At 65.7% G+C, this 54895-nt stretch carries 58 protein-coding genes, 1 other RNA gene, 2 pseudogenes and 1 riboswitch (2 of these 62 cut by a window edge); of the genes and pseudogenes, 36 read left to right on the top strand and 25 right to left on the bottom strand.

What is annotated here, in order from left to right; all coding sequences use genetic code 11:
• A protein-coding gene (gene fliK / locus PY257_RS03360; RefSeq protein WP_275738738.1) for a flagellar hook-length control protein FliK crosses the window boundary here: on the top strand, window positions 1–177 show its 3' portion. The gene continues 1275 nt to the left of window position 1, outside the view; the window shows 177 of its 1452 coding nt (coding positions 1276–1452); its start codon lies beyond the left edge, outside the window; it ends in the stop codon at window positions 175–177.
• Window positions 178–303: 126 nt separating this feature from the next.
• Here the strand turns inward: fliK and PY257_RS03355 are convergent, their stop codons facing one another.
• The 7 genes from PY257_RS03355 to PY257_RS03325 all read right to left on the bottom strand — a co-directional run bounded on the left by PY257_RS03355 (window position 304) and on the right by PY257_RS03325 (window position 6762).
• Window positions 304–2391 carry a flagellar biosynthesis protein FlhA gene (locus PY257_RS03355; protein ID WP_275738736.1) on the bottom strand — a complete coding sequence of 696 codons (2088 nt, stop codon included), beginning with the start codon at window positions 2389–2391 and terminating at the stop codon, window positions 304–306.
• A 12-nt stretch (window positions 2392–2403) separates the two neighbouring features.
• A complete protein-coding gene (flhB, locus tag PY257_RS03350; protein WP_275738734.1) occupies window positions 2404–3531 on the bottom strand; it encodes a flagellar type III secretion system protein FlhB in 1128 nt (375 codons plus the stop codon).
• On the bottom strand, window positions 3524–4309 hold the full coding sequence (fliR, locus tag PY257_RS03345) for a flagellar biosynthetic protein FliR (protein WP_275738732.1): 786 nt from the start codon (window positions 4307–4309) through the stop codon (window positions 3524–3526). Before fliR ends, flhB begins: the two co-directional genes overlap by 8 nt.
• Before the next feature lie 147 nt (window positions 4310–4456).
• Window positions 4457–4729: a flagellar biosynthesis protein FliQ gene (fliQ, locus tag PY257_RS03340; RefSeq protein WP_275738730.1), complete on the bottom strand. Its 273-nt coding sequence runs from the start codon at window positions 4727–4729 to the stop codon at window positions 4457–4459.
• 19 nt (window positions 4730–4748) lie between these two features.
• Window positions 4749–5528: a flagellar type III secretion system pore protein FliP gene (gene fliP, locus PY257_RS03335; RefSeq protein ID WP_275738727.1), complete on the bottom strand. Its 780-nt coding sequence runs from the start codon at window positions 5526–5528 to the stop codon at window positions 4749–4751.
• Window positions 5525–5884: a flagellar motor switch protein FliN gene (fliN, locus tag PY257_RS03330; RefSeq protein ID WP_275738725.1), complete on the bottom strand. Its 360-nt coding sequence runs from the start codon at window positions 5882–5884 to the stop codon at window positions 5525–5527. Before fliN ends, fliP begins: the two co-directional genes overlap by 4 nt.
• Before the next feature lie 8 nt (window positions 5885–5892).
• On the bottom strand, window positions 5893–6762 hold the full coding sequence (locus PY257_RS03325) for a FliM/FliN family flagellar motor C-terminal domain-containing protein (RefSeq protein ID WP_275738723.1): 870 nt from the start codon (window positions 6760–6762) through the stop codon (window positions 5893–5895).
• Between the two features lie 348 nt (window positions 6763–7110).
• Window positions 7111–7197, top strand: a riboswitch (cyclic di-GMP riboswitch).
• 358 nt (window positions 7198–7555) lie between these two features.
• Between PY257_RS03325 and fliE the strand changes: the two genes are divergently transcribed.
• The 17 genes from fliE (at window position 7556) to PY257_RS03240 (ending at window position 21344) form a co-directional block, all read left to right on the top strand.
• Window positions 7556–7888: a flagellar hook-basal body complex protein FliE gene (fliE, locus tag PY257_RS03320; protein ID WP_472924718.1), complete on the top strand. Its 333-nt coding sequence runs from the start codon at window positions 7556–7558 to the stop codon at window positions 7886–7888.
• 40 nt (window positions 7889–7928) lie between these two features.
• Complete coding sequence (gene fliF, locus PY257_RS03315; RefSeq protein ID WP_275738719.1) at window positions 7929–9611, top strand: flagellar basal-body MS-ring/collar protein FliF; 1683 nt, start codon at window positions 7929–7931, stop codon at window positions 9609–9611.
• Complete coding sequence (locus PY257_RS03310; protein ID WP_275738717.1) at window positions 9604–10638, top strand: flagellar motor switch protein FliG; 1035 nt, start codon at window positions 9604–9606, stop codon at window positions 10636–10638. The genes fliF and PY257_RS03310 overlap by 8 nt, the downstream gene beginning before the upstream one ends.
• Window positions 10635–11396 (top strand): flagellar assembly protein FliH, encoded by a 762-nt coding sequence (gene fliH / locus PY257_RS03305; protein ID WP_275738715.1) that lies wholly within the window; start codon window positions 10635–10637, stop codon window positions 11394–11396. Before PY257_RS03310 ends, fliH begins: the two co-directional genes overlap by 4 nt.
• Window positions 11393–12721, top strand: coding sequence for a flagellar protein export ATPase FliI (gene fliI / locus PY257_RS03300; protein ID WP_275738713.1), 1329 nt, complete (start codon window positions 11393–11395; stop codon window positions 12719–12721). Before fliH ends, fliI begins: the two co-directional genes overlap by 4 nt.
• Window positions 12718–13152 carry a flagellar export protein FliJ gene (gene fliJ / locus PY257_RS03295; protein ID WP_275738711.1) on the top strand — a complete coding sequence of 145 codons (435 nt, stop codon included), beginning with the start codon at window positions 12718–12720 and terminating at the stop codon, window positions 13150–13152. Before fliI ends, fliJ begins: the two co-directional genes overlap by 4 nt.
• A gap of 75 nt (window positions 13153–13227) precedes the next feature.
• Window positions 13228–14607: a flagellar filament capping protein FliD gene (fliD, locus tag PY257_RS03290; protein ID WP_275738710.1), complete on the top strand. Its 1380-nt coding sequence runs from the start codon at window positions 13228–13230 to the stop codon at window positions 14605–14607.
• 37 nt (window positions 14608–14644) lie between these two features.
• Complete coding sequence (gene fliS / locus PY257_RS03285) at window positions 14645–15037, top strand: flagellar export chaperone FliS (RefSeq protein WP_275738709.1); 393 nt, start codon at window positions 14645–14647, stop codon at window positions 15035–15037.
• Window positions 15038–15046: 9 nt separating this feature from the next.
• On the top strand, window positions 15047–15352 hold the full coding sequence (locus PY257_RS03280; protein WP_275738707.1) for a hypothetical protein: 306 nt from the start codon (window positions 15047–15049) through the stop codon (window positions 15350–15352).
• An 84-nt stretch (window positions 15353–15436) separates the two neighbouring features.
• A complete protein-coding gene (locus PY257_RS03275; protein ID WP_275738705.1) occupies window positions 15437–16657 on the top strand; it encodes a flagellar hook-length control protein FliK in 1221 nt (406 codons plus the stop codon).
• Window positions 16658–16674: 17 nt separating this feature from the next.
• The gene (locus PY257_RS03270) at window positions 16675–17154 is read left to right on the top strand and encodes a flagellar basal body-associated FliL family protein (protein ID WP_275738703.1); all 480 of its coding nucleotides are present in this window, start codon (window positions 16675–16677) and stop codon (window positions 17152–17154) included.
• Window positions 17155–17162: 8 nt separating this feature from the next.
• A complete protein-coding gene (gene fliA, locus PY257_RS03265; RefSeq protein WP_275738701.1) occupies window positions 17163–17876 on the top strand; it encodes an RNA polymerase sigma factor FliA in 714 nt (237 codons plus the stop codon).
• 19 nt (window positions 17877–17895) lie between these two features.
• Entirely contained in the window at window positions 17896–18825 is a 930-nt protein-coding gene (gene motA, locus PY257_RS03260; RefSeq protein ID WP_275738699.1) for a flagellar motor stator protein MotA, read from the top strand.
• On the top strand, window positions 18809–19825 hold the full coding sequence (locus PY257_RS03255; RefSeq protein ID WP_275738697.1) for a flagellar motor protein MotB: 1017 nt from the start codon (window positions 18809–18811) through the stop codon (window positions 19823–19825). The genes motA and PY257_RS03255 overlap by 17 nt, the downstream gene beginning before the upstream one ends.
• A 76-nt stretch (window positions 19826–19901) precedes the next feature.
• Window positions 19902–20174 carry a flagellar biosynthesis anti-sigma factor FlgM gene (gene flgM / locus PY257_RS03250; protein WP_275738695.1) on the top strand — a complete coding sequence of 91 codons (273 nt, stop codon included), beginning with the start codon at window positions 19902–19904 and terminating at the stop codon, window positions 20172–20174.
• Complete coding sequence (flgN, locus tag PY257_RS03245; protein ID WP_275738693.1) at window positions 20171–20599, top strand: flagellar export chaperone FlgN; 429 nt, start codon at window positions 20171–20173, stop codon at window positions 20597–20599. The genes flgM and flgN overlap by 4 nt, the downstream gene beginning before the upstream one ends.
• Window positions 20586–21344 (top strand): glycoside hydrolase family 73 protein, encoded by a 759-nt coding sequence (locus PY257_RS03240; RefSeq protein ID WP_275738691.1) that lies wholly within the window; start codon window positions 20586–20588, stop codon window positions 21342–21344. Before flgN ends, PY257_RS03240 begins: the two co-directional genes overlap by 14 nt.
• On the opposite strand, the gene flgA is transcribed toward PY257_RS03240, so the two are convergent.
• On the bottom strand, window positions 21329–22060 hold the full coding sequence (flgA, locus tag PY257_RS03235; protein ID WP_275738689.1) for a flagellar basal body P-ring formation chaperone FlgA: 732 nt from the start codon (window positions 22058–22060) through the stop codon (window positions 21329–21331). The two genes, PY257_RS03240 and flgA, sit on opposite strands and share 16 nt — an antisense overlap.
• 31 nt (window positions 22061–22091) lie before the next feature.
• On the opposite strand from flgA, the gene flgB reads away from it, so the two are divergent.
• From flgB to PY257_RS03175, 12 genes are read left to right on the top strand one after another with little or no spacing between them, the layout of a single operon-like run.
• Entirely contained in the window at window positions 22092–22460 is a 369-nt protein-coding gene (gene flgB / locus PY257_RS03230) for a flagellar basal body rod protein FlgB (protein WP_275738687.1), read from the top strand.
• Window positions 22461–22462: 2 nt separating this feature from the next.
• Window positions 22463–22888 (top strand): flagellar basal body rod protein FlgC, encoded by a 426-nt coding sequence (gene flgC, locus PY257_RS03225; protein WP_275738685.1) that lies wholly within the window; start codon window positions 22463–22465, stop codon window positions 22886–22888.
• Window positions 22889–22892: 4 nt separating this feature from the next.
• Window positions 22893–23552, top strand: a complete 660-nt coding sequence (locus tag PY257_RS03220) for a flagellar hook capping FlgD N-terminal domain-containing protein (protein WP_275738683.1) — start codon at window positions 22893–22895, stop codon at window positions 23550–23552.
• A gap of 38 nt (window positions 23553–23590) precedes the next feature.
• On the top strand, window positions 23591–24796 hold the full coding sequence (locus tag PY257_RS03215; RefSeq protein ID WP_275738681.1) for a flagellar hook-basal body complex protein: 1206 nt from the start codon (window positions 23591–23593) through the stop codon (window positions 24794–24796).
• Between the two features lie 23 nt (window positions 24797–24819).
• Window positions 24820–25563, top strand: coding sequence for a flagellar basal body rod protein FlgF (locus PY257_RS03210; RefSeq protein ID WP_275738679.1), 744 nt, complete (start codon window positions 24820–24822; stop codon window positions 25561–25563).
• Between the two features lie 50 nt (window positions 25564–25613).
• The gene (flgG, locus tag PY257_RS03205; protein WP_275738677.1) at window positions 25614–26405 is read left to right on the top strand and encodes a flagellar basal-body rod protein FlgG; all 792 of its coding nucleotides are present in this window, start codon (window positions 25614–25616) and stop codon (window positions 26403–26405) included.
• An 8-nt stretch (window positions 26406–26413) separates the two neighbouring features.
• Window positions 26414–27094 carry a flagellar basal body L-ring protein FlgH gene (gene flgH, locus PY257_RS03200; protein WP_275738675.1) on the top strand — a complete coding sequence of 227 codons (681 nt, stop codon included), beginning with the start codon at window positions 26414–26416 and terminating at the stop codon, window positions 27092–27094.
• A gap of 18 nt (window positions 27095–27112) precedes the next feature.
• The gene (locus PY257_RS03195; protein ID WP_275738673.1) at window positions 27113–28255 is read left to right on the top strand and encodes a flagellar basal body P-ring protein FlgI; all 1143 of its coding nucleotides are present in this window, start codon (window positions 27113–27115) and stop codon (window positions 28253–28255) included.
• Window positions 28256–28270: 15 nt separating this feature from the next.
• Window positions 28271–28615 carry a hypothetical protein gene (locus tag PY257_RS03190; RefSeq protein ID WP_275738671.1) on the top strand — a complete coding sequence of 115 codons (345 nt, stop codon included), beginning with the start codon at window positions 28271–28273 and terminating at the stop codon, window positions 28613–28615.
• Window positions 28616–28650: 35 nt separating this feature from the next.
• Window positions 28651–30018, top strand: a complete 1368-nt coding sequence (flgK, locus tag PY257_RS03185) for a flagellar hook-associated protein FlgK (protein WP_275738669.1) — start codon at window positions 28651–28653, stop codon at window positions 30016–30018.
• Between the two features lie 13 nt (window positions 30019–30031).
• Entirely contained in the window at window positions 30032–30943 is a 912-nt protein-coding gene (flgL, locus tag PY257_RS03180) for a flagellar hook-associated protein FlgL (RefSeq protein WP_275738667.1), read from the top strand.
• Window positions 30944–30986: 43 nt separating this feature from the next.
• Window positions 30987–32102 (top strand): hypothetical protein, encoded by a 1116-nt coding sequence (locus PY257_RS03175; RefSeq protein WP_275738665.1) that lies wholly within the window; start codon window positions 30987–30989, stop codon window positions 32100–32102.
• Window positions 32103–32385: 283 nt separating this feature from the next.
• On the opposite strand, the gene PY257_RS03170 is transcribed toward PY257_RS03175, so the two are convergent.
• The 12 genes from PY257_RS03170 to gyrA form a co-directional block, all read right to left on the bottom strand.
• Complete coding sequence (locus PY257_RS03170) at window positions 32386–33666, bottom strand: amidohydrolase family protein (protein WP_275738663.1); 1281 nt, start codon at window positions 33664–33666, stop codon at window positions 32386–32388.
• Window positions 33667–33795: 129 nt separating this feature from the next.
• A complete protein-coding gene (locus PY257_RS03165) occupies window positions 33796–33951 on the bottom strand; it encodes a hypothetical protein (RefSeq protein WP_275738661.1) in 156 nt (51 codons plus the stop codon).
• A gap of 130 nt (window positions 33952–34081) precedes the next feature.
• Window positions 34082–34402, bottom strand: a complete 321-nt coding sequence (locus tag PY257_RS03160) for a ComEA family DNA-binding protein (protein ID WP_275738658.1) — start codon at window positions 34400–34402, stop codon at window positions 34082–34084.
• Between the two features lie 5 nt (window positions 34403–34407).
• Entirely contained in the window at window positions 34408–35565 is a 1158-nt protein-coding gene (gene lapB, locus PY257_RS03155; protein ID WP_275738656.1) for a lipopolysaccharide assembly protein LapB, read from the bottom strand.
• Complete coding sequence (locus PY257_RS03150) at window positions 35555–35836, bottom strand: LapA family protein (protein ID WP_275738654.1); 282 nt, start codon at window positions 35834–35836, stop codon at window positions 35555–35557. The genes lapB and PY257_RS03150 overlap by 11 nt, the downstream gene beginning before the upstream one ends.
• A gap of 29 nt (window positions 35837–35865) precedes the next feature.
• Window positions 35866–36216 carry an integration host factor subunit beta gene (locus tag PY257_RS03145; protein WP_275738652.1) on the bottom strand — a complete coding sequence of 117 codons (351 nt, stop codon included), beginning with the start codon at window positions 36214–36216 and terminating at the stop codon, window positions 35866–35868.
• Window positions 36217–36289: 73 nt separating this feature from the next.
• A complete protein-coding gene (gene rpsA, locus PY257_RS03140) occupies window positions 36290–38062 on the bottom strand; it encodes a 30S ribosomal protein S1 (protein ID WP_275738779.1) in 1773 nt (590 codons plus the stop codon).
• Between the two features lie 101 nt (window positions 38063–38163).
• Complete coding sequence (locus tag PY257_RS03135) at window positions 38164–40173, bottom strand: bifunctional 3-phosphoshikimate 1-carboxyvinyltransferase/cytidylate kinase (protein WP_275738650.1); 2010 nt, start codon at window positions 40171–40173, stop codon at window positions 38164–38166.
• Window positions 40174–41091: a prephenate dehydrogenase gene (locus tag PY257_RS03130; protein WP_275738648.1), complete on the bottom strand. Its 918-nt coding sequence runs from the start codon at window positions 41089–41091 to the stop codon at window positions 40174–40176.
• Between the two features lies 1 nt (window position 41092).
• Entirely contained in the window at window positions 41093–42205 is a 1113-nt protein-coding gene (pheA, locus tag PY257_RS03125) for a prephenate dehydratase (RefSeq protein WP_275738647.1), read from the bottom strand.
• Window positions 42198–43304, bottom strand: a complete 1107-nt coding sequence (gene serC, locus PY257_RS03120) for a 3-phosphoserine/phosphohydroxythreonine transaminase (protein WP_275738645.1) — start codon at window positions 43302–43304, stop codon at window positions 42198–42200. The genes pheA and serC overlap by 8 nt, the downstream gene beginning before the upstream one ends.
• A gap of 76 nt (window positions 43305–43380) precedes the next feature.
• The gene (gene gyrA, locus PY257_RS03115) at window positions 43381–46017 is read right to left on the bottom strand and encodes a DNA gyrase subunit A (protein WP_275738643.1); all 2637 of its coding nucleotides are present in this window, start codon (window positions 46015–46017) and stop codon (window positions 43381–43383) included.
• Between the two features lie 229 nt (window positions 46018–46246).
• On the opposite strand from gyrA, the gene ompA reads away from it, so the two are divergent.
• The 4 genes from ompA (at window position 46247) to ssrA (ending at window position 49719) form a co-directional block, all read left to right on the top strand.
• Complete coding sequence (gene ompA / locus PY257_RS03110) at window positions 46247–46888, top strand: outer membrane protein OmpA (RefSeq protein WP_275738641.1); 642 nt, start codon at window positions 46247–46249, stop codon at window positions 46886–46888.
• 784 nt (window positions 46889–47672) lie between these two features.
• Window positions 47673–48392, top strand: a complete 720-nt coding sequence (gene ubiG / locus PY257_RS03105) for a bifunctional 2-polyprenyl-6-hydroxyphenol methylase/3-demethylubiquinol 3-O-methyltransferase UbiG (RefSeq protein ID WP_275738639.1) — start codon at window positions 47673–47675, stop codon at window positions 48390–48392.
• A gap of 8 nt (window positions 48393–48400) precedes the next feature.
• A complete protein-coding gene (locus tag PY257_RS03100) occupies window positions 48401–49066 on the top strand; it encodes an HAD family hydrolase (protein WP_275738777.1) in 666 nt (221 codons plus the stop codon).
• A gap of 278 nt (window positions 49067–49344) precedes the next feature.
• Window positions 49345–49719: a transfer-messenger RNA gene (ssrA, locus tag PY257_RS03095) on the top strand.
• Between the two features lie 23 nt (window positions 49720–49742).
• Here the strand turns inward: ssrA and PY257_RS16310 are convergent.
• Together PY257_RS16310 and PY257_RS03090 are read right to left on the bottom strand one after the other, a co-directional pair.
• Window positions 49743–50111, bottom strand: coding sequence for a BPSL0761 family protein (locus tag PY257_RS16310; RefSeq protein WP_419095646.1), 369 nt, complete (start codon window positions 50109–50111; stop codon window positions 49743–49745).
• Window positions 50071–50511 carry a hypothetical protein gene (locus tag PY257_RS03090; RefSeq protein WP_275738637.1) on the bottom strand — a complete coding sequence of 147 codons (441 nt, stop codon included), beginning with the start codon at window positions 50509–50511 and terminating at the stop codon, window positions 50071–50073. Before PY257_RS03090 ends, PY257_RS16310 begins: the two co-directional genes overlap by 41 nt.
• 32 nt (window positions 50512–50543) lie before the next feature.
• Between PY257_RS03090 and PY257_RS16305 the strand changes: the two are divergent.
• Both PY257_RS16305 and PY257_RS03085 read left to right on the top strand, forming a co-directional pair.
• Window positions 50544–50816: pseudogene (locus PY257_RS16305) on the top strand (helix-turn-helix domain-containing protein); the annotation flags it as partial.
• Between the two features lie 73 nt (window positions 50817–50889).
• Window positions 50890–52033 (top strand): annotated as a pseudogene (locus tag PY257_RS03085) (IS3 family transposase).
• Window positions 52034–52389: 356 nt separating this feature from the next.
• On the opposite strand, the gene PY257_RS03080 reads toward PY257_RS03085, so the two are convergent.
• The 3 genes in view from PY257_RS03080 to PY257_RS03070 are tightly spaced (at most 37 nt apart) and all read right to left on the bottom strand, a layout consistent with a single transcriptional unit that may run on beyond the window.
• The gene (locus PY257_RS03080) at window positions 52390–53835 is read right to left on the bottom strand and encodes an SMODS domain-containing nucleotidyltransferase (protein ID WP_275738635.1); all 1446 of its coding nucleotides are present in this window, start codon (window positions 53833–53835) and stop codon (window positions 52390–52392) included.
• A complete protein-coding gene (locus PY257_RS03075; protein ID WP_275738633.1) occupies window positions 53832–54788 on the bottom strand; it encodes an S-4TM family putative pore-forming effector in 957 nt (318 codons plus the stop codon). The genes PY257_RS03080 and PY257_RS03075 overlap by 4 nt, the downstream gene beginning before the upstream one ends.
• Window positions 54789–54825: 37 nt before the next feature.
• Window positions 54826–54895 carry the final stretch of a type II CBASS E2 protein gene (locus tag PY257_RS03070; protein WP_275738631.1) on the bottom strand. Its footprint extends 383 nt past the window's final position, so 70 of the gene's 453 nt are visible here — the last part of the coding sequence; the start codon falls outside the window, past its right edge — the gene reads right to left on this strand; its stop codon occupies window positions 54826–54828.

Below are 54895 nucleotides of genomic sequence, written 5' to 3'. Positions count from 1 at the left end.
TTCAGCGCCAGCCGCGCCCAGGCGGGGTGGGTTGCCGCTGCCGCTGCGGCGCACATGGTGTTCGCACCGCGCTGGGAAGACGCCATGGCGATCACTTCCGACGTGTTCCGCGCCGCGGCGGAGGTGGTCACGCTGCTTTCGCTGCATTGGCCCGCACCCGCCGCCGCCGCGCGGTGAGAGAGATTGCGGTGCTATCTAATCAGTAGCTTTTGCCGCCGTATTTATGCGGTTTTCAATGCGAAAAGTATTGGAAACGACCAAAAATAAAGCGGTGGCAGCTATCAAAAGCAGAGCGCTGCCGCATCAGCCCAGAGAGCCCACCACGTTGATCTCGCGCTGCTCGGGGATCTCGTTGTACGACAGCACGTTGAGCCCCGGCGCGAACAGGCGCGCGTAGCGCGCCAGCAGCGGACGGATCTGCGGCATCACCAGCAGCAGCGGCACGGCGTTCTGCTGCTTCATCTGCGCGCGGATGGCCGGCATGTTGAGCTGCATCTGCGACAGCAGGTTGGGGTCGATGGGGTAGTTGTCCAGCGCGACCTTGCCGCCCTGGCGCGCCTGGTTCAGCGAGGTGAGCAGCATGTTCTCCAGCTCGGCGCTGAGGTTGAACGCCTTGAGCTCGGTCGCCTGGCCGAACAGCCGGGTGACGATCTGCCGGCGCAGGGTGCAGCGCACCTCGGCGGCGAGCAGGATCGGGTCCTTGGTGGTCTCCGACGTTTCCAGCAGCGTGGTGGCGATGGGCACGATGTCGCGCAGCGACACCTGCTCGGCCAGCAGCACGCGGAGCACCTTGAGCAGTTGGCTCGTGCTCAGGGCCTTCTCCAGCGCGGCGGAGAGCTTGGGCGCCTGCACGGCCAGCCGCTCCAGCAGTGCGGGCACGTCCTCGTGGCGGATCAGCTCGGGCAGGTGGTCGTAGATGAGCTTGGAGACATGGGTGGCGATGACGCTTGGGGCCTCCACCACCTGGTAGCCCAGGCCCAGCGCGTGGGCCTTGGCGTCGGGCTCTATCCAGGTGACGGGCAGTGCGTAGGCGGGCTCCACGCTGGGAATGCCGTCGAGCTGGCCATACACGTTCGGCGAGGGGATGGCCATCAGCCGGTCGGGGAACACCTCGGCCTGGGCGATGGGCGCGCCGTCGAGCAGCACGGTGTACTGTGTGGGCTTGAGTGTCAGGTCGTCGCGCAGCGCGATGTGCGGCAGCAGCAGGCCCAGGGCTTCGCTCAGGTTCTGGCGCACGCCCTTGAGCCGCTTGTTCAGCGGGGCGCCATGGTTGGGGTCGATCAGGCTCGCGAGCTTGTAGCCCACGGTCACGGCCAGCGGCTCCACGAACGGCAGGGCGCGCCAGTCCAGTTCGGGCGGGGCGGCGCCCACCAACGCGGCCTCGACCGCGGCATTGTCGGGCGCGGCGGGCTCCTCCGCGCGGCGGGCCATGCGCCAGGCCACGTAGGCCAATGCAGCGGCGAAGCACAGGAAGGTGGGCCACGGCATGCCGGGGATCAGCCCCAGCACCAGCATCAGGCCGGCGGCGCCGTAGAGCACGTTGGGCGAGGCCAGCAGTTGCGAGCCAACCTGCTGCTCGAACTGGCCCGAGTCGCTCACGCGCGTGACGATGATGGCCGCCGCCGCCGACAGCAGCAGCGCCGGGATCTGCGCCACCAGCCCGTCGCCGATGGTCAGCAGCGCGTACTGGCGGAAGGCGTCGCCGAACGACAGGTCGTGCATCAGCGCGCCGATGGCCACGCCGCCCACGAGGTTGACGATGAGGATCAGGATGCTGGCGATGGCGTCGCCGCGCACGAACTTCGAAGCGCCGTCCATGGCGCCATAGAAGTCGGCCTCGCTGGAGACTTCCTGGCGCCGCGCCTGGGCTTTTTCCTGGTTGATGAGGCCGGCGTTGAGGTCGGCGTCGATGGCCATCTGCTTGCCCGGCAGCGCGTCGAGCGTGAAGCGGGCCGACACCTCGGAGATGCGCTCGGCGCCCTTGGTCACCACGATGAAGTTGATGATCATGAGGATCACGAACACCACCAGGCCGACCACGTAGTTGCCGCCGATCACCACGTTGCCGAACGATTCGATCACCCGGCCCGCGGCGTGCGTGCCCTCGTGCCCGTGCAGCAGCACCACGCGCGTGGAGGCCACGTTGAGCGTTAGCCGCAGCAGCGTGGTGGCGAGGATGACCGTGGGGAACACCGAGAAGTCGAGCGGGCGCCGGCTGTTCACGCTCACCAGGATGACGATGAGCGCCAGCACGATGTTGAAGGTGAACAGGATGTCCAGCACCACCGTCGGCAGCGGCAGGATGATCATGGCCAGGATGGCCATGACGAAAGCGGGCGTGGCGAAACGGTGGCGGCGCAGTTCGGAGAGCAGGCGGCTCAGGTAGTCCATGGGGCGTAGGCGTCAGGTCAGGTTTTCCGGAACGGCAAGATCGCGCGGCGGGGCGGGCCGGCTGGGGCGGCGCCCGCTCTGGAAGGCCTTGAGCTGCAGCACGTAGCCCAGCACCTGGGCCACGGCCTTGTACAGCGGCGCGGGAATCTGCTGGTAGACCTGGCTCGTGTTGTAGATGGCGCGCGCCAGCGGCGCAAACTCCAGCACCTCCACGGCGTGTTCCCGCGCGACGGTGCGGATGTAGAGCGCCATCTCGTCCACGCCCTTGGCGACCACGAACGGGGCTTCGGCGCGCTTGTCGTCGTACTTCAGGGCCACGGCATAGTGTTCGGGGTTGACCACCACCACGTCGGCGGTGGGCACGGTCTTGCGCACGCTGCGCCGCGCCATCTGCATCTGCAGTTTGCGAATGCGCTGGCGGACTTCGGGGCTGCCTTCGTTGGACTTGTGTTCTTCCTTCACCTCGCGCTTGGTCATGCGCTGGTTGCGCAGGAAGATGAAGCGCTGCACGGGCACGTCGATCAGGGCGAAGGCGACGAACACGGTGCACAGCGCCAGCACCGCGTCTAGCATCAGGCCGGCGCCGGCACGCAAGGCTTCGTCGAGCGGGCGCTGCTGGATGGCCATGAAGTCGCCGATGCTGCCGCGGCAGACGTAGTACAGAACAGCCAGCAGCGTGGACGCCTTGAGCAGCGTGGTGATGAATTCGATGGCGTGGCGCGGCTCGAACATGCGCGTGAAATAGCTCAGCGGGTTGAGCTTGCCGAAGCGCGGCATCAGGTTGTGGGCGCTCAAGACCCAGCCGCCGGGGAACAGCGAGCTGAGCACGATGGCCAGCGGCACGATGGCCAGCGGGGCCACCATCTTCGCCGTCAGGGCGATGGCCTGGGTCAGCATGGTGGACTGCAGGTTGTCGAGCGCGCCTTCGCCGGAGAGCGGCGCGAAATCGTGCATGAAGAGGGCGCGGAAGTCTTCGAGCCAACTGGGCGTGAGCAGCACGATGGCCTTGAGGCACAGCACGATGCCGACGGCGGTCGCCAGGTCGCGCGAGCGCGGCACCTGACCCTGCTCGCGCGACTTGCGCAGCTTCTGCGCCGAGGCGTTCTCGGTCTTGTCGCCGCTGGACGATTCGTCAGCCATGCGGGCCCGCCTGCATGATCCGGCGCAGCATCTCCAGCACCTGGCCGCTCATGCGGATGTAGTGCTCCGGCACGGAATGGACGATGTGCACGAGCACGAAGAGACCGAACACCGTGATCAGCGAAAAACCCAGCGAAAACAGGTTGAACGTAGGGGCCACGCGGTTCAGGAAGCCCATACCGATCTGTACCACGAACGTGGAGAAGATGATGGGCGTGGCCAGCAGCAGCGCCGCGCTGAACACCCAGGCCACCGCGGCGGGCAGGGTCTGCAGCGCGATCTGGCTGATGCCGCCGCCCACGGGCCAGGCGCGGAAGCTCGCCCCGACCACGCCCGCCAGCACCAGGTGGCCGTCCACGGCGAAGAACACCAGGATGACCAGCAGGTAGATGAGGCTGGACACCACGTCGGAGGAGGTGCCGTTCATCGGGTCGTTCATGAGCGCCATGGCCAGGCCCATCTGCGACGACACGATGTAGCCCAGCACCATGAACGCGGCCACGATCAGGTGGAAGGCCAGTCCGAGCACGAAGCCGATGATGACCTGCTCCGCGGTGGCCGCGAGGGCCGCGAGCGATATCGGCGCGATGGGCGCCACGGGCTGCGACACGGGCAGCAGGATGATGGCCATCACCAGCGACAGCAGCGCCCGCACGCTCAGCGGCACCATCACCTCGCCCACCACGGGCGCGGCGCTGAACATGGCCATGACGCGGCAGAACGGCCACCACAGCGCCGAAAGCGTCGTCACCATCTGCTGGAACAGGAGTTGCTCCATTCAGTTCCTCCACTGTGCGTCGCGCGACCCGCGCCGCATGAAACCGGCACAGCCCAATGCCAGGGATACCGCGGAACCGGCTTTGCCGGGCCGCTGGTATCGCCCCCTTGAGGGGGGGCGCCGCAGGCGCTTCGGGGGTGTTTCACTTCAGCCCACCAGCGCCGCCGCGCGCTGGAAGATGGCCACGCAGTAGTCCATCAGCGTGCCCGCGAGCCAGCGGCCCATGAGCGTGATGGCCAGCAGGGTGACCAGCAGGCGGGGCAGGAAGCTCAGCGTCTGCTCGTTGATCTGCGTGGCGGCCTGCAGCAGACTCACTACCAGGCCGACGACCAGGCCGGGCGCGATCAGCACGGTGACCAGCAGCATGACCAGATACAGGCTGTCGCGCACCAGGTCCACCGCGACGTCGGGAGTCAGCATGGTCGGCTCTCCTTCGTGCTCATACGGGGCGGATGCTGGTGACCAGCGTGTTGACCGTGAGCGTCCAGCCGTCCACCAGCACGAACAGCAGCAGCTTGAGCGGCAGCGAGATGACCAGGGGCGAGAGCATCATCATCCCCATGGCCATGAGCACCGAGGACACCACGAGGTCGATGACCAGGAACGGGATGAACAGCATGCAGCCGATCTGGAACGCGGTCTTCAGCTCGCTGAGCACGAAGGCGGCGAGCTTGACGGTGAAGGCATGGTCCTGCGGCTGCGCCACCGCGCCCTCGCCGGCGAGGGACGATATCTGCGCCAGCGCGCTCTTGCTGGTCTGCGCGAGCATGAAGCGTGAGAGCGGCGCCTCGGCGGTTTGCAGCGCCTGGGTGAGCGTGATCTTGCCGTCGTCGTAGGGCACCATGGCCTGCAGCCAGATCTGCTCGCCCATCGGGCGCATCACGAGCAGGGTGAGGATCAGCGACACGCCCGTGACCACGCGCGTGGGCAGCCCCTGCTGCAGCCCGAGCGCCTGGCGCAGCAGCGACAGCACGATGACGAAGCGCGTGAAGCTGGTCATCATGAGCAGCAGCGCGGGCAGCAGCCCGAGCAGCGTCATGATGATCAGGACCTGGGTCTTGACCGTGAATTCGGTGGTGCCGCCGTCGCTGGCCGTGCCGATGATCTGCACCGGCGCCGCCCATGCCTCGGCGGGCAGCGCGGCGCCGGCGCAGAGCGCGAGCACGGCCAGCAGGGCCGTGCGGACGGAGGGTTTCAGTTCCGCGGGCGCAGGCGTCACGAGAGGCCGCCGAAGTCGATGTCGGTCAGCTCCACGACCTTCAGGCCGTAGTTCTCGCCCGCCACCACGACTTCCGCGCGGCCGATGGGCGTGCCGTTGACCTTGATCGTCAGGGGTTCGCCGGCCAGCGTGTCGAGCTCGATCACGCTGTCTTGCTGGATGTTCACCAGGTCGTGCAGCGAGATGCGCGCAGCGCCCACTTCGAGCGTGAGCGTGACGGGGATCTTGCGCATCATCTGCGGCAGGTCGCGCGCGGCCCGCGGCGCCGGTACCGACGCCGCGGGCTCGGCGGCTCCCGCGGCCATGTCGCCGAGCAGCGCTGCGATGTCATGCTTGTCTGCGTGGTTCGTTTCCATGGCGTTCGTCACTCCGCGTCTTCAAATGATGTCAGGCACAACTTGCCCTTGTGTTCGGCGACCGCAGCGGTGAAGAGCCGCGAATCGTCGATGAGCACCTCGGTGGGCCCCAGGGTCACCGGTATCACGTCGCCCACGCGCAGGTCGAGCAACTGCCCCAGCGGCATTTCCTTGTGCAGCAGCCGGGCCAGCATCGTGAGCTGCATGGCATGTGCGAGCGGCTGGGCGCCATTGGGTGCGGGCCAGGCGCGGCGCGGGCGCGCGAGCTGCTGCAGCAGGCGCGTCATCCATGCGTCGTCGAGGCACAGCCACAGGCGCCCGTGGGCCTTGCGCGATGCGTCGCGAATCTCGGCATGGAAGGTCCACGCACCGTCTTCCATGACCGTGGTGGGCAGCAGCACGAAGGGGTGCGCGGGCCCCGCAGAGCCTGCGTCGGCAACGGGGCCGGGGGCCTCGATGCAGTCGGCAAGCAGTTGGGCGAGTTGCAGGCCGAAGGCCGCGGCCAGGCGTTCCTCGGTCTGCGTGTGGCCGGGCTCCTTCGGTTCGGCGGCTTCCTGGGCGGGCATGTCGTCCACCGCCCGCGGGGTGCCGGGGTCGGGCAGGCCATAGCGGTAGCCGAAGATGGCCAGCAGCACGGGGCGGTCTATGAACACGCCCAGGCGTCCGGTGTCCGAGCCGAACACCTGCCACTGCGGGGGCAGGGGCGGGTGGCGCTCGGCATGGTCGCCGTGCCGGACGACGACCTCGGAAAGCGTGAACGCAGCGCGGTAGCGGCGGTTTAGGCGGGCGTCGAACCATGCACAGAGCCGGTCGCCCAACTGGGCCGCGAAGGCCGGCAGCAGATGCACCGGACGGCCTAGCGTGCGGGCGTCGAGCACGCGTGGAATGCTTCCCGCATGGAGTGCGTACCGCCGGCGCGGCGCGGGCCTGGGTGTGTCATTCGCCATGGCGTATGTTCGTGATGAAAAATTCTTTCAGGCAATAGTGCAGCGGGATAAATGCCGCAGGCCCTCCGAAGAAATCGCATTCGCGACTTTCAACTGGATTATGCTGCAGCATAGACGAATTCAATGCAAGTGTTTTATTTGCCAGTGACCATTCCGGGATTCGACAGGGCGAAGCCTGCGCGGTGATCCATCAGGTAGGGCATCTTGAAAAATTGATTCAATTCGTCGGAATTGCAACAAATCTTGTTGACGCAGCTTGATACACCATGTATCTTCACTTCAACCATAGGGCACACCCGAGCGAAAGCCGGGGTCGCAAAGCTTCCGGTCTAAGGATCTTCGGATCACGATAGCGGGGCTGCAGGACCGACTGAACCACTGCCAGAGTGCTTGATGGCAGGATCTTCGTCTCTCCTCACTTCGTCTGTCGGACGAAGGCGACCCGGCACACGCACGCTGCTGCTCTTGAACAGTTGTAACTTCAAGAAGGGTCACCCTGCATGCATTCCTCCCCCTGATCTGTCAGGGCAGCCCCTAGGCCTGGGGCTGCCGGTGCAATCGTATTCCCGCAAAACCCTCGCGCATTCTATTAATGCGCATTTGGATAAGCACGGGCATATTATTGCTGGCCAATGGCGGATTATCTTGTCGGTGTGCACTGTTTTGCGTGGTAGTAAATGGCGCGCATCGCTCTTCGTATGGAAATGGATGGTGCTTCATGGATATAGAGAACGGGATGGCGGCGTCGATCCGGGCCGCCGCAGCACAGATCGATTCCACCGCCGTGGCGCTGATGCCGTCTGCGGCGGACGATGGCTTGGCGGGGCGCGCCGTGAACGGGGGGTTCCTGGCGGCCATGCAGGCGGCGGTGCGCCGCGTCGATGGCAAGGAGCAGGCGGCGGCCGATCTGGTGGCGGATGTCGACAGCGGGCGCAGCGACGACATGGTAGGTGCCATGCTGGCCAGCCAGGAGGCCAGCCTGTCGTTCTCGATGCTCATGCAGGCGCGCAACAAGATCGTCGGCGCGGTGGATGAAGTCATCAAGCTGCAGGTGTAGCCATGGCACGACGGATCTCCATTGACATGAAGGGGCTGGCATGGCGGCGTTGAACTCCATGCTGTCGCACCTGCGGCCTGCGGCCATGGTGCCGCGGCTGCCGCCGGGCCTGATGAAGAGCATGGTGCCGCTGTTGGTGCTGGCCGTGGCGTTGACGGCCCTGGCGCTCATGTACCTGTGGCGCGACCAGTCTGCATACAAGCCTGTTTTCGGTGCGCGTGAAAAAGTCGCGGCGGCCGACATGATGGCCACGCTGGACGCCGAAGGCATTCCGTACCGCGTGCATCCAGACAGCGGCCAGGTGCTGGTGCCTGAATCCATGCTCGGCAAGACCCGCATGCTGCTGGCGGCCAAGGGCGTCACAGCCCGTCTGCCCGCGGGGCTGGAGCTGATGGATCGCAACGACCCGCTGGGCGTAAGCCAGTTCGTGCAGGACGTGCGGTTCCGGCGCGGCCTGGAGGGCGAACTGGCGCAAAGCATCATGTCGCTCGACGCGGTGGACGCCGCGCGCGTGCATCTCGCCATCGCGCGCTCGTCATCGTTCGTCACGATGGATGGTGAGAAAAGTTCGGCCTCGGTGGTGCTGGGCCTCAAGCCGGGGCGTTCGCTGGAGCAGGAGCAGATCGCAGCCATCATCAACATGGTGGCGGGCAGCGTGGCCAGCATGGAGCCGCAGCGCGTGAGCGTGGTCGACCAGGCCGGGCACCTGCTGTCCGCGCGCGTGGATCTGACCGATGGCTTCGAGGCGGGGCAGGGCGGCGAGGCCGGTCGGCGCTATGAAGAGCAGACGCGCCAGAACATCCGCGATCTGCTTGCCCCCGTGTTGGGCGAAGGCAACTTCAAGGCCAGTGTCACCGCCGACGTGAACAACGACCGCGTGCAGGAAACGCGCGAGCAGTATGGCGACACGCCGCGCGTCACCAACGAAGCCACGCGCGAGGAACTGGCCCGCGACCAGATCGCGCTCGGCGTGCCGGGTTCGCTGAGCAACCGTCCCGTGAACGTATCCGCCCCCAACCCCGCGAACGCCGCCGCGAATGCGGCGAACAACCCCCAGGCGGGAAATGTCGCGGTGCCGCCCGAGGCGAACACGGCCCAGAAGAATGCCACGACGCGCCAGTTCTCCTACGACCGCACGGTCACGCAGATCAAGCGCAGCCGCGGGCGGCTCAACAAGATGAACGTGGCCGTGGTGCTCAACAACGCCGCCGCGCCCGGCGGCGGCGCCTGGACTGCGGCACAGATTGCGGATGTCGAACGCCTGCTGCAGGGCGGCCTGGGCATCGACGCGCAGCGCGGCGACAGCCTCGTCGTGTCGGCGATGGCGTTTCCCGCGGTGCCTGCGCTCGTGCCCTGGTGGCAGCGGCGCGACAACATCGTTGACGCCGCCGCATGGCTGGGATATGTGCTGGCGGCACTCCTGGCCTTCCTTTTCATCGCGCGGCCCCTGGTGAAGCTGGCCCAGCAGCGCTGGACGCCGATCCCCGGGATGGCGTCCGCAGACAGGCCGCCGTTGCCCGTGCCGGGCGTAGCGGCGGCGCTGCCTGCGGGTCTGGGCATTACGGCACAGGGCGCAGGTGTTGCGCCGCTGCTTGAGAACTACGAGTTGCCGCCGCCGGGCTCACCGGTGGACGTGATGGTGGAGCACCTGCGCGTGCTGTCCATCAAGGAGTCGGAGCGCGTGGCCGAAGTGGTCAAACAGTGGGTACAGAAAAATGCCTGACGACAACTTTGCGGAAAGCCCGCCCATTCCCGACGGCAACAACCTGAGCCCGCTGGAGCAGGCGGCCATCGTGCTGCTGAGCATGGGCGAGGAGCCTGCCGCCGCCGTGCTGCGCTGCCTGTCGCGCGACGAACTGTTGAAGGTCACCCAGGTGATGTCGCGCATGAGCGGCATCAAGGTAGAAACGGTCAAGACGGCGCTGCAGTGTTTCTTCGACGACTACCGGGAGCAAAGCGGCGTGCATGGCGCGTCGCGCTCCTACCTGAAGAAGTCACTCGACCTGGCGCTGGGCAATGACATCGCCGAGAGCGTACTCAACAGCATCTATGGCGACGCCATCCGGCCCAAGATGGCGCGGCTGCAGTGGTCATCGCCCAAATGGCTGGCCGAGCGGCTGGTGCATGAGCACGTGCGCATGCAGGCGGTGTTCATGGTCTTCCTGCCGCCGGCCATGGCGAGCAGCCTGCTGGATGCGCTCCCGACCGAGGGGCGGGACCTGCTGCTCTACCACGTGGCGCACCTGAAGGAGGTGGACCACGAATTGCTGGTCGAACTCGACGAACTCGTGGACCGCTGCCTGGAGACGCTGGGCCTGCAGGGCACCAGCGTGGAAGGCGTGCGCCACGTGGCCGAGATACTCAACCGCCTGCCTGGCAATCGGCAGGAAGTTATCGAACAACTGCGCGCGCGCGATCCCAAGGTTGTGTCGGAGATCGAGGTCAGCATGTACGACTTCTTCATCCTCTCGCGCCAGTCCGAGGCCGTCATCACACGCATCATCGAGCAGGTGCCCATGGAGCAATGGGCCATTGCGCTCAAGGGTGCCGAGCCTGCCATCCGCAACGCGATCCTGCAGTCCATGCCACGGCGGCAGGCCCAGGCGTTCGAGGACACGCTGCGCCGCACCGGCCCCATGCCGCGCAGCCGCATCGAGCAGGCGCGCGAGGAGATCATGGCCGAGGTGAAGGCGCTGGCCGATGCCGGCGAGATCGAGGTGCAGCTCTTTGCCGAGGCGGTCGTCGAATGAAGCAGCCGCTGCGTCCGCACCGTTTTCCGCCCCTGGAGCGCCTGGCGTCCGGTGCGGACGGCATCGCGGGGTCATCCCATGCCGACGGCTTCCAGCGCGGCATGGAGCGCGGCTACCATGACGGCTATGCCAGCGGCGTGGATGCTGCGCGCGCGCAAGGCCATGCGCAGGGGCTCCATGACGGCAGGGCGCAGGGCTTGCGGGAAGGTCGTGCCGAGGCGCAGGCCGCGTTTGAGGAACTGGCCGCGCCCATCGATGCCATGCGTACGAGCCTGGCGGCGCAGCAGCAGGATTTCGAGGCAGCCTTGCGCAAGGAGGTGGTCGATCTGGTGGCCAAGGTCGCGCGCCAGGTCATCCGTTGCGAGCTGGCTTTGCAGCCGGTGCAGATACTGGCTCTGGTGGACGAGACGCTGGCGACCATGCCGCCCACGTCGCAGCGCATCGAGGTGTTCATGAACCCGGGCGATCTGCAGCGCATCAAGGACATCGCGCCGGAGCGCGTGTGCAATTGGGAGTTGGTACCCGATGCGCGTCTCGAATCGGGCGAATGCCGGGTGAAGGCCGGGCATCGCGAGGCCGATGCAGGCTGCAGCCAGCGCTTGGTGGCCTGCATGGAGCAAATCAACAACCAGTTGCAGGAATCCCCCGCGACATCCGGCGAACCCACGCCGGATACCAAGCCGGAAGCCGCGCCGCCCATGCATACCGCGGCCGATTCGGCCCGCCAGCCCGCCGTGCACGAGGAGGTGGCGCAATGATCGGTGCCGTCATTCGCCGGCTCGACCTGGCTGCGGTGCCCGTGGCCACGCCCACTGGGCGCCTCGTGGGTGCGTCGGGGCTGCTGCTCGAAAGCGTGGGCTGTCCGCTATACACGGGACAGCGCTGCAGCATCGAAACCGCGTCCGGCGAATGGATCGACGCGCAGGTGGTGGGCTTTCGCGAGGAGGTGTCCTTCCTCATGCCGCTGAAGAAGGCCGATGGCCTGTCCACCGGCGCCCGCGTGCTGCCGCAGCAGGCGCGCGGCGACTTGCGCATCGGCCCGCAATGGCTGGGGCGCGTGGTCAATGGACTGGGCGAGCCCGTGGACGGGTTGGGTCGCCTGGGCGGCGACCATGCCCTGGACATCCAGCCGCGCCGCGTGGACCCTTTGCGCAAGGCACCTGTGCGCGACACGCTGGACGTGGGCGTGCGCGCCATCAACAGCCTGCTGACGCTGGGCCGTGGGCAGCGCGTGGGTCTGATGGCCGGCAGCGGCGTGGGCAAGAGCGTGCTGCTGGGTCTGATCACCCGCCAGACGGTCGCGGACGTGGTGGTGGTAGGACTGATCGGCGAGCGCAGCCGCGAGGTGCGCGAATTCATCGACATGTCGCTGGGACCCGAAGGCTTGCGCCGCGCCGTCGTCGTGATCGCACCGGCGGATGAATCACCCCTCATGCGCCTGCGCGCCACCGAGCTGTGCCATGCGATTGCCGCCTACTACCGCGACCAGAGCCGGCATGTGCTGCTGCTGGTGGATTCGCTCACGCGCTATGCCATGGCCCGCCGCGAGGTCGCTCTGGCGCTGGGCGAGCCGCCGGCCACGCGCGGCTATCCGCCGTCGGTCTTCAGCATCCTGCCGCAACTCGTGGAAAGCGCCGGCAATGGCGAGAACCCGCAGGGCAGCATGAGCGCCATCTACACCGTGCTGGCCGAGGGCGACGACCAGCAGGACCCGGTGGTCGATACGGCCCGGGCCATCCTGGACGGCCACATCGTCATGTCGCGCGCCCTGGCCGAGCGCGGGCACTACCCCGCCATCGACGTGGCAGCGTCGGTCAGCCGGTGCATGGCGCAGGTGGCCGACCCGGCGCACCAGCGCGCCGCGCGTGAATTGCGCGAGCTTTCCTCCCGCTATGCCCAGGTGCGCGACCTGCTGCCGCTGGGCGCTTACGTGCCCGGCACCGACCCGGCCACGGACAGGGCCGTGCGGCTCTATCCCCGCATCGAGGCGTTCCTGTGCCAGGGCGTGCGCGAAGCGGCTCCCCTGGATCGCACCGTGGCCCAGCTCCAGGAGCTGTTGGCCTCCGAAGGAGCCACCGCATGAACGACCAGAACCGGTTTTTCGGCCTGAGCCGCTTGGTGGACTTGCGCGAGCGCGAAGTCGATCGGCTGCAGGCCGACTTGGCAGGCAAGCGGGCCATGCGCGACCGCTACCGCACCAACATAGAGCGCATCGAGCAGATGGCGCACGAAAGCGGTGCCAGCGGTAGCCTGCCGCTGGCCCTGTCTGCCAACTGCGGCGACTACAAGCAGGCGATGCTCGACATGGCGGACAGCCATCGCCAGGATCTCGGGGCGCACGAGGCCGAAACGGCGACCGCGCAGCATGCGCTGGCCGCTGCGGCCCGGCGCAAGGAAGTGCTCGGCCTGGTGCTGGCCCAGCGGCAGAAGGATGCGCAGCAGGCCAGCGCCGTCCGGCAGCGCAAGCAGGACGACGATCTGGCCTCCCAGGTGTGGTGGAGGGGGCGGAAATGACGAAATTTCAGCCCGGTGCCATTTTGGTCGCTTTGATGAAAGTCCATTTCATCTTGCGTCATCAAGGAGTCCACCATGGTTACTACCACTAGCAGTATCGATCCCGGAGCCCAGGCAACGGCCCTGGCAACGGCCTATGCCCATCCTGCGCAGGCGCTGCTGGATTCGCAGACAAAGTCCGCGCAGGCGGAATCGAGCGCGCTGAGCAAGCTGGGCTCCGCTCTCAGCGCCTTCGACGCCGCAGTGGCCACGCTGTCGGGCAAGAAGGGGCTGACGCAGAACACCGCCAGCTTTTCCGGCGCGAACGTGGGCACGGCCACCGCCACGCCCAGCGCGCAGCCGGGCAGCTATGAGTTCTTCGTGGAGCAGACTGCCGCTGCGCACCAGATATCGTTCGACGACCTGCCCGCCGTGCCCGTCGCATTGGGCGGTCCGCTGGTCGTGCAACTGGCCGACGGCAGCAGCTTCGTGGTGGACCTGAACGTTGCCGATGGCAACAACGATGGTTCCATCTCCCAGGCCGAGATCGCGCGCGCCATCAACCAGGCCAACGGCAACCAGGGCAAGGTGTCGGCCACCGTGGTCAACACCGGTAGCCAGACTAAGCTCGTGCTCACCGCCGGCAGCACCGGTGTGGACAGCCAGATCACCATCGATGCGAGCGGCCTGGCCGACGGCGCGCTGAAGGATGCCCTGAGCGCCATGCCCGTCACGCTGGTTGCGGCCCGCAACGCCAAGGTGTGGTTCGGGGCCCAGGGAACCGGGACACTCATGGAGCAGGCGTCCAACACGTTCACGTCCGTGCCCGGCGTGGCCATGACGTTCACGCAGGCGCAGGCCGCGGGAGATGCGCCGGTCACCCTCAATGTAGCGGCGGACAAGGATGCCACGGCTGCCAACGTGCAGGGCTTCGTCGATGCCTACAACACGCTCAAGAAAGTGCTCGACGACCTGACCAAGGTCGGCGACGCCAGCAGCGGCACGCAGTCGGCGGTCTTCGCGTCGGATGCCAGCGTACGTGCGCTGCGCAGCCGCCTGAACCAGATCGTGCGGCAGGATTTCGGCGGCACCAGCCTCATTGGCCTGGGCGTCAGCGCCGACCGCAACGGCAACCTGTTGCTCGACAAGACCAAGTTGCAAAGCAAGCTCGATGCCGACCCGGAATTGCTGGACAAGGTATTCGGCAGCGCCAGCCTGACGGCCAGCAGCGGCTTGCTGGGCGCCATGGACACCTACATGAACAACTGGCTCGACACCACCAATGGACAGATCGCGCGCCGCCAGCAGACGGTGCAGACGCAGCAGAGGTCGCTCACTGCACGGCAAACGCGCTTGAGCGACCAGTACGACCTCATGTACCAGCGCTACCTCAAGCAGTTCAGCCAGTTGCAGACCTTGACGGCACAGATGGAACAGACTTCGTCGAGCCTGTCCGCATCCCTCGTCGGCAACTAGGCACCACATCCACCCATTCGGCTCGCCGGCCACCACCATGATCGCTTCCCAAGACGCTTACGACAGCTACCACACTGTGAACCTCAGCGCGCAGGCATCCCAGGCTTCGCCGGTGCAACTCGTGCTGCTGCTGACCGACGGCTTGCTTGAAGAGTTGGTGCGCGCCAAGGCCCATATCGAGGCCCGCCGCTATGAGTTGAAGGCCCGCAGCCTCGATCGCTGTGTCGACATCCTCAACGGCCTGGCCGGCGCGCTGGACATGGATTCGGGGGAAGACGTGGTGCACAGCCTGGGCCAGATATACGACTACTGCGCAGACCGCTTGTGCCAGGCCGGACTCACGCTCGACGCGGGCAAGGTGGACGAGGTCATCCGTCTCATCGCCACCTTGCGGCAGGGCTGGCAGGGCATGCAGGCGCGGCTGGGCTGAGGTCATGGCATGGAAGACCGATCGCCCCGCCTGCTCGCTATCGCCGCGCACCTTGCGCGCTGTGCCGAGTCGGGCGCATGGAGCGACCTGCGCGAAGCCGATGCGCAGCTCATGCAACTGTCCGCTGCCGGCGCGTGGCAGCGTCACGAACGGCCGGCGTTGCTGGCAGCGTGGCGCGCGCACGACCATGCGCTGCAGCGCTGCCGCGATGAGGCTGCGCGGCTGGGCACGCGGCTGCAAGACCTGGCCACCTACAAGGACGGCTGGATGGCCTATGCGCTGGAACACGACGACGGAAGAGAGGACCTAGGATGAAACACCCCCGCGCTCATCGCTTCGCGTACCGCCACTTTCCAAGGGGTCGTTCTGTGCCTTTCGGGCGGATGGGCGGGTACTGACATGGCCGCTCTAGCAGCCATGCCGTCCGCTGCGGCCATGCCGGTAGCAGGCGCGGCGGCAACGCCCGACCAGCCTTCGGCCGACCAGCCCTCGCCCGGCATGCCTGGCGCGTCAGGCGATGCCATGGTGGTTTTCGTCGATGCCCTGCAGTACGCGATGGGCCTGGCCGAGGCTCCCGCGCCACCGCTGTCCAGCGTCGGCATCGACACCGGCGTGGTCTCCGATGGCCACGTGCCGTCAACGGATGATGAGCATGCCGATGCCGCAGTCGATGCTGAAAACAAGGCGCCCGACAGCCATGCCGACGGCCTGCTGGCGGGCAACGAGCTTCTTTCCGCGCTGTCGCCGCCGTTGGCGGCCGTGCTGGCTGCATGGCAGGCCGAGCGGTCAAGCGCATCGCTGCCTGTGGCGGGACAAGGCAGCGGCGAGGCGGCTGCCGTTGCCGCCGTGCAGGATGCCGTTCCCGGACGGGCGCAGGCACCAGTGTCGTCGCAGGCGCCCCGCGTGGCGTTGGGCATGGCTGCTGCGGTGCCGCAATTGTTCACGGCGGGTACCGAGCCGCCGCTACGCACCGCTGCCGAGGCCGCGCAGCCGGAGCTCACGTTGCCGCATGCGGACGGACATATGCGGAAGATGGATGCTGCGCTGGGCGAAACCGTTTCCCAGTGGGCCAAGGGCCAGGGGAAGAACGATGCGATGCCTGCGGCGCAGTTCGTGGCCGCGTCTTCTGCCGACGCTTCCACCATGGGGGTGCCGCCGGCTGCGGCGCCCGCCGACAACGCAGCGGCGGCATCCTCAGGCAAGGTGGCGCAGGCAGGTGCGCAGCAGCATGCCACTGCGCTCGTCGAAGCGCTGGGCGACCGTATCAAGCTGCAAGTAAACCAAGGCAGCGAGCGGGCGGTGATACGCCTGGATCCGCCGATGATGGGACGCCTGGAGATCATGGTGCGGCACGAGGGGGGCACGCTGCAGGTGCAGCTCACGGCCTCGCACGGCGATGTTGCGCGCCAGCTCCAGGCGGTCAGCGACACCATGCGTCAGGATCTGACTCAGCGCCATTTCGGCGATGTGTCGGTGGTCGTCGCCCATGGCGGCGAGCGCGAGCCTGGCGGGCGTCAGCGCCAGGGCGAATCGGGTCGCCCTTCCGAAGAGACCCCCGGCAAGGCGCTCGCTGAGGCCGAGGACGGCGCTGCGCCGAAATCCTTCTTCACGCTCGCATGACGGCCCGGAGCCCCATCATGAGAAAAAGACGCTTCCTTCCCATCCTGGCATTTGTCGCCGGCGGCGTGTGCTTGGCGGCGGCGGGTGCCGGCGGCGCGTGGTGGCTGCTGCGCGCGCAGCCCGGCGCGGAGTCGGCAGCGGTTGCTGTGCAGGAAAAGCCTGAAAAGGTGGTGCTGCACGATGCGAAATACGTGAGCCTAGACAAAGTCATCGTCATGCTGCGCAGCCGTCCGGGCGAGCCGCTTTCGCACTACCTGGCGATCGATCTGGTGTTCAGGACCGCTGTGAAATCGGAAAAAACGGTTCGCGAGCAATTGCCGCTGCTGCGCAGCATCGCGGTGCGCTTCCTGTCCACCTACACCATGGAGCAAGCCGGCATGATCTCGGTGGACGACCTCACCACCGCCATCAATGGCGCCTACGCCCAGAGCTACGCGCAGGACGAGGCACCCATGCCGTTCAGCGACGTGATGATCGGCAAGCTCGTCATCGAATGAGCAACGCGATGCACACCGCTTATGCCGAGATCAGCAGTGTCGCCGCCGTGGCCTATGACATGGCCGACGAGCAGCGCCATCTGCTGGCCTACGTACCGTTGGTCAAGCGGGTGGTGCGGCAACTCCATGCCCAGGTGGGCGGAGCAGTCGATCGCGAGGACATGGAGCAGATAGGCCTCATTGGCCTGCTGGAGGCGCTGCGCCGCTACGGCGTGCCCGACGAGCGCTTCGGCGCCTATGCCGCGATGCGCGTGCGCGGCGCCATCCTCGACGAGTTGCGCCGCCAGGACTGGCGCCCGCGCGCCGTGCGGCAGGAAAGCCACAGGATGCGCGACGCCGTGCGCGAGTTCCGGCGCAAGCTGGGGCGAGAACCGTCCGAGGCCGAGATCGTGAGCGCCCTGGGCGTGACTTCCGCAGCCTACCAGGAATACCTGCTGGCGGAAAACGCCGAACAGCTCGCAAGCTTCGATGAACTGGTCTACGAACTCAGCAACATGCCTTCGGACATGCAGTCGCCCGAGGCGCAGATGATCGCGCGGCGCAGCCTGGAGCAGGCGCTCTCCGTGCTCGATGTACGCGAGCAGCGCGTGATCCAGCTGTACTACGAGTTCGACCTGAACTTCAAGGAGATCGCCGCCGTGCTAGACCTGACCGAGGCGCGCATCTGTCAACTCAACAAAGGGGCCTTGCGCAAGATGCGCGAGTTCCTGCAAGCCCACTGAAATCTACTGGACCTACGCCATGCAAGCACTCTTCGGCATCTTCATCGTCCTGGCATGCGTCTTCGGCGGTTTCATGTTCGGCGGCGGTTCGTTCCTTGTCATCTGGCAGCCCGTGGAACTGGTCATCATCATCGGTGCCGGCGTCGGCGCGCTGGTGGTGGGCAACCCGAAGCACGTGCTCAGCGAGATGAAGCTGCAGGTGCGCAAGGTAGTCACGGGGCGCAAGATCGATTCCGAATTCCAGCGCCAGTTGCTGCTGCTGATGTACGAATTGCTGCAGACCGCATCCGGCGGCCTGAAGGCGCTAGACGCGCACGTAGAGGCGCCCCACGAAAGCGAGTTGTTCAAGCGCTACCCGCTGATTCTGGGCGAGCCCAAGCTGCTGGCTTTCATCGTGGACAACTTCCGCCTTATGGCCATGGGCAAGATCAGCGCCCACGAACTCGAAGGCGTGCTTGAGCAGGAACTGGGTGCCATCCACGATGAAATGCTCCAGCCCTCCAAGTCGCTGCACCGGATCGCGGAGGCCATGCCGGGCTTCGGCATCATGGCCGCGGTGCTTGGCATCGTGATGGCCATGCATACGGTCGCTCAGGGTGCCACATCCGGCGAAATCGCCGAGCATGTGGCGGCGGCCATGGTGGGTACCTTTCTTGGCGTGTTTTTCTGCTACGGCCTGCTCGACCCGCTCAGCAGCAAGATGAAGCAGGTCGTGACCGAAGAGATGAGCGCACTCGAATCGGTCAAGGTCGTGCTGGTGACCCATGTCGCGGGCAAACCACCGCTGTTGGCCATCGACGCTGGTCGCCGGCTGGTCCAGCTCAACATCAAGCCCAGCTTCGCCAAGCTTGAAGGCTGGATCGACAAGCTGCGCGCGGGCGAGAGCGAGCCCACGCCCACGCCCACGCCGCAGCAGCGAGCAGGAGACAGACGTGTCCAGCAAGCCTGACGCCAAGCAGAACGACGCCACCGTCGTCAAGCGCGCCGGTGCGCGGCACGACGAGGAAGAGCACGGCGGCGCGTGGAAAGTCGCGTTCGCGGACTTCTGCCTGGCCCTGCTGTGCTTGTTCCTCGTGCTGTGGCTCATGGCCGCGCGGCAGACAGAGTCCCTGCAGGAGGTACTGCGCTCCTATGGTGGCAGTCTTATCGACGAGGGTAGCGGTCACATGGCTGAGAGCATGGGTGGGCCGCGCGGCAGCCTGATCGACCGCCTGCCGCTGCCGGTCAACGGCGACACCCAGGCCGAGCAGCGTGTGCGTGCCAACAGCGCCAAGATCATCGAAGAGGACGACCAGGGCATCCATCTGAGCAAGACGCGCCTGGAAACGCGTGCCGATCTGCAGGAACTGGCCGACGTGCTGGAACGTCTGGGCGACAGGGCGGGCCTGGCGGGCCATGTGCAGACCGTGGTCACGCCCTACGGCCTGCGCGTGATGCTGCACGACACCGAAAAGCAGGGCATGTTCCAGCTCGGCAGCAGCGTGCCCAGCACGGCTTTCCGCGACCTGCTGCGCAAGATGGGCCCCTTGTTCGCCCAGATCGAGAATCAGATGCTGGTGGTGGGCCACACTGATTCGCTGCAGTACGCGGGCGGCGAACTGGCGGGCTTCTCCAACTGGACGCTGTCGATGAACCGCGCCATGGCCGCGCGCACGGAACTCATGGCGGGCGGCATGTCCGCCCGCAGCGTGCTGCAGGTGGTGGGAATGGCCGATCGCGCGCTGCTGGACGCATCCAACAGCCGCGCTGCGGCCAACCGACGCATTGAGCTGCTGATTCTGGCGCCTTCGCAGGCCAAGGCCATCGCCGACATGTTCGGCGCACCCGAAACCACGACGCCACTGTTGCCCGGCGTCGGGATGAACCAGCCTCCCATCGACCGCGACGAGTTGAAGGCCCTGAGCCAGCAAATCCAGCCCAGCGACAGGAGCACGCCCCATGCAAATTGACTATGTCCTGTCTTTTGGCACCACGCGTCAACTTGCCATGCGGTGACCCATGCAAACGCGACCACGAGGCCCTCGAATGCGCATTACCTCCACATCCGGTCCGGAACTCCATCCCGCCGCGCAGGCAGCGGATGCCGGCCATGCCACGGCGCCCGCGCCGACTGCCGCCGAGAAGACCGAGATTCACTCTGCGGTGCTGCAGCCCGCGCGCGCGGCATTGGCTGATATGCCCGCGGTGGACGCAGCCCGTGTGGCGGAGATACGCGATGCGCTGGCGCGCGGCGAACTGCCCTTCGACGCATCGCGCCTTGCCGCGCTGGTGATGCGCTACCACGGGAGCAGCCGATGAATGAGCGCCAGCGCAGCGTGGCGCGCCTCATGGAAGGCGTGCGTGCCGACGTGGACGACTACCATGAACTGCGCAGCATGCTGTCGGCGCAGTTCGGCGCCGCGTTGCGCCACGAGACCCTGGTGCTGACCGATCTGGCCGAGCGCATCGTGGCGCTGACGGGCCGCCTGGAAGAGCGGCGCGAGGAGCGGATGGCGCTGGCCCGGTTCCTCATGGGCAGCGGGCTGCCTGCGGCCATGCCGCTGCTGCTGGAGGCGCTGCCGCGTACCGCCCGCGAGGCGCTGGAAGCGTGGTGGGGCGTTCTGGAAGACCTCGTGAACGAATGCAAGGCCCAGAACATGCGCAACTGCCGCCTGATGGTGGAACAGCACGAGATCATGCAGCGCGTGCTGGATATGGAGGTGGATATCTATGCTCCGGGCTGAAGCACTCCAGGCCGGCGCCGCGTTCGCCAGCGAGATGCAGCGCATTGCCTTGCCGCTGCAGGTGGCGCCTGCACAGGATTTTGGCGCGCTTTACTCGCAGGTGCAGGCGGAAGTTCACCGCTTCATCCAGTCGGGGCAGGACGATGCGGGCACACTGTCCGCGTGGTCCATGCGCGCGGAGGCCCGTGCCCTGCGCGCGCGCATGACAGAGCCCGTGTCCGCCGTGTCCGCAACGGCTGAAAGCATAGATGTCGCATCTGCCACCCGGCGCGGCGAGTTTCTGGACCGTATCGCGCCATGGGCGCGCGAGGCTGCACAAAGCCTGGGCGTGGCGCCCGAGATCGTGGTGGCCCACGCGGCACTGGAGTCGGGCTGGGGTCAGCGCCCGCTGCGCGAGACGGGCAGTGGCGACGATACGCACAACTACTTCGGCATCAAGGCCGGCGGTGGCTGGATGGGCGGGGTTGCCGAATCGCTGACGACCGAGTTCGAGGATGGCGCCGCACTGAAGAAGACCGAGAGCTTTCGCAGCTACCCTGACGATGCGAGTGCCTTCCGAGACTATGCCCGCCTGCTGCTGAACAACCCGGGCTATCGCGGCGCGCTACAGACGGGCGCCGATGCGCAGGCCTTCGCCGCGGGCTTGGTGCGCGGCGGCTATGCGACCGACCCCGACTACGCCGCGAAGTTCGTGCGCGTGGCGCGACAGTTGCAGGCGTCCTCGCGCGCTCAGTTGGCCGATTGAGAGGAAGAAGGCATGGACGAATCCACCGGCTCCACCGCTGCTTCCCCCGTCACACGGGCCTGGATGGTCTTGCCGCTGCTTGCGTTGCGCACGCGCACCACATCGCCCAGTGCGCCGGCATCCAAGGCTTCGCCGCTGCCGTCCACCTCCACGCCGCCGCGCCGGACCGAGATGCGTACGGCCTGTCCGCGCTTGACCAGCACCGAGGCTTCGAGGAACCGCGCCATCACCACCTGGCCGGCGCGCAGCGACCTGCGGCTGGACTTGCCGGCGACCGCGTCGATGTCCGAAGTCGCGTCGTCGAGGCTGTCGAGGGAACGGGACGCCACGTCCAGGTCGGCTGCCGCGATGGCCTTGCGCGCCGCGATGGGGCCGGCGGCCACCACCACATCGGCGGTGGCATCCGCGCGCACCTTCAACTCCTGCCGCCAGGCATGGCCCGTGTCGGTGCAGGCCACGGCCATGCGCATGCGGCTCATGCGGCGCATGTCGATGCCGTCGACCGCCAGCGGCGATCTGCAGTCCTCGAACGGCGCAGCGGCGCCGAGCAGCGTCAGCTCGAAGGCCGCGTTGTCGAGCTTTCGGGCCTGGGCCTGCCCGGCCAGGAACTGCTGCAGCGCCTTGGCGATTGCCGGGGGCAGCGCCTGCGGCGGCTGTGGCTGCGCGGCTACGCAGGCCAGTGGCAGCGCCGCTGCCAGCCCTGCCGCGAATTTCACACCGTGCATCCACCTGATGAAAGGAAAGCGCATGAGCATCGACTTCCACAAAGCCCTGGGGGTCCATCAGGATACCCTCAGATTGCGGGCCGAACGCACCAAGGTACTGGCCTCCAACATCGCCAACGAAAGCACGCCGGGCTACCAGGCGCGCGACATCGACTTCGGCGCCGTGCTGCAGAGCGTGCAGGCCGATGATGGCGCCGCCGGCCTGGCTTTCGAGTCCGGCGACGCGGATCTTCAGTACCGCGTGCCCTACCACCCGAGCCGCGACGGCAACACGGTGGAACTGGGCATGGAGCAGGCGGCTTTTTCGCAGAACGCCTCGGAGTTCCAGGCCAGCCTGACTTTCGTGAACATGAAGCTCAAGGGCCTGGCCAAGGCCATTGTGGGGCAGTGACCATGGCATTCCGCAGCATCGCCCAGATCGCAGGCTCGGCCATGGCGGCCGAGACCGTGCGCCTCAACACCGTGGCCAGCAATCTGGCCAACGCCCAGTCGGCCTCGGGAACCGAGGCCGCCGCCTACCGCGCGCGCAAGCCGGTGTTCGCGTCGGTGTTCAGCACCGACGGCATGGGCTCGGGCCAACTGCCCGGGGCCAGCGTGCAGGTGCTCGACGTGGTGGAAAGCACCGAGCCCGTGCGCCGCGCCTATGAGCCCGACAACCCCTTGGCCAATGCCGATGGCGAGGTGTTCTACCCCAACGTGAATCCGGTGGCCGAGATGACCGACATGATGGCCGCGTCGCGCGCCTTCGAGACCAATGTCGAGGTGCTGGGCCGCGTCAAGTCAATGCAACAGGCGCTGCTGCGCCTTGGAGAGGGCTGAAACCATGGAAACCACCGCTTCTACAGCTTCGCAGTCCAGCCAGGCTGCTGCGGACGCGTCCACCGTCGCCGCCAACGGCGCGGCGGGCATGTCCGACATGTTCCTGAAACTGCTCGTGGCACAGATCCAGAACCAGAACCCGCTGGAGCCGAGCGACCCGAGCGAGTTCGTCACTCAGCTCAACGCACTGAGCCAGACTGAGGCGCTGCAGAAGTTGGTGAGCCAGAACAGCGCCGTCACCGGCATGCTCAACAACCTGCAGGTGCTGGCGCTGGGCGGCCAGATGGGCTCCACCGTGTCGGTCACAAGTTCCTCGGTGCAGTTGGCGGACCAGCCCGTCGACGGCAGCGTGGTGCTCGACAGCAATACGTCGGAACTGAGCCTCGTGCTCACGGGCGTCGACGGCATGCCGCGCCGCACTTCGCTCGGGCCGCATGCGGCGGGCGCGGCGCATTTCACCATCGACCCGGTGGCGCTGGGCCTGCCTGCGGGCAGCTACGGCGTGCGTCTGGAAACCGACAGCGGCAAGACCCTGACGGCAGAGTTCAGCGGCCAGGTCTCGGGGGTGCGTTTCGCCGCCGACGGCAGCCCGCTGATCGACGTGGCTGCGATAGGCACGGTCACGTCGGCGGACATCACCGGCTTCCTGGGCCGCGCCAATTGATTCTTCTTCTCCACCCTTTGCGTTGAAAGGACACCACCATGAGCTTCGAAATTGCACTCTCCGGTCTCACCGCCATCAACGACCAGTTGGAGACCATCAGCCACAACATCGCCAATACCGGCACCTACGGCTTCAAGTCCAGCCGCTCCAATTTCGCCTCCATGTACGCAGGCATCCAGCCCTCGGGCGTGGAGGTGGGTTCGATCACCCAGAGCATCGGCATCGGCGGCAGCGCCCAGACCACCGGGCGCAACATGGACGCCATGATCCAGGGGCGCGGCTTCTTCATCACCCGCGATACGTCGGGGCAGCCGGCCTATACGCGTGTGGGCATCTTCGGCACCGACAAGGACGGGTACGTGGTCGACAGCTTCGGCCACCGCGCGCAGGGCTACGCCCAGCTCTACGATGCCGCGGGCCAGCCGCTGACGGGCGCCGCGCTGGGCCCCCTGGGAGACCTGAAACTGCGCGACGGACAGATTTCCGCCCAGCCCACCACTGACCTGAAGTACGTGGGCAACCTGTCGTCCGACTGGACCGTGCCGACGGGTGCCTTCGATCCGACCAACCCGCTCACCTACAACAGTTCGTCCACTTCGGTTGTCTTCGACTCGCTTGGCAGCAAGCACACGCTGACCCAGTACTTCGTGAAGACCGGCACCGGCGCGGTGACCGTGAACTACAGCTTCGACGGCACGGCCTTGGCCCCCACCACCGCCATGACCTTCAATTCGCTGGGCCAGTTGACAGCGCCTGCCGCGCCGGTGGCCTTGGCCATCGCCGCGCCGGCAGGCGCCGACCCGCTGTCGATCGATGTCGACTACACCGGCACCACCGGCTTCGGCGGCTCCACGACCGAGCTCACCAACGCAGCCAACGGTTATGCCTCGGGCGTGCTCACAGGCGTGCAGATCGACGACGACGGCTCGGTGCTCGGGGTCTACAGCAACGGGCTGAAGCAGCGGGCCGGCACGCTGGCGCTGGCCACCTTCTCCAACGAGGACGGGCTGGTGCCGATCAGCGACACGGCCTGGGCTGCGTCGTCGTCCTCCGGCGACCCGCTGTACTCCACGCCTGGCACGGGCCTGTCCGGCACGCTCAAGTCGGGTGCGCTTGAGCAGTCCAATGTCGACATGTCGGCCCAACTCGTCATGCTCATGACCGCGCAGCGCAACTACCAGGCCAACACCAAGGTCATCTCGACCAACAGCGCGATGATGCAGTCGCTGATGCAGGCGGTCTGAGCGGCAATGGGGCATAGAACGCCATGGATTCCTTGATCTACACCACCATGAGTGGCGCCGAGCGTGCATTGCACGCCCAGCAGGTGCACGCCAACAACCTGGCTAACGTGGAGACCGGTGGCTTCCGGGCTGACCTAGAGCAGGCGTCGAGCCAGTTGGTGCCGGGCTATGGCTATGACGCGCGCTATCTGAGCCAGTTGCAGGCCAGCACGGTGTCGGCGCGCTCGGGACCGGTGCGCGAAACCGGGCGCGACCTGGATGCCGCCATTGCCGGTCAGGGCTATTTCACGGTGCAATGGAGCAGCGATGGCGGACAGGCCGGCGAGGCCTACACTCGCGCCGGCCATTTCGACGTGGATGCCGACGGCGCCCTGACGGTCAATGGCCGACCGGTGATCGGCGAGGGCGGGCCCATCGTGCTGCCCCCCTACGAGCGGCTGGAGATCGCGCAGGACGGCAGTGTCCTCGTGCAAGCCCCCGGAGAGACCGACATGCAGCCCGTGGACCGGCTCAAGCTGGTCAATCCTGACCCTGCTCAGGTGGCCAAGAACGCCGCCGGACTGGTCGTTGCGCGCGACGGCGCCGCGCTGCCGGAAGACGACACGGTGGCTGTGCACGGCGGCCATCTCGAAGGCAGCAACGTTTCCGCCATCGAGGAGATGGTGGCTGTGATGGACATCAGCCGCGACTTCGAAATCCAGATGAAGCTGCTGCGCGCCGCCGACTCCATGGCCGACACCGGCAATACCCGGCTGCTGCGCGAATGACGCCGCGCCAAGAGCCCAGAACCCTTTAGCCCGACTTTCAGGAGAACGACATGAACCCCGCCATGTGGATCAGCAAGACCGGCGTACAGGCGCAGGACGCCAAGCTGCAGGCCATCGCCAACAACCTGGCCAACGTCAACACTGTCGGCTTCAAGCGCGACCGCGTGGTCTTCGAGGATTTGTTCTACCAGGTCGACGCCCAGCCCGGCACCCAGCAGAGCGCTAACGTGGCGTCCACGCCGCTGGGGACGCAGTTGGGCACGGGCACGCGCCTGCTCGGCACGCAGAAGACCTTCACAGAAGGGCCGCTGCAGACCACTGGCCAGTCGCTCGATGTGGCCATCGTCGGCCAGGGCTTCCTGCAGGTCGAATTGCCCACGGGCGACATCGCCTACACCCGTGCCGGCCAGCTTCAGGTCAACACCGACGGTCAACTGGTGAACGCCCAGGGCCTGCCGCTGCAGCCTGCCATCACCATTCCCGCCAACGCCACGTCGGTCACCATCGGCGAGAACGGCATGGTCTCGGTCTCCGTGCCCGGCACCACGGCGCCGAACGAACTGGGGCAGTTGACGCTGGTGAGCTTCATCAACCCCGCCGGCTTGCTGGCGCTGGGCGGCAACCTGTACCAGGAAACCACGGCCAGCGGCGCGCCCAACGAGAGCATCGCGGGCGAGAACGGCATGGGCAAGCTCAAGCAGGGCACGCTGGAAGGTTCGAACGTGCAGGTGGTTGAAGAAATGGTGGACATGATTGCGGCCCAGCGTACGTATGAGATGAACACCAAGGTGCTGTCCGCCGCCGACAACATGCTCCAGTACCTGTCGCAGGCGGCACGGTAATGGACGGCGTGGCCTTCTTCCATCGCGCAGCGGCGTGCGCGGCACTGGCGCTTGCGGCCCTGCTGGCCGGCTGCGCCGCCGTAGCGCCGCCGCAACCGCCCGTGGCGCACGAAGTGGAGCCGTTCCCGCAGTCCGAGCCTCCCGTGGCGCGCAAGGGGCAGGCGGGCGGCGTGTTCGTGCCGCAGACTCCGTGGCTGCTCACATCCGACAGCCGCGCCTTCCGGCCCGGCGACGTGCTCACCGTGGTGCTGCAGGAAACCACGCAGGCCAGCAAGCAGGCCGACACCCAGTTCGGCAAGGGCAGCAGCCTGTCGATCGCGCCGTCCACCTTCCGCGGCAAGACGCTCCGGACCGACATCGGTCTGGAGTCGCAGAACGACTTCAACGGTACCGCGTCGAGCACGCAGCAGAACACGCTGCGAGGCGCCATCACGGTGATCGTGCACAACGTGCTGCCCAACGGCCTGCTGCTGATACAGGGCGAGAAAAGCCTGTACCTGAACCAGGGCGAGGAGTTTATCCGCCTGAGCGGCTATGTGCGCCCCGGCGACATCGATACCGACAATCGCGTGTCGTCGCAGCGCATCGCCAACGCCAACATAGCCTATTCCGGGCGCGGCACATTGGCCGATGCCAATTCGGCAGGCTGGCTGACGCGCTTCTTCGTCAGTCCCTGGATGCCCTTCTGATCGACCTGCGGAGTTGCCATGCGCCCTACCTTTGCATCCACTTGCTTCTTCCGATTTCTTGGCCGGCTGGCGCTGTGCGGCGCGCTCGCCTGCGGCCTGCCGGGCGTGGCCCAGGCAGCCCAGCAGGCGCTGCGCAATCTGGTGCAGGTGGAGGGCGTGCGCGAGAACCAGTTGATCGGCTACGGCATCGTGGTGGGCCTGCGCGGCAGCGGCGACGGAACGCAGATCAAGTTCGCGGGCCAGTCGGTGCTGAACATGCTCAAGCAGTTCGGTGTGAAGATGCCCGAGCGCACCGACCCCAAGCTCAAGAACACCGCCACCGTCATGGTCAGTGCCACCTTTCCGCCCGGCTATCGCAAGGGCCAGACCATCGACGTCACGGTTTCGTCGATGGGGGACGCCAAGAGTCTGCGCGGCGGCGTGCTGCTGCTGACCCCGCTGCGCGCAGCGGACGGCGAGGTCTATGCGCTGGCGCAGGGCAATCTGGTGATCAGCGGCGTCATGGCCCAGGGTGCCAGCGGGTCGAGCGTCACGGTCAACACGCCGACGGCGGGGCGCGTGCCCAACGGCGCGAGCATCGAGCGCGAGATCGAAAGCGACTTCGACGCCGGTGGCACCGTGCGCCTGAGCCTGCGGCGGCCGCATTTCCAGACCGCCACCAACATCGTCACTACCATCAACCGGCGCTACGGCGAGATTGCCAGCGCGCACGACGCCACAAGCATCGAGGTCATGGCCCCGGCCAATCCGACCCAGCGCGTGAGCTTCGTGGCGGCACTGCAGGCGCTGAACGTGGATGTGGGCGAGGAGATGCCCAAGGTCATCCTCAACTCGCGCACGGGCACGGTGGTGATCGCCGACGGCGTTAGGGTGCGGCCCGCCGCGGTGTCGCACGGCAACCTCAAGGTGGTTATTTCCGAGCAGCCTGCGGTGAGCCAGCCGGCGCCTTTCAGCCGCGGCGGCCAGACCCAGGTGGTGCCGCAGTCGCTGGTGAGCGTGGAGCAGGGCTCCGGGCACATGTTCAAGCTGGCGGCAGGCACCAGCCTGCAGACCATCGTGGACAGCATCAACAGCATCGGGGCGTCGCCCGACGACCTCATGGCGATTCTGCAGGCGCTGGACCAGGCCGGCGCCATCGAGGGCGAATTGATCGTGATCTGAGGAGGGTTCCATACCATGTCCATGCTCGATCCCACCCTGCCAACCACGCCTGCGGATGCGGCTGCCGCTGGCACGGACCCGGTTCTGCACGCCAAGGCCAGCGACGCCGCACGCAAGTTCGAAGGGCTCTTCATCACCGAAATGCTGCGCGGCATGCGGCGCAGCACGCGCGAGCTGGCCGGCGAGGACAGCATTTACCACGACCGGGTCAACGAGGACATGCTCGACCTGGCCGACACGCTGGTGGCCGATGCCATGGCCGGCCAGCATGCGTTCGGCATCGCCGACGTGATCCTGCGCCAGCTCCTGCCCAGCACGGCGCTTAAGTCGCCTACCACCATGGTCGCCCTGCCTAGGTAAGGCATCCACCGCTACGCCAACACCCTCCTTCCGATATGACAATCAACAACATCGCATTGTCCGGCGCTCTGGCGGCCCAGGCGGCCTTGGCAACGGCTAGCCAGAACGTCGCCAACGTCATGACGCCGGGCTACACCCGGCAGGGGGTGCTGTTGTCGTCCGTGCAACTGCTGGGCGGTACCCGCTCGCCGGGCAACGGGGTGGAAGTGTCGGCCCTGCTGCGCTTCAGCGACAGCTACAAGAGCCAGCAGCTGTGGAAGACGAACTCGGACCAGAGCCAGTATTCCGCATCACAGCCCTACCTGACACAGCTCGAATCGGTCATGGGTGACGACACTTCCAACATCGATGGCGGCATCGACGCCTTCTTTGCCGCCCTGAACGCGGCGACCATGGAGCCCACCTCCACGCCGCTGCGCCAGCAGGTCATCAATACGGCGGATGCGCTGGCGCAGCGCTTCAACAGCCTGAACCAGTTGTTCGGCAACCAACTGGCATCGGTCTACCGCCAGCGCGAAGCCATGGTGTCGCAAGTCAATTCATTGACGGCCAGCATCGCCAAGCTTAACGAGAAGATCGCCGGCACGCGCGGTACGGGCGTGAACGCCTCGGGCCTGATCGACGAGCGCGACAACAAGATCGACGAACTCGCGGGCCTGGTCGGCATCCAGGTGGTAGACCAGGAAGACGGTTCGCGCAACGTGTCCCTGCGGGGCGGGCAGCCGCTGGTGCTGGGCTCCCTGGCCGGCACCCTGAGCGTGGATGCGTCCACCAGCCCGCAGTCGCTCAAGTTGGGGTTCGTGAACGAGCAATTCAGCTTGGCCGCATCGGGACTCGGCGGCAGCCTCGGCGGCCTGGGCGATTTCGAGAAGGACCAGTTGCTGCCGCTGCAGAAATCGATCCAGCAGATGGCGCAGCAGATCACCACCAACATCAATACGCAGTTGGCGGCCGGTTTTGCCATGAATGGCTCGGTGGGCGCGCCCTTGTTCGACGCCGCGCCCCTCAGCGGCATCATGCAGGTGAGCAGTGGCATTCTGCCGCAGGACCTGGCGTTTTCGAGCAACGCGACGCTGCTGGGCGACAGCGGTAATCTGCAGACGCTTCTTACGGTGAAAGACCAGCCCGTGACGTTGGGCCTGACGGGTGCCGTGCTGCTCAGCGACGCGCATACCCAACTGGTGGGCTGGCTGGCCATGGGTAGCCAGCAGAACCAAGTGTCGCTCTCCACCGCCACGACAGTGCGCAACCAAGCCGTGGAAAGCTGGAAGTCCACCAGCGGTGTCAATGCCGACGAGGAGGCCATCAATCTCATGCAGTACCAGCAGATGTACGAAGCCAACATGAAGGTCATCGCTGTCTCGAACCAGTTGTTCGACAGCGTGCTGGCGATGTTCGGCTGACGGAGTGCCTTTCATGCGAATCTCCAGCACCCAGTATCACAGCACCATGAACACAGCCCTGCAACTGGCAAACGAACGCGCGGGCGCGGTCCTGCAGCAGATGGCTACCGGCAACCGCCTGCTCAAGCCCTCGGACGACCCCATTGCGCAGGTACGGCTCATGCGCCTAGGCCGCGAAGAGGCGGCGCTGGACCAGTACCGCAAGAACATCGAAACCCTGACCTCGCACCTGCAGCAGAACGAGGCGTACCTCGACGGCATCGTGAACGACACCATGCAGGTGCGCGATCTACTGGTGTGGGCGCTGGATGGCGCCAATGTGCCGCAGGACCTAAACGCCATGGCCACTTCCATCGACTCGCTGCGCGAGAGCATCCTGTACACGGCCAATAGCCGCGACCAGGAAGGGCGCTACGTGTTCTCCGGCACGATGACCGACATGCCTGCCATCACCTATGACCCACTGCAGCCGCTCGGTTCGCGCTATTCGTTCACCGGCAACGTGGGCCAGCAACTGGTGACGGTGGGCAACGGCGTGACGCAGCCCGCCAACATCAGCCTGCCCGAAGCGGCACCCCTGCTCAATTTGCTCGACCGCGTCTACGCCACGCTGAGCACGCCCAGCGTCAACGTGAACGATCCGGTCATGCGCGCTGAGCTGACGATCAGCCTGGTTGGCATGGACACCGCGCTCGACAGCGTGAACGCCCAGATCGCGCGCCTGGGCGGGCGCAGCAACATCCTGCAGACGCTGGACGACACGCACGCCAACGTTAGCCTGTCCAACCAAAACGCGGCAATCACGATTGGCCAGCTCGACTACGGCGATGCCGCAGTCAAGCTCAATGGCTACACCACGGCGGTGCAGGCCACGCAGAAAGCCTATGCGAAGGTCAGCAACCTGTCGCTGTTCGATGTGCTTTGAGCCTACGGACGCTCCATAGCAAGAGAAAGGGTTCCCGCAAGCCATGCAGGTCGAGTCCCCGCTTTCGGCACGGTTGACACCCCAGCGCACGCGCGCCGGGGTGGAACTGCTCGTTGCGCGCGGGGACGCGCAGGGCGTTTTTTCCGGCGCCACGAAAGCTGACGCGGATGCAACAGCCGCATCGACCGCCGCGCAGGCTGCGCCGGTCCGCGCGGGCCTGAAGACATGGATACCGCAGTACAACCAGGACGTCGCTGGTGCCCAGCAGGCACTGAGCTTCCTGGGTGACCTCGCGGAACGTCTGCAAGGCTTGCGGACGGCGCTGGGCAGCAAACTGGCGCAACTTTCTTCCGATGCCGAGGACGGGACGGCGCCGGCGGGCGAAGCAGCGGCGCTGGACAAGCTGCTGGGCGACTTTGCCAGGCGCTGGCGCGAACGGCCCCAGTCCACGATGCAGAGCCTGGACGGCAACCTCTCATACGGCAGGCGGGGCCACGCGCGTCAGCCGTTCCGCGTGGCCGGGCTCGACGCCAAGGCATTGCAGGGTGGTAGCCGCGAGACGCTGTTCTTTTCCGTAGGAGGGGCGGGCCGCCAGCCCATTCCGGTGGCAATCGATCCATCGGTGCCCTTGCCCGAGCAGGTGCAGCGCATGGACTTCGCGCTGGCTCCCACGGGGGTGCGCGCGGCGCTCGACGGCCAGGGCCAGTTGCAGTTCGACGTGGCCGAAACGCAATGGCCATCCGTGCGCGACTCCCTGGCCATCCAGGGCGGCGGCGTGCGTTATCCCGCCGGGCAGATGCATCTCGCGCGTCCCGAGACCGTGCCGCGCGCGGTGCGGCCGGAAACCTGGTCCGTCCACAGCCGCAGTGCCATGCGGCAGACCCTGCAGGCGGTACTGGAGGCCCAGAGCCGCGTATACGCAGCGCAGCAGCAGGTGCGGGCGGCGCTGTCCCGCGCCGCGAGCCAGATAACGCCTGCGGTTGAAGGCGGGGAGGATGATGGCACGCTCGGCATTTCCGCCTGGGTGGCGGACTTCAGCGCGCAGTTCGCGCAGCGGGGCGAGCAGTCGGGCTACCAGTTCGTCTCTGCAGTGGCGCCTGCGCTCATCGGCATCAGCCGCGAGCGCGTGGTGGCGCTGCTGGGCGCGACCATCGTGTAGCTTGCCCCATTGGCGGGGCGCATGGTCCAAAGGGAAAAGCCCCGAAACCTTGCAGTTCCGGGGCTCATCCGTTTGGTGTGATTCGCCGCGCCGCGTGCATCTGCGGCCGCGGGCGGTCTGCGCGTTGTAAATCCTCGCCATAGCTTCAGCTATGGCTGCGGTTTGCGCCTTGCAGCCCATTCAGATCCGCAGTGTCCGGCTTGCCGCTCGATTCGTGCAGAGATTCCCTGGGGCCAGGGAAGTGACGTCCCTGGCCGGCGCCCTGCATAGCCAGGCCGCTTTTTCAGGGCCGCGCGCGCAGGAGGTCGGTGTTGCCGGGTCGGCCCTCCAGGCGCAGTGTTGTCGCTGCGGCGGGTGTTTCGGCCAGTAGCCGCCCCCGGCGCCACACCTTGAGGCGCGCCGCGCGCAGCCGGATCGCTTCAACCGTGTCGCGCGCATGCAGCAGCACGAAGTCGGCGTTGCAGCCCGCCTCCAGCCCATAGCCCTCCAGCCCCATGACGCGCGCCGCATTCGCCGTGACGGCCTCGAAGCACTGGCGCATCGCCGCCTGGCTGGTCATCTGCGCTACGTGCAGGCCCATATGGGCCACTTCCAGCATGTCGCCGCTGCCCAGGCTGTACCACGGGTCCATCACGCAGTCGTGGCCGAAAGCCACGTTCACGCCGGCGGCCAGCAGTTCGGGCACGCGCGTCATGCCGCGGCGCTTGGGGTAGGTGTCGTGGCGGCCCTGCAGGGTGATGTTGATGAGCGGGTTGGCCACCACGCTCACGCCGCTTTCGGCAACCAGCGGCAGCAGTTTGCTCACGTAATAGTTGTCCATGCTGTGCATGGAGGTGCAGTGCGAGCCGGTCACGCGCCCTTGCAGGCCCAAGCGCTGGGTCTCGAAGGCCAGGGTCTCGATGTGGCGCGACAGCGGGTCGTCGCTTTCGTCGCAGTGCATGTCCACGCGCTTGCTGCGGTCGGCGGCGATCTCGCACAGCAGGCGCACGCTCTCGGCGCCGTCGGCCATGGTGCGCTCGAAATGCGGTATGCCGCCCACCACGTCCACGCCGCGGTCCAGCGCGCGCTTCAGGTTCTCCACGCCACCTGCGCTGCGCAGCACACCGTCCTGCGGGAAGGCGACGAGTTGAAGGTCGATGTAGGGTGCCACGCGGCGCTTCACGTCCAGTAGCGCATCGACTGGCAGCAGGCTGGCATCGCTGGTGTCCACGTGGCTGCGGATGGCCAGCAGCCCGCGCGCCACGGCCCAGTCGCAGTAGGCCAGGGCACGTTCCACCAGCGCCTCGTGCGTCAGGTGGGGCTTCAGCTCGCCCCACAGTGCGATGCCTTCGAGCAGCGTGCCGCTCTGGTTCACGCGCGGCAGGCCATAGGAGAGCGTGGCGTCCATGTGGAAATGCGCATCCACGAACGGGGGCGAGAGCAGCAGGCCGCCTGCGTCCACGGTCTCGCACGCGGGGGCTGCGAGACCCTCGGCCACTTCGGCGACGCGCCCGCCCTGCACGGCGACGGACATGTTCTTGCGCCCGTCGGGCAGGCTGGCGTTGGTGATGAGCAGATCGAGCATCGAGGGCGCCTTGAGGAAAGGGTTTTCGTGAGGGATGGCTCTTTAGTTATCCTATTGCTCCGGCCCCATGAATTTTGAACTTTCGTGAGTCGTTTGCCTGTGGCAGTCCGTTCACGACGACTCTCGACTTCAAAGGGCCGGCGTAACCAGCATCACCTTGGCACGCTCCACCTCGCGCGCAGGCGCCACACGCGAAGCAGCAAGTTCTTGCAGCGTGATGCGTTGTTCCCGCGTCAGCACCAACGCCGGCCGTTCAGATTTTCTCGCCATGATCACTACTTTCATGAGTTGAGGAGCAAGCATCGCGATTAGCTACTATTTAGTAACTGTATTGATGGAACGTACTGCTGGCCGGTACTGAAGTCGAGCATTGCGGTCGATTCTATCTATCGACCATGCGCGGCAATAGAAAACCTTATGGGGAGGCGGAAGCGCGCGCCGCGCCGGATGCCTGGGGCGCCTGGCCGAAGCCCTGGCCCTGCACTGTCAGCCCTTGCTCCGACAGGCGCCGCGCCGAAGCAGGGCCGATGCCGCGCACGCGGCGGATGAGGTCGGTCCAATCGCGGAATGCGCCATCGTGCGCACGGACTTCGAGGATCTTTCCCGACAGGCCGGGGCCTATGCCCTTGATGCTGTCGAGCTGCGCCTCGGTGGCCTCGTTGACCTCCAGTGCGCATGCAGGCAGCGCCAGCGCCAGAACCGCAAGGCAGAGCAGGGCGCGCGCTGGTTTTCCCATTTTTCTCACAGTTCCTCCACGCGTCGAGCGGGGTAGCTGTCCCAGGTCTGGCAGCCTGGGCACTGCCAGAAATGCTGCCGCGCCTCGAAGCCGCAGGCGGCACAGCGGTAGCGCGTGAGCGGGCGCGTGGCGTGGTCCAGCGCGCGCTGCACCTGGGCGTGGTACTGCTCGTGCTCCAGCTTTTCGCCGGCCAGCCAGCGTGCGGCGGCGACGAGCGAGGGCTCACGCTCCAAGTGGCGCACGTACCACATGCGAGCGTCCTGGCCGGGTGCCGGCAGGGCCTGCTCCAACGCGACGATGCCGTCGAGCACGTCCAGCGACGGAGTGTGCGCGTAGCTGTCGCGCAGCAGGGTGGAAACCTCCGCCTGCCGGCCAGCGGCCTGGCCGGTTTCGATGAGCAGCGGCACTGCCAGCGGCAGCGCCATGGGCGCCTGCCGCTCGATGGCAGCGAGCGTGTCGAAGGCTTCCTGGCTTTTGCTGCCCTGCAGCAGCAGGCGCGCGAGTTCGATGCGCGCGCGCGGCGCCTGGGGCGCGGCGTCGAGCGCTTCGCGCAGCAGCATCTCGGCCTGCGCCAACCGCCCCGCGGCGGCGTGGGCCTGGGCCTGCTCGCAGAGGTAGTGGGCCTGGCGGGCGCTGAAGTCGCCCTGGCCTGCGGCCTGCATCTTGCGGGCGATGGTGGTGGCTTGCGGCCATTCGCGCGAACGCTCGTAGATGGCCAGCCGCGCGAGCCGTGCCTGCTGCTCGAACGGCGTGCCCTCCAGGTCGGCCAGTGCGGCCTCGGCGCGGTCGAGCAGACCGGCCTTGAGGAAGTCGAGTGCAAGTGCGTGCTTGGCGCGGTTCCGGTCGGCACGGTTCAGGTCGCCGCGCGAGAGCAGATGTTCGTGCACGCGCACGGCGCGGTCGTATTCGCCGCGGCGGCGGAACAGGTTGCCCAGCGCGAAGTGCAGCTCCGATGTGTCGGGGTCGATGCGCACTGCCTCGATGAAGGCGTCGATGGCCTGGTCCTGTTGCTCGTTGAGCAGGTAGTTCAGGCCCTTGAAATACGCCTTGGGCGCGCGCCGGTTCTCCATGCGCAGTTGGTGCAGATCGAAGCGTGACGCGGCCCAGCCGAGCATGAAGGCAACCGGCAGGCCGAGCAGGATCCAGGCGAAGTCAAATTCCATGGTCGCGTGCGGTGGCGCCCTGCGCAGGTGCGGCGGGCGTGGCCTGCTGTGCGCGCCGCGCCGCGGAGCGGTGCCGCCACCAGCGCGGCACCATGCCCAGCACGCCCACCACCAGGCCACCCGCGAAGGCCGCGAGAACCACCAGCACCAGCGGCGCGCGCCAGGCCGTGCCGAAGAAGAAGTGCACGGTTGCGTCCTGCTGGTTGTTCAGTGCGAATGCGAAAAGGGTAAAAAAAATGGCTGCCTTGAGCAGCCACATGAGGTATTTCATCCGTCTCCTCTGTGACGGGGCGATTCTACTCAGGCCGCTTTCTGGGCCTGCTGCAAGGAGCTTTCGATTTCCGCAGTGCGGCGGTCCACGGCTTCGCGCAAGGCTTTGCCGGGCTTGAAGTGTGGCACGCGCTTTTCGGGGATGGCCACGCTTTCGCCGCTGCGCGGGTTGCGCCCCATGCGCGGCGGACGGTGGTTGACCGAGAAGCTGCCGAAGCCGCGTATCTCTATGCGGTGGCCACGCACCAGCGCTTCGCCTACGGCGTCTAGGATGGCCTTGACGGCGAATTCCGCGTCGCGGTGGGTCAGTTGGCTAAACCGTGCGGCGAGTTCTTCAACGAGGTCTGAGCGGGTCATGGTGGCTTCGGTGCGTGTGCGCAAAAGAGGAAAGAAAAACAGGGCGGCCCCTGCGGTGCAGAAGGCCGCCCCGCGGGGGTGGTTGCCGATCGCTGGATCAGTTGTTGTTGTCCAGCTTGGCGCGCAGCAGGGCGCCCAGGCTGGTGGTGCCGGCGCTTTCGCGGCTCGATTGCTGGCTCAGGCTGGCCATGGCTTCCTGCTGGTCGACCATGTCCTTCTGCTTGATGGACAGTTGGATATTGCGGGTCTTGCGATCCACATTGACCACCACGGCCGTGACTTCGTCGCCTTCCTTGAGCACGTTGCGGGCATCTTCCACGCGGTCGCGGGAGATTTCCGAAGCGCGCAGGTAGCCCACGATGTCGTTGCCCAGGTCGATCTCGGCGCCACGGGCGTCCACGGTCTTGACCTTGCCGGTCACCGTCTGGCCCTTGTCGTTGACCGTCACGAAAGTGGTGAACGGGTCGCCGTCGAGCTGCTTGATGCCCAGGCTGATGCGTTCGCGGTCCACGTCGATGGCCAGCACGATGGCCTCGACTTCCTGACCCTTCTTGTAGTTGCGAACCGCGGCTTCGCCGGGTTCGTTCCACGACAGGTCGGACAGGTGCACCAGGCCGTCGATGCCGGCAGCCAGGCCCACGAACACGCCAAAGTCAGTGATGGACTTGATGGGGCCCTTGACGCGGTCGCCACGCTTGGTGTTCTGCGCGAACTCTTGCCAGGGGTTGGCCTTGCACTGCTTCATGCCCAGGCTGATGCGGCGCTTGTCTTCGTCGATCTCGAGCACCATGACCTCGACCTCGTCGCCCAGCGAAACCAGCTTGGCGGGGGCGATGTTCTTGTTGGTCCAGTCCATTTCGGAGACGTGCACCAGGCCTTCGATGCCGGGTTCGAGTTCGACGAACGCGCCGTAGTCGGCGATGTTGGTGACCTTGCCAAACAGGCGCGTGCCCTGCGGGTAGCGGCGGCTGACGCCCATCCAGGGGTCGTCGCCCATTTGCTTGAGACCCAGCGAGACACGGTTCTTTTCGGTGTCGAACTTGAGGATCTTGGCCGTGATTTCCTGACCCGCCGTCACCACTTCGGATGGGTGACGCACGCGGCGCCATGCCATGTCGGTGATGTGCAGCAGGCCGTCGATGCCGCCCAGGTCCACGAACGCACCGTATTCGGTGATGTTCTTGACCACGCCATGAACAATGGCGCCTTCTTTCAGGGTTTCCATCAGCTTGGCGCGTTCTTCGCCCATGGAGGCTTCCACCACGGCGCGGCGGCTCAGCACCACGTTGTTGCGCTTGCGGTCGAGCTTGATGACCTTGAATTCGAGGGTCTTGTTCTCGTAGGGGGTCAGGTCCTTGATCGGACGGGTGTCGATGAGCGAGCCCGGCAGGAATGCGCGGATGCCGTTGACCAGCACGGTCAGGCCGCCCTTGACCTTGCCGCTGGTGGTGCCGGTGACGAATTCGCCGGATTCCAGGGCTTTTTCCAGCGCCAGCCAGGAGGCCAGGCGCTTGGCCTTGTCGCGCGACAGGATGGTGTCGCCGTAGCCGTTTTCGATGGCGTCGATGGCTACCGATACGAAGTCGCCGACCTGGACTTCGACTTCGCCCTTGTCGTTCTTGAACTCGTCGAGCGGAACATAGGCTTCGGACTTGAGGCCGGCGTTCACGACGACGAAGCTGTGTTCGATGCGCACGACTTCGGCGGTGATGACCTCGCCGGCGCGCATTTCGGAGCGCTGCAACGATTCTTCAAAAAGGGCGGCAAAAGATTCAGTCATGTATTTTCCTGTTCCGTCGCGGGTTTCCAGCCGCAAAAAGCGGGATTGCGTGGCGCGGCCGTTTTTAAAAGTCCGGGACGGTGGTGGTATTGCGGTTTACACCGCGGTTCTTTGAACAACCACGCTGCCGGTGCGCATGTTGCGCGGCGGGAGCGGCGTGGGCCTGGGCGGCAGCCTGCACTGCGCGGGTTCTAGTCCGCGCGGGGGAAAGGCTGCCTTTCCTGCCACCACTGCAGCACCTGGCTGACGGCTTGTTCGATCGTCAGTGCGGAGCTGTCGAGCAGCAGGGCGTCTTGCGCCGGCCTGAGCGGCGCGACGGGCCGGGACGAGTCCCGTGCGTCGCGCGCCTCCAAGTCAGCGCGAAGGTCGTCGATGTTAGCTGAAATCCCCTTTGAAATCAACTGCTTATAGCGGCGTTCGGCGCGGCATGCGGCGCTGGCCGTCAGATACACCTTGAGCGGGGCGCTGGGGAAGATCACGGTGCCCATGTCGCGCCCGTCGGCGACCAGCCCCGGCAGGCCGCGAAAACCCAGCTGCAGCGCCACCAGCGCGGCGCGCACGGCGGGCAGGGCCGAGACGCGCGAGGCGTTCATGCCGGCCTCCTCGGTGCGGATGGCCTCGCTCACGTCCTCGCCGGCGAGCAGGATGCGACCGGCGCGAAAGCGCACGGGCAGTTGCCGCGCCAGGGCGGCGATGCGCTCTTCGTGCGCCGCGTCGATCGCCAGGCCCGCGCGTGTTGCCGCCAGCGCGGTGATGCGGTACATGGCGCCCGAGTCAAGGAAGTGGTAGCCCAGGCGCTGCGCGACTTTCGCCGCCACCGTGCCCTTGCCCGAGGCAGTGGGCCCGTCGATGCAAAGCACGGGGATGCGCTCCACGGGCGTCTGCGCGACCGCAAACAGCGTCTCGAAATAGTCGGGGAAGGTCTTGGCCACGCACTGCGGGTCGAGGATGCGCACGGGCCGCGCGTCGGGATTGAAGGCCGCGAGCGAGAAGCACATCGCCACGCGGTGGTCGTCGTAGGTATGGATGGCCGCCGCGCGCCAGTGGCCAGCGGGCAGGGGATGGATGCGCAGCCAGTCCAGGCCCTCCTCCACGGTGGCGCCGAGCTTGCGCGCCTCGGTGGCCATGGCGGCAATGCGGTCGGTCTCCTTCACGCGCCAGCTCGCGATGTTGCGCAGTGTGCTGGGAGCGTCGGCATAGAGCGCCATCACGGCCAGCGTCATGGCCGCGTCGGGAATGTGGTTGCAGTCGAGGTCGATGGCCTGGAGCGGCCAGGCGCCGCGCCGCACATGCAGCCAGTTGGGGCCGCTGTCGATCTGCGCGCCCATGGCACGGGCGGCTTCGACGAAACGGATGTCACCCTGAATCGAGTCCGCGCCTACGCCCAGAATCTTGATGCCATTCTGGCCTGCATCGCCCGTGGATATTGCGCCAAGCGCTATGAAATAGCTAGCAGATGAGGCGTCCGCCTCGACGTGGATGCTGCCGGGCGAACGGTAGCGGCTGCCTGCCGGAACCGTGAAGCGGCTCCATCCCTCGCGTTGCACGACCACGCCGAAGCGCGCCAGCAACTGCAGTGTGATCTCGATATAGGGCTTGGAGATCAGCTCGCCCACCACGTCGATCACGATGTCGCGCCGTGCGACCAGCGGCAGCGCCATCAGCAGCGCAGTGAGAAACTGGCTCGACACGTCGCCGCGCACGGCAATCGGCGCATCGAGCCGGAGCGCGGGCTGCCCGATGGCCAGCGGCGGGTAGCCGGGGTTGCCCCGGTAGTCGATGCGGCAGCCCAGTTGGCGCAGTGCGTCCACCAGGTCGCCGATGGGGCGCTCGTGCATGCGCGCCACGCCCGAGAGTTCGAAGTCGCCACCCAGTACCGCCAGCGCCGCTGTCAGCGGGCGCATGGCCGTCCCGGCGTTGCCCAGGAACAGCCGCGCCGCCGTGGCTGGCGGCTGGCCGCCCAGGCCGGTGATGCGCAGCGGGCCACCTTCGGCCTGTTCCACGCCGCAGCCGAGCTGGCGCAGGGCTTCGAGCATGACGCGGGTGTCGTCGGAGTCGAGCAGGTCGTGCACGGAGGTCTGGCCTTCGCACAGCGCGGCCAGCAGCAGGACGCGGTTGGAAATGCTCTTGGAGCCGGGCAGGGTCACGCTGCCGTCGGCGCCCGCCAGCGGGGGAATGTCCAGAAATGTGGTGGTGAACATCTACGGCTGCGGGGGGGCGGAGGGCGCCTGGCCCGCGCTTGTCTGCAGCGCGGGCCAGGCGCCCATGCGCCATTGCGCACGGGTCTCGCTGGCCAGGGCGATCATGCCTTCGAGCGCCTGGGCATCGCCGCGCTTGACGGCTTTCTCGAATGCGTAGAGCGCCTGCTGGAAGCGCTTGGACTGCTCCAGCAGTTCGTCCTGGTTGGCCAAGAAGATGTCGCGCCACATCTGCGGCTCGCTGGCGGCGATGCGCGAGAAGTCGCGGAAGCCCGGGCCCGCGAGCGACAGGTAGTCCTGCCCGTAGGACTGGCCCGCGATGCTGTAGAGCAGGGCGAAGGCCAGCAGGTGGGGCAGGTGGCTGACCGCAGCGAAAGCGGCGTCGTGCGCCTCGGGCGGCATGCTGATGACGCGCGCGCCGAGGGCGGTCCATACTTCGCGCGCCTGCTGCAGCTTGGCTTGTGTCGTCTGCTGCGTGGGCGTGAGCACGATCTGCTTGCCGGTGAAAAGGTCGGCGTCGGCATGCTCCACGCCCGACTTTTCCTTGCCCGCGATGGGGTGGGCCGGCACGAAGGATCCGGCCTGGTCGCGCAGCGCGCGCAGCGCGGCGGCGGCCACGTCGGCCTTGGTGGAGCCCACGTCCATCACCAGCATCTGCGGCGTGACCAGGTGCTTGATGGACTTGAGCGTGGCTTCCGTAGCCGCCACGGGCACGGCCACGAGCACGATGTCGGCCCCGGCCACGGCCAGCAGCGCCGAGGGCGCCTCCACGTCGATCACGCCGAGCTGGCGCGCGCGGTCGGTGGTGGAGGGCGACTTGCTGTAGCCCACCACGCGCTTGACCAGCCCGGCCTTCTTGAGCGCCAGCGCGAACGAGCCGCCCATGAGGCCGCAGCCGATCAGGCCCAACTGCTCGAACATGCTATTTGCCTACCGGGTAGGTACCCAGCACCTTGTAGAAGGCGCACAGGGCGCGCAGTTCGGTCAGCGCCTTGGCCACGTGGGGCTGGGCCGGATGGCCGTCGATGTCGATGTAGAAGTAGTACTCCCACTGGCCGGTGCGTGCGGGTCGCGACTCGAAGCGCGTCATCGACACGCCGTTGGCCTTGAGCGGCACCAGCAGGTCGTGCACCGCGCCGGGCTGGTTGGGGACCGAGACGATCAGGCTGGTGCAGTCGTGGCCGGAGGGCGGCGGCGTGTCGAGCGTCTGCGGCAGGCAGATGACGGCGAAGCGCGTGCGGTTGTATGCCTCGTCCTGGATCGCGTGGGCGACGATGTGCAGGCCGAACTGGGTGGCCGCGCGCTCGCTGGCCAGGCCGGCCCAGGCCGGATTGGTGGCGGCCAGGCGCGCGCCCTCCGCATTGCTGGCGACGGCGCGGCGCTCGGCGTGCGGCAGGTTCTTGGCCAGCCAGTTCTGGCATTGCGCCAGCGCCTGCGGATGGGCCAGCACGGCCTCGATGCCGTCGAGCGCGTTGACCTGGCGCAGCAGGTTGTGGCGGATCAGCAGGCTGACCTCGCCGACCACGTGCGTGGGCGAATGCAGGAACAGGTCGAGCGAGCGCGTGACCACGCCCTCGGTCATGTTCTCCACGCCCACCACGCCGTACTGGGCGCTGCCGCTGGCGGTGGCGTGGAACACCTCGTCGAAGCTGGCGCAGTAGATCAGGTCGGCAGCGCCGCCGAAGTATTCGATCGCGGCCTGCTCGCAGAAGGTACCCGCCGGGCCCAGCACGGCCACGCGCTGGGGCGATTCGAGCGCCAGGCAGGAGGACATGATCTCGCGCCAGATGGCGGCGATGTGCAGGTCCTTCAGCGGCCCGGGGTTGGCGGCCTGCATCCTGGCGATGACCTGGGCCACGCGGTCGGGGCGGAAGAAGGGCGTGCCCTCGTGGCGCTTGAGCTCGCCCACCTGCTCGGCCACATGGGCGCGCTGGTTGAGCAGATCCAGCAGTTGCCGGTCGAGCGAATCGATCTGTACGCGCAGTTCGGCCAGTGCGGGGGAAGTGGAGGGAGCGGCGGGGGACGTCTCAGGCATGGTGCTGCTCGAATTCTCGCATGTAGTCCACCAGCGCCTGCACGCCCGCCAATGGCAAGGCGTTGTAGATCGAGGCGCGCATGCCGCCCACCGACTTGTGGCCCTTGAGCTGCAGCAGGCCGCGCGCCTTGGCGCCGGCCAGGAAGGCGTCGTTGCGGCTCTCGTCGCGCAGGAAGAACGGCACGTTCATGCGCGAGCGGCAGTCCGGGGCGACCTTGTTCACATAGAGCTGCGAGCCGTCGATGAAGCCGTACAGCAGCTTGGCCTTGGCGATGTTGCGCGCCTCCATGGCGGCTATGCCGGCCAGCGCGCCGTCGGTCTGGCGCTTGAGCCACTGGAACACCAGCCCGGCGATGTAGATCGCATAGGTGGGCGGCGTGTTGTACATCGACTGGTTGTCGGCCACCGTCTTGTAGTCGAACGCGCTGGGGCAGGCGGGCAGGGCATGGCCGAGCAGGTCTTCGCGCACCACCACCAGCGTGAGGCCGGCGGGCCCCAGGTTCTTCTGCGCGCCGGCGAAGGCCAGGCCCACGCGCGACCAGTCCACGGGGCGCGAGGCCACGTGCGACGAGAAGTCGATCACCAGCGGCGCGTCGCTGCCCAGGGCCTTGAGGTCGGGCAGGCGCTGGAACTCCACGCCATGGATGGTTTCGTTGGTGCAGGCGTGCACGTAGGCGGCCTGCGGGTCGAGCTGCCAAGTGGCCGGATCGGGCAGGGTGGTGAAGCCGCTGGCTTCGCCCGAGGCGGCGATGCGCACGCTGGCGTACTTGCGCGCCTCCTGCTGCGATTTCTGGCTCCAGCCGCCGGTGACCACGAAGTCCAAGGCGCCGCCGCGCGAGAGGTTCAGCGGCACGATGGCGTTCTCGGCCAGGCCGCCGCCCTGCATGAACAGGATCTTGAATTGCGGCGGCACGGCCAGGAGTTCGCGCAGATCGGCTTCGGCCTGTTCGTAGATGGAGATGAATTCGCGGCCGCGGTGGCTCATTTCCATCACGCCCATGCCGCTGCCATGCCAGTCGAGCATTTCGGCGGCGGCCTGGCGCAGTACTTCCTCGGGAATGGCGGCAGGGCCGGCGGAGAAGTTGTATGGGCGGTGCATGAAAATATCGGTGAAAATGGGCCCTAGCGCAGGAATAACCTGCGCTGGCAGCTATCAAAAATGTAGCGTCTGGCGCTCAGGCGGCATCCGTGGGCGCATCGTCGCCCTCGGCGTCGTTGCCAGCCACGTGGGCGTCGTTCTCCACGATGCGCTGCAGGCCACTCAGCTTGGCGCCGTCGTCCAGCGCGATCAGCGTCACGCCCTGCGTGGCACGGCCGAGTTCGCGGATTTCGGCCACGCGGGTGCGTACCAGCACGCCGGTGTCGGTGATGAGCATGATCTCGTCGTCCGTGCGCACCAGCGTGGCGGCCACGACCTTGCCGTTGCGCTCGCTCTGCTGGATGGCGATCATCCCCTTGGTGCCGCGCCCGTGGCGGGTGTATTCGCCGATCGGGGTGCGCTTGCCGTAGCCGTTCTGCGTGGCAGTCAGCACGGCCTGGGTTTCGTCCTCGGCCACCAGCATGGCGATCACGCCCTGGCCGTCTTCCAGCGTCATGCCGCGTACGCCGCGGGCGTTGCGGCCCAGCGGGCGCACGTCGTTCTCGTCGAAGCGCACGGCCTTGCCGCCGTCGGAGAACAGCATCACGTCGTGCTTGCCGTCGGTGAGCGCGGCGCCGATGAGGTAATCGCCTTCGTCGAGGTTCACTGCAATGATGCCGGCCTTGCGCGGGTTGTTGAACTCGTCGAGCGCGGTCTTCTTCACCGTGCCCATGCTGGTGGCCATGAAGACGTAGTGGTCGGCGGGGAAACTGCGGAACTCGCCGGTGAGCGCCAGCACCACGTTGATCTTTTCGCCTTCCTGCAGCGGGAACATGTTGACGATGGGCCGCCCGCGCGAGCCGCGCGAGCCCGCCGGCACCTCCCACACCTTGAGCCAGTAGAGTCGCCCCCGGTTGGAGAAGCACAGGATGTAGTCATGCGTGTTGGCGATGAAGAGCTGGTCAATCCAGTCGTCTTCCTTCGTGGCCGTGGCCTGCTTGCCGCGCCCGCCGCGCTTTTGCGCCCGGTATTCGCTGAGCGGCTGGCTCTTGATGTAGCCGCTGTGGCTGAGCGTGACCACCATGTCGGTGGGCGCGATGAGGTCTTCGGTGGAGAGGTCTTGCGCGCTGTGCTCGATCTCGCTGCGCCGTGCGCCGACCTTGGTCTGGCCGAATTCGTTCTTGAGCGTGGTGAGCTCGTCGCCGATGATGAGCGAGACGCGCTCGGGCCGGGCGAGGATGTCGAGCAGGTCTTCGATCTCGGCCATCACCTCCTTGTATTCGGCCACGATTTTGTCCTGCTCCAGTCCCGTGAGGCGCTGCAGGCGCATCTGCAGGATTTCCTGCGCCTGCGTGTCTGACAGGCGGTACAGGCCATCGCGGCCCATGCCGTAGGCGATGTCCAGGCCCTCTGGGCGGTAGTCGTCGGCGTTGACCACGCCGCCGTCGGTGCGGGTGCGGGTGAGCATCTCGCGCACCAGGGTGCTGTCCCACGCGCGGGCCATCAGCTCGGCCTTGGCCACCGGCGGCGTGGGCGATTCGCGGATGATGCGGATGAACTCGTCGATGTTGGCCAGCGCCACCGCCAGCCCTTCGAGCACGTGGCCGCGGTCGCGCGCCTTGCGCAGCTCGAACACCGTGCGGCGGGTCACCACCTCGCGCCGGTGTTGCAGGAAAACCCACACCAGGTCCTTCAGGTTGCACAGGCGTGGCTGGCCGTTCACCAGCGCCACCATGTTGATGCCGAAAGTGTCCTGAAGCTGGGTCTGCTTGTAGAGGTTGTTGAGCACCACCTCGGGCACTTCGCCGCGCTTGAGCTCGATGACCAGACGCATGCCTGACTTGTCGGATTCGTCCTGGATGTGGCTGATGCCTTCGAGCTTCTTCTCGTGCACCAGTTCGGCCATGCGCTCCTGCAGCGTCTTCTTGTTGACCTGGTAGGGCAGCTCGTCGACGATGATGGCTTGGCGCTGGCCGCGGTCGATGTCCTCGAAATGCACCTTCGCGCGCATCACCACCTTGCCGCGCCCCGTGCGGTAGCCTTCCTTCACGCCACCCACGCCGTAGATGATGCCGGCGGTGGGGAAATCGGGCGCCGGGATGATCTCCATCAGCTCGTCGATGGTCGCGTCGGGGTTCTTGAGCATGTGCAGGCACGCATCCACGACCTCGCTCAGGTTGTGCGGAGGAATGTTGGTGGCCATGCCCACCGCGATGCCGGCGGAGCCGTTGACCAGCAAGTTGGGCAGCCGGCTGGGCAGCACCAGCGGCTCTTTCTCGCTGCCATCGTAGTTGGGGCCGAAGTCGACGGTTTCCTTGTCGATATCGGCCAGCATTTCGTGGGCGATTTTGGCCAGTCGGATTTCCGTATAACGCATGGCTGCCGCGTTATCGCCATCGACGGAGCCGAAATTACCCTGGCCGTCCACGAGCATATGGCGCAGGGAAAAATCCTGGGCCATGCGCACAATCGTGTCATAAACGGCGCTGTCGCCGTGCGGATGGTATTTACCGATTACGTCGCCCACGATGCGGGCGGATTTTTTATAGGGGCGATTCCAGTCGTTGCTCAGCTCGTGCATTGCAAAGAGTACGCGCCGGTGCACGGGCTTGAGGCCGTCGCGAGCGTCCGGCAGGGCGCGGCCCACGATCACGCTCATGGCGTAGTCGAGGTAGCTGCGGCGCATCTCCTCCTCAAGGCTGATGGGCAGGGTTTCTTTGGCGAACTGGGTCATGGAAGGCGGGGAGCTCTGCGGCAAATGGGCTCTGATTTTAAGTGGAAGCGCCTGTCGCGAACTAGCAACATCTTCGGAGGATTGCGCTTTTGTCCTACGGAATGACGCCGCTCCAGGAGTCGCTTATGCGGTTACGTATGGCACAATCAATGGAACGTTTTTGGTGATGGTCACTGACGACGTCTTTGATTCGCAGCGCGGCTGCGGCTTTTTCCCCAAGAGGAGAACCATGAAGAAACTGAACAAAGTGGCGATGTTGTTTGCCTCTGCAGCGCTTGCAACCGCCGCTGGCGCCCAAAGCATCGACAACTGGAAGAACGGTACCGGCGAACTCGTCTGGAAGAACGGCACCAACGAATACTGCTGGCGCGATGCCAACTGGACGCCCGCCACCGCTGCCCCTGGCTGCGATGGCGCACTGGCTCCTGCAGCCGCTCCCGCTCCTGCCGCCGCCTCCCCGGCTCCTGCTGCCGCCGCCGCCAAGACTCCCGTCCCGGCTCCCCAGCCGCCCGCCGCCAGCAAGGTGACCTACGCTGCCGACGCCTTCTTCGACTTCGACAAGTCCGTGCTCAAGCCCGAAGGCAAGGCCAAGCTTGACGACCTGGTCGGCAAGGTGAAGAACATCAACCTGGAAGTCATCATCGCCGTCGGTCACACCGATTCCATCGGTACCGACGCCTACAACCAGAAGCTGTCGGTGCGCCGTGCCGAAGCCGTGAAGGCGTATCTCGTGTCCAAGGGTATCGAAAAGAACCGCATCTACACCGAAGGCAAGGGCGAGAAGCAACCCATCGCCGACAACAAGACCGCCGAGGGCCGCTCCAAGAACCGCCGCGTGGAAATCGAAGTGGTCGGCACCCGCTCCAACTGATCTCCAGTTTGCGTCTCGCAAGGAAGCCCCGCTTGGCGGGGCTTTTTTCATGGTGTGCCCGGCACGGGCGCACTCCTGCGGGTGCAAGTCCCGCCGTAAGTTGATCACAGCGAACGAAGCGAAGCGCAACTGCATGAGGGCGACCGAGTGTGGGGAGGAAGCGTGGAGCGAAGCTGCGAGCCGATGAACAAGAACCGGATAGAAGGCGCTGCCGAGCAGGGCGAGCGGGCCATGAACCGCGAAGCTCTTGTGATCAAGGCGAAGTGGCGTAGATCCGGCGGTTGTGCAGCGAAGGAGTGTGTCCTTACCCGGGGAGATCTCGCCTTGTGGGTGAAAGCCTGACGGTTGCTGCCGGAGCGAGAAGTCAGCAGAGGTCGTAGTAGCCCGAGTCGGGGGCCGTTGAGGCAGGACCAAAAGGACGAAGGACCAAACGAGAGTGAGTGACCGAGGACACGTGTGATGTCAAAGGCCATGCGTCAGATGCCGCAGCGATGCGGGCGGGCGGGCGTAGCGCGCGGTGAAGCCGCGCGTGATCCTGTCAGCGACGAAGCCAGCGGCCCGCCGCGTGAACACCCGGGCACGGGGTCGGCAAAGCAGATGGCGGGCACTGGTGGCCTGCTGGAAGCGGCGCTGACGAGAGAGAACCTGCCTGGGGGTGCCCAGGCTGCTCTGACCTCAAGCTCTCGAACCGCCCGGTGCGGACCCGCATGCCGGGTGGTGTGGCAGGGGTGCAGCCTATGAAGGCTGCCCCCTATGCCGATGCGGCTTCAAGCACAATGGGCGCATGAGCGAAACCCTGAATGCGGACCCGGCCGAACTGGCCAAGTTTTCCAGCCTCGCCCACCGTTGGTGGGATCCCGACAGCGAATTCCGCCCGCTGCACCAGATCAACCCGCTGCGCCTCGAATGGGTCGACGGCATCGCCCCGCTGGCGGGCCGGCGCGTGCTCGATGTCGGCTGCGGTGGTGGCATCCTGGCCGACGCCATGGCGCGCAAGGGGGCCGATGTGCTGGGCATCGATCTGGCGGGCAAGTCCCTGCGCGTGGCGCAACTGCATGCGTTGGAAGCCGGCACCGTGGGCGTGCAGTACCGCGAGGTCAGTGCCGAAGCCATCGCCGCTGAACAGCCGGCCAACTTCGATATCGTCACCTGCATGGAGATGCTCGAGCACGTGCCCGACCCGGCGTCGGTCGTCAATGCGTGCAGGCAACTGGTCAAGCCCGGTGGCTGGGTGTTTTTCTCCACCATCAACCGCAACGCCAAATCGTTCCTGCTGGCCATCGTGGGCGCCGAATATGTGCTGGGCATGCTGCCGCGCGGTACGCACGAATATGCGAACCTGATTCGCCCGCATGAACTGGCCGCATGCTGCCGCAGCGCGGGCCTGGACGTGCGGTGCATGCAGGGATTGCAATACAACCCGCTGACGGGGCGGTATTGGCTGAGCCGCGATACCAGCGTCAACTATCTGCTGGCAACCCAGCGTCCTGAGGGAAAAGGCTGATCCGGATGCTGTTTCCCGACGTGAGGGCCGTGCTGTTCGACCTGGATGGCACACTGGTCGACAGCGCGCCCGACCTTGCCGCTGCTGCCGACAAGATGCGCACCGACCGCGGCATGCCCTCGCTGCCCATCGCTCATTACCGCCCCATGGCTGGCGCGGGAGCCCGGGGCATGCTGGCGCAGGCCTTTGGTATCTCGCCCGAACACCCTGATTTCGCCGGCATGCGCGAGGAGTTCTTCAGCAACTACGATGGCTGCATGCTGGCCTCCACCGCACCCTTCGACGGTATCGTGGCGTTGATCGGCCAGCTGCGCGCATTGCCGCTGGCATGGGGCGTGGTCACCAACAAGGCCCGGCGGTTCGCCGAGCCGCTGACGCGAGCCATGCCGCTGTTCTCGACCGCAGGCACCGTTGTCTGTGGAGATACCACGCCGCATTCCAAGCCGCACCCGGCGCCGTTGCTGGAGGCTGCGCGGCAGTTGGATGTTGCGCCCGCGCACTGCATCTATGTAGGCGATGACGCGCGTGACATCCTCGCCGGGCAGGCGGCGGGCATGGGCACCGTGGCTGCGTGCTATGGCTATCTGGGTCGCAGGGCCGATATCTCCGCATGGGGCGCGCAGGCCGCCATAAATTCGCCGCAAGAACTCTTGCAATTGCTCCGAAAGCCCTAAAATATGGATCCTTGGGGCTGTACTGGTTTCGACGTGGGTACGGAATCGCTGCGGTGCATGTCGAGCTGAATGCGCTCGTAAAACAGATTCAAACAAACTAACTGCAAACGGGGCCGCCCCCTAACTATCCATAGTTTGCTAGACTTTGGACCCACGCCCAGTGATCGGTTGCTTTTTTGAAAGTATGGAGTATTCCATGTTTTTCCATAGTCCCCAGCTGTGGTTGATGATGACTGATTGGCAGCGCGCCGCGTTGCTTTGATCTAAAATGAGGTTTAGGGGCCGACATGGTTTCGACGTGGATTCGGAGTCAAGTAGGGCATGCCGAGCACTCCAGAACGCTCGTTAATCTTTGTGGAAAACAATCAAGCGCCAACGATAACTCGTACGCTCTAGCCGCTTAATCCCGGCAAGCCGCTCACCGGAAGGCCAATGGTCCGGGTTGATGGTCGCAAGGCCTGAGACAGAGCGGTAATCTACATTGGCTGGTTCGGCGCCGGGTCACTAGGTGTCGAACGAGATTTAGTGACTGGTTGCCTTCGTAGCGTGCTGCTGCGCGACGAGGGGGATGAGATACAAAACAGTCAGCTACGCATGTAGAACTGCTTGGTAATGGTTCGCGGACGCGGGTTCAATTCCCGCCGGCTCCACCAGTACAAAGGCCTTGGACGAAAGTTCAAGGCCTTTTTTTTGGTGCATCGGCCTGCTCGGTCGCCCGATGGACATCGTGTTCGCCTGGCTGATGGTGGTTCGTTGGAGCTTGCGACTCGGGGCTCAATCGACCAGCCGTACTGATCGGATCTTTGGCGATCCATCCATCAACGGGTACGTCGTCCATCTCCACGGCAGCATCGATTTGCCAAGGTTCCGGGTAGTGTCGAAGAATGCGAAGTGCTGCCAAACGGAGCTTCTCTGGCACCGAGCCGTCCCACATTTGATGGTCTTTGTGGGGGGATCGGAGGTCACGCAGCAATTCGCCAGCCCACTCCAAAGCACGACGACGTTCATAGGGTAGCGTCAACGGAGGCCTCCTGTTTGCCGACACGCATCCGCCGCTCGGTCGCGTGGAATTCGCAGAGACATGCCCACCACGCACCGTGGAGGTCGATCCTGGCAGGCTTGCCGCACAACATGCAGGCGGTTTCTGTCTCGGTCTCGGCGTTGTCCAGTACCGCATCAACGTCTCTCCGACGGTCCTCAGTCATGCCCGAATCCGAGTAGTAGAACCGAGCACTGCCGTACTTCTCCTTGATTTGGCAAAAATGAAATTCAGCCTTGTGTTGACCAAGAACTACGTCCACCCTCTTGCAGGCTCTCGCCAGGATCTGCATCCATCCTTCGTACAGGTCAAGGCCGATGTTCGGCCCTTGGAACATGTACGGGAACCGAGCTTTCAGATTAGCGCCCGTTGAACCGTTGTGTTTTGCCTTGTCGTTGCCGTACATGGATCCAGTCCTGCTGCTCGGTGTCCTGCCTGATGCTTTTGAGTGTTACGGCTGAACGCTGGCACGCTCCCAAGACACGCAGAGCCAAGCAATCATTGTCTACTTTGTACCATTTTTGCTATGCATGTATGCAGCGAGGCATCAACAGTCGGCGAGTGGGAACCTCAACCGATTTCCTCTTGCTCAAAGCTTTTGCTGCCGAACTGAAGGCTCGGCGTACGACACTTGGTCTGAATCAGGAAACGCTCGCGTTCGACGCCCACATGAATCGGACGTCTGTCGCGAAGCTGGAGTTGGGGCAAACCTCTCCTGACCTGCCCCACCCAGCCGTACCACCGCAATGGCAGCGAAGTCCGTCAACTTTGGAGAATGACGGACATGAGAAAGAGCAGATTTTACCGAGGAGCAGTTCATCGGTTTCATCAAGCAGGCCGAGGCTGGCTTGCCGATCAAGGATCTGTGCCGCAAAGGCGGCTTCAGCGACGCGACCTTCTACAAATGGCGCGCCAAGTACGGCGGCATGGACGTGCCCGACGCCCGGCGGCTGCGTGAACTGGAGGCGGAGAACAACAAGCTCATGAAGCTGTTGGCAGAGGCCCACCTGGACATCCACGCACTGAACACCGCCTTCGGGGTAAAGCGCTAGCCCCACAGGCCAAGGGCGTGGCCGTCGCCACCATGATCGAGCAATGTGATCTGAGCGAGCGGCGCGCCTGGAGGCTTGTGGGGCTCTCCCGCGACAGCTATCGCCATCCGCCCGAGGCCGATGCCATGACGCAAGAACTCAGCAGCAAGATCGTCGAGATCGCACATGCACGCCGGCGTTTCGGCTATCGGCGTATCCACGACATGCTGCGCCCGCACTTCCCCGGTGTGAATCACAAGAGCGTCTACCGCGCTGTACAGCGCCGCCAACCTGGCGGTGCGCAGGCGCAATAAGGCCCAGCGGCCGGTCAACGAGCGCGTCCCGCTGCAACTGGCCGCGACGGTCAATGAGGTGTGGAGCATGGACTTCGTCAGCGACAGCCTGAGCACGGGCCGGCGCATCAAGTGCCTGACGGTCGCCGACGACTTCAGCCACGAGTGCGTGAGCATCGCGGTGGACTGGGGCATCTCTGGCCAGTACGTCACGCGGCTGTTCGATCAGGCCTCCATCTTCAGGGGCTACCTGCTGGCCGTGCGCACCGACAACGGCCCGGAGTTCACCAGTCGTGCATTCATGGCCTAGGCCAGCACGCACGGCATCCGCCACATCCTGATCGAGCCGGGACGACCTATGCAGAACGGCTACATCGAGAGCTTCAACGGCAAGTTCAGGGACGAGTGCCTGAACGAGCAGTGGTTCGAGACGCTGCAGCAAGCCAGATCGGCCATTGCCGTCTGGAGGCGGGACTTCGACGAGGTGAGGCCGCACAGCAGTTGTGGGCGAATGCCACCGGCGAAGTTCGCCCAGCTGCATCGCCAGCGCGCTGGCGATGCAGCTCGAGCCAGCTCAAGGACCACTGAGATCGAGATCAATTAATCTTGCAACCCCGGACTTCCTCGCTATGGACGTCACGGCGAGAGGGGCAGGTCAATGGCATAAACCCTGTGACGCTCGGTTGTGCACGCAAGGTCGGGGAGATCGTGAAGTATCTGGAAGATGGTGTAGCGCCGCAGATCCGGTACGGGTTCTACATGTAAGCCTATGAGCCATTGCAAAGTCAATTGCACTGTCACCCAGCTCATTTAGCTTCTTGATGGAAGGCGCGTCATTTCTCGACACGACCGCGCACCGCTCGCAGTTGGCGCACGCCTGTATACGTGCCGCCCGAGGCTCCCAAGACGTGCGCGAGAGATCGGCGCCGCCTTCCTTCCAAAAGCGTGAGGAACGCGACGTTATTCAATGACGACGTAGAACGGCTCAGACGTCCCGGTCAGCCGCTGATCGCGCTTGCGCACAACAAACGCCTCCACGAAATGAACACCGCGGTAGCGAAGGGTTTCGATGCGGGTCGCGCCCTCGTCGGAGCTGTAGAACCCACCACGCAGTTGGTTGGCGGCGCCTGCAACCCGGTCGGTGTTCGTGACGCGCCACCTTACATCGAAGGCATCGGTCTGGAATGGCGCACCGTTTGAGCTCACGGCGGTGAACTTTACTGCGTAGCCGGCTTGCAAGGGTTCGCCCGATCTGGTCGATCGGATGAACTGGCCGTATTCGGACGTTTTCAGTTCCACGTTCATTCGTACCGTCAACTGTTCGCTTGCGCGTCGCCACTTTGGGCGCTCAATGTGAGGCAGCTTGTGAATCCGCGGAGGCACAGCTCCAAGGCCGAGGGCCTTGACCATCGCGACCAGGTCGGTGAAATGGTTTGCGGTGACCAGCGACGTGCCGACAGACGTTGTGATCGACTCGCTGATTTTCTCGGCGGCACGTTTCGAATCGCTTTCAGCGAAGCCTTCACCGAACACTCGTCGCCATTTTCCGATGCTCTCTTCTTTGTCGACTTCATCGAAGGCGTCGTCGATCCAGCTACGATAGAGATTCACCTTGTCGCGGAAGTTCACATACTTTGCCTGTTCCCATTCAACGGCTTGGTCATCGCCGTAGAACACAGGATTCATGACTTCCGGGCGTTCGGGACGAGCCTGCAGCCAATCGTCAAGGCGATCAACGAGGGTCTTCAACGTCGTAGGTAGGTCAGCGAATTGGGCGCTGTTGCGATCGGTCTCATGTACGCGGTACCCAAGCAGCGTGGTGAGCAAGAACGACGGACATGTGAAGTTGCCCTTGATGTCGCGCATGTACTTCAGCAAGCGCGTAGCCTTCTTCAGGTCATTGCTGCCGGCAATGCCGTTCTGCCCAGTGACCCAATCGGTGTAGGCCAGCGGTTCGGACCGTTCGAATTCATCGCTGCCTCGATTACAAACCTCATGCGTGCCCGGATACTGTCGGTCGACCAGACAGGGGGCGATGTCGATCTTTCGCTCACCGGCGTATTCGATGGTGGCGCAGTGCGAGAAGCGCCGCACCTTGTCCTTGTACGCAGGCATTAAATTGAGCTCGGTCGCAAGCTTGTTCACGTAGTCCCGGGGCGTCCAATCAGGGACGGGTTCCACAAGCACCAATAGGTCCGCGTCGAAAGAACTTCCCGACTGCGGCTTGATGATGGTTCCGTGCGCCCAAGATCCCTGTTCCTCAAAGCCGAGGATCTTTGGCCCCCAGTCGAGTTGCCTGACAGCGGACTGCACGGCATCGACACTTGCGGTGAGGAGCGAAAGCCGGGTTTCATTCAGATTGACGTGATCCTTGAGGAACGTCTTAAAGTGTTCGTGCAGTTTCATGCGCTCACACCCCCCATTGCGGCGTCCCGTTTGGCTTCGGCTACCAGCGTTTCCGCCGCGTGATGCGCTGCGTCCTCATTGAGCTTGCGCGAGAGCCAATACACCCAGTCGTACACCAGTGGGTTGGAAGTACGGTTGCGATAGATCGCGTCCTGAAGGTTGCGCGCATCCTGTTCCAACTCAGGCGACGCGGGTTCCTTTAAGGCCTTTGCCCACAGCTTTTCGACCTCTGCCTTGAGCGTGGTAAGCGTCTCCACGGTATCGGCTTGTTTTCGATGCTCGCGCAGTACAAAGGCCGCCAAGGGCACAAAAGGCACGATGACTTTCAGGATCAGATCAGGCAGGCTCAAGCCGGCATGAATGCCATGGAAGAGGAAGCCAAGGAACATGAGCATCGCAAGGGCCAAGCAACCCCACGCATAGCCTCGGCGCACGCGCATGTCGTACGTGATGTTCGTGCGCTGGCAGACAAGGCGTCCCACTGAAAGCGGGACCGAGCCGACGCACTGTTCGTACCAGCCGAGGAGGGCCGTTCGCTCCTGATCCGTCATGGGCTTGCGTGTAACTGATCGGATGCTCTCCGGATCCACTTTCGAGCCCACCACGAACTGATTCCAGGGAAGCCCGAGAACTTCGGTGTCGAACTGCTCTTGGATGCGCGCAGCCGTCTTGATCCAGTCGCGCTGAAGTCGAGTGGCCAAGCCGATGTCTACCAGCAGCAGGAAGACGCTGAGCAGAGCGAGCATGGGCCGCACCTGCGTATCGTCCGGGCCCCAGAACGAACTTGCCCACGGCAATGCCAACGCGCAAACGAGAAAGACCGTCTGCAGACGCTTCGCGCGCCGGTAGTAGGCCCGCTGCGCCCGCAACAAGTCGAGGCGCTTCTCTTCATTCTGGCGGACGAGGATGTCGTTCACGAGCAATGGCTCGGATTCAGGTGCAATGGTGATCATGGGTTCCTCCCTCTTAAAAGGTTTTTTCTTGCATGGCTCAGTGCCATCGCTTCTGTTTTTCGCGCGGATGTTCGCCACCGCCGGCCCAGTTCCCTGTGGAAAGCCAT

This window comes from Curvibacter soli (assembly GCF_029211125.1).
GTDB lineage: Bacteria > Pseudomonadota > Gammaproteobacteria > Burkholderiales > Burkholderiaceae_C > Curvibacter_A > Curvibacter_A soli.
This window is presented reverse-complemented; position numbering and strand designations above follow the sequence as displayed.

Excerpts from the sequence above, each read along its gene's own strand:
- PY257_RS03130 (WP_275738648.1), bottom strand. The coding sequence starts at position 41,091 with ATGTTCGAGCAGTTGGGCCTGATCGGCTGCGGCCTCATGGGCGGCTCG.
- PY257_RS03170 (WP_275738663.1), bottom strand. The coding sequence starts at position 33,666 with ATGCTCGATCTGCTCATCACCAACGCCAGCCTGCCCGACGGGCGCAAG.
- PY257_RS03135 (WP_275738650.1), bottom strand. The coding sequence starts at position 40,173 with ATGTTCACCACCACATTTCTGGACATTCCCCCGCTGGCGGGCGCCGAC.
- PY257_RS03160 (WP_275738658.1), bottom strand. The coding sequence starts at position 34,402 with ATGGGAAAACCAGCGCGCGCCCTGCTCTGCCTTGCGGTTCTGGCGCTG.
- PY257_RS03190 (WP_275738671.1), top strand. The coding sequence starts at position 28,271 with ATGTCCATGCTCGATCCCACCCTGCCAACCACGCCTGCGGATGCGGCT.
- PY257_RS03270 (WP_275738703.1), top strand. The coding sequence starts at position 16,675 with ATGAGAAAAAGACGCTTCCTTCCCATCCTGGCATTTGTCGCCGGCGGC.
- fliI (WP_275738713.1), top strand. The coding sequence starts at position 11,393 with ATGATCGGTGCCGTCATTCGCCGGCTCGACCTGGCTGCGGTGCCCGTG.
- PY257_RS03215 (WP_275738681.1), top strand. The coding sequence starts at position 23,591 with ATGAGCTTCGAAATTGCACTCTCCGGTCTCACCGCCATCAACGACCAG.
- PY257_RS03280 (WP_275738707.1), top strand. The coding sequence starts at position 15,047 with ATGGAAGACCGATCGCCCCGCCTGCTCGCTATCGCCGCGCACCTTGCG.
- PY257_RS03355 (WP_275738736.1), bottom strand. The coding sequence starts at position 2,391 with ATGGACTACCTGAGCCGCCTGCTCTCCGAACTGCGCCGCCACCGTTTC.
- fliF (WP_275738719.1), top strand. The coding sequence starts at position 7,929 with ATGGCGGCGTTGAACTCCATGCTGTCGCACCTGCGGCCTGCGGCCATG.
- motA (WP_275738699.1), top strand. The coding sequence starts at position 17,896 with ATGCAAGCACTCTTCGGCATCTTCATCGTCCTGGCATGCGTCTTCGGC.
- ubiG (WP_275738639.1), top strand. The coding sequence starts at position 47,673 with ATGAGCGAAACCCTGAATGCGGACCCGGCCGAACTGGCCAAGTTTTCC.
- fliH (WP_275738715.1), top strand. The coding sequence starts at position 10,635 with ATGAAGCAGCCGCTGCGTCCGCACCGTTTTCCGCCCCTGGAGCGCCTG.
- lapB (WP_275738656.1), bottom strand. The coding sequence starts at position 35,565 with ATGGAATTTGACTTCGCCTGGATCCTGCTCGGCCTGCCGGTTGCCTTC.
- flgK (WP_275738669.1), top strand. The coding sequence starts at position 28,651 with ATGACAATCAACAACATCGCATTGTCCGGCGCTCTGGCGGCCCAGGCG.
- flgC (WP_275738685.1), top strand. The coding sequence starts at position 22,463 with ATGGCATTCCGCAGCATCGCCCAGATCGCAGGCTCGGCCATGGCGGCC.
- fliN (WP_275738725.1), bottom strand. The coding sequence starts at position 5,884 with ATGGAAACGAACCACGCAGACAAGCATGACATCGCAGCGCTGCTCGGC.
- fliQ (WP_275738730.1), bottom strand. The coding sequence starts at position 4,729 with ATGCTGACTCCCGACGTCGCGGTGGACCTGGTGCGCGACAGCCTGTAT.
- flgG (WP_275738677.1), top strand. The coding sequence starts at position 25,614 with ATGAACCCCGCCATGTGGATCAGCAAGACCGGCGTACAGGCGCAGGAC.
- PY257_RS03195 (WP_275738673.1), top strand. The coding sequence starts at position 27,113 with ATGCGCCCTACCTTTGCATCCACTTGCTTCTTCCGATTTCTTGGCCGG.
- PY257_RS03220 (WP_275738683.1), top strand. The coding sequence starts at position 22,893 with ATGGAAACCACCGCTTCTACAGCTTCGCAGTCCAGCCAGGCTGCTGCG.
- flgM (WP_275738695.1), top strand. The coding sequence starts at position 19,902 with ATGCGCATTACCTCCACATCCGGTCCGGAACTCCATCCCGCCGCGCAG.
- fliR (WP_275738732.1), bottom strand. The coding sequence starts at position 4,309 with ATGGAGCAACTCCTGTTCCAGCAGATGGTGACGACGCTTTCGGCGCTG.
- flgN (WP_275738693.1), top strand. The coding sequence starts at position 20,171 with ATGAATGAGCGCCAGCGCAGCGTGGCGCGCCTCATGGAAGGCGTGCGT.
- flhB (WP_275738734.1), bottom strand. The coding sequence starts at position 3,531 with ATGGCTGACGAATCGTCCAGCGGCGACAAGACCGAGAACGCCTCGGCG.
- PY257_RS03240 (WP_275738691.1), top strand. The coding sequence starts at position 20,586 with ATGCTCCGGGCTGAAGCACTCCAGGCCGGCGCCGCGTTCGCCAGCGAG.
- pheA (WP_275738647.1), bottom strand. The coding sequence starts at position 42,205 with ATGCCTGAGACGTCCCCCGCCGCTCCCTCCACTTCCCCCGCACTGGCC.
- gyrA (WP_275738643.1), bottom strand. The coding sequence starts at position 46,017 with ATGACCCAGTTCGCCAAAGAAACCCTGCCCATCAGCCTTGAGGAGGAG.
- PY257_RS03075 (WP_275738633.1), bottom strand. The coding sequence starts at position 54,788 with ATGATCACCATTGCACCTGAATCCGAGCCATTGCTCGTGAACGACATC.
- fliD (WP_275738710.1), top strand. The coding sequence starts at position 13,228 with ATGGTTACTACCACTAGCAGTATCGATCCCGGAGCCCAGGCAACGGCC.
- PY257_RS03090 (WP_275738637.1), bottom strand. The coding sequence starts at position 50,511 with ATGTACGGCAACGACAAGGCAAAACACAACGGTTCAACGGGCGCTAAT.
- PY257_RS03310 (WP_275738717.1), top strand. The coding sequence starts at position 9,604 with ATGCCTGACGACAACTTTGCGGAAAGCCCGCCCATTCCCGACGGCAAC.
- PY257_RS03165 (WP_275738661.1), bottom strand. The coding sequence starts at position 33,951 with ATGAAAGTAGTGATCATGGCGAGAAAATCTGAACGGCCGGCGTTGGTG.
- PY257_RS03275 (WP_275738705.1), top strand. The coding sequence starts at position 15,437 with ATGGCCGCTCTAGCAGCCATGCCGTCCGCTGCGGCCATGCCGGTAGCA.
- PY257_RS03210 (WP_275738679.1), top strand. The coding sequence starts at position 24,820 with ATGGATTCCTTGATCTACACCACCATGAGTGGCGCCGAGCGTGCATTG.
- fliA (WP_275738701.1), top strand. The coding sequence starts at position 17,163 with ATGCACACCGCTTATGCCGAGATCAGCAGTGTCGCCGCCGTGGCCTAT.
- serC (WP_275738645.1), bottom strand. The coding sequence starts at position 43,304 with ATGCACCGCCCATACAACTTCTCCGCCGGCCCTGCCGCCATTCCCGAG.
- PY257_RS03150 (WP_275738654.1), bottom strand. The coding sequence starts at position 35,836 with ATGAAATACCTCATGTGGCTGCTCAAGGCAGCCATTTTTTTTACCCTT.
- flgL (WP_275738667.1), top strand. The coding sequence starts at position 30,032 with ATGCGAATCTCCAGCACCCAGTATCACAGCACCATGAACACAGCCCTG.
- flgB (WP_275738687.1), top strand. The coding sequence starts at position 22,092 with ATGAGCATCGACTTCCACAAAGCCCTGGGGGTCCATCAGGATACCCTC.
- PY257_RS03175 (WP_275738665.1), top strand. The coding sequence starts at position 30,987 with ATGCAGGTCGAGTCCCCGCTTTCGGCACGGTTGACACCCCAGCGCACG.
- fliJ (WP_275738711.1), top strand. The coding sequence starts at position 12,718 with ATGAACGACCAGAACCGGTTTTTCGGCCTGAGCCGCTTGGTGGACTTG.
- ompA (WP_275738641.1), top strand. The coding sequence starts at position 46,247 with ATGAAGAAACTGAACAAAGTGGCGATGTTGTTTGCCTCTGCAGCGCTT.
- fliS (WP_275738709.1), top strand. The coding sequence starts at position 14,645 with ATGATCGCTTCCCAAGACGCTTACGACAGCTACCACACTGTGAACCTC.
- PY257_RS03080 (WP_275738635.1), bottom strand. The coding sequence starts at position 53,835 with ATGAAACTGCACGAACACTTTAAGACGTTCCTCAAGGATCACGTCAAT.